The organism is Kibdelosporangium persicum (genome assembly GCF_013280595.1).
GTDB classification, from domain to species: domain Bacteria; phylum Actinomycetota; class Actinomycetes; order Mycobacteriales; family Pseudonocardiaceae; genus Kibdelosporangium; species Kibdelosporangium persicum.
The window spans coordinates 1-56,657 of the sequence record NZ_JAAATY010000024.1 but is presented as its reverse complement, the minus strand read 5'-3'; the positions used below and the strand labels follow the sequence as shown (position 1 = coordinate 56,657).

Genomic DNA, 56,657 nt, shown 5'->3' with positions numbered 1-56,657 from the left:
AGGTCGCCGTAGCGGCCCGCGGGCACGCCGTAGACCGTCTCGGCGATCTTGGCGCGGAACGCCTGCTCCTCCAGGACACAGTCGGCGCCAAGGACTTCCCGCAGCTGCGCGGAACCCAGCGGCACCCGGTCGGGACCGGCCAGCTGGAAGTCGATGCCGACGCGCTGGGGCGTGATGAACCGCCACGAGTCGGAGATCTGCTGCGAGGTCTTGGACGCCTTCACCCCGACACCGCAGGTCAGCGTGTGCCCCTCGCGCCTGAGCTCGACCCAGGCGTAGCCGATCCGGTTCGGCCCGCCGTCGTAGTCGTCGAGCATCAGCCTGCGGATGCTGACCGTGTCGAAGCCCTTCGAGCCCAGTTGCCGGAGGTCACCGTCCAGGCACAGGGGCAGCAGCAGTTCGAGCGTGCGGGACTTGCCGGACCCGTTGGTGCCCTGGAAGATCGCGCGCCCGCCGGAGAAGTCGAAGGTCTGCTCGGCGTACTGCCAGACGTTGACGATCCCGCCCCGGTGCAACCGCCAGCGATCCGTCATGCGCCCTCCTCGTCGAACAATGACCACCCCGGTACCTCGGGTTCCGGTGCGGGCCCGGGGACCTCACGCTCCGGATCACCGTCGGGCTCCGGCCACCATCGAGCCGCGGCGGGCGAGAGCCACCACCGCTCGCCGTCGGCGACTGCAAGTCCCATATGGACGAACAGCGCCAGCACCTCCGTGACGATCCCGTCGAGATCCTCGGCCGCCTGGCGGGACCAGGCGGCCGGGTAGTCGGCCACAAGCCGTTCGCACACCTCACGAACCCGGTCGGCGGTGACCGGACGCCGGCCAGCACCGTCTACTTCGGACTCACCGGCCGCGTCGCCGGAGTCATGGCCGAGCAGATCGGGCAGTGCGAGCAACCCGATTCGTGCGACTGTACTGGTACCCGGGAACATCACGTCGGACAGGTACTCCTCCGGATCGGCCGCGAGGATGCCCTCCAGCCGCGTCTCGGTGTAAAGCCCGAAGCACCGCTCCAGCAGGTACGACTCGCGCCTCTGGTTGCGCAGCAGCCATTCCCGCTCGTCCTCGGCCAGATCGGCGTACAGCACCACGGGGGACTCGACGAGTTTTCTGCGCACCTGGAAGTCCACGCGGCGCGGCGCGGTTCGCGCCGCCAGCGTCACCAGATGCGCGGCGTCCTGGGCGTCGCCGACCGGTCCGGCGAGCAGTTGGCCCAGCAGATCCGTCTCGATTGTGATCAATGCCTCGGCCGGGGCGTCCTGGCTGGCGGAGCCGACCGTGCCCTCGGTCTCGGTGAGCACGCCCAGCGACACCAGATGCCGCAGTGCCGCGGTCAACGCGCGCCGGTCGGCGATCGTGTCCACGACCTTCATGCCCGCTTCGATCGCCGCCGCACGGACGTCCGACACCAGGCGGGACAACAGGACCTGCCGTCCGGTGCCGGTCAGCGCGGCCATGGTCAGCGCGACGTACGCGTAGCCGCGCGGCGACAGTTCCTGGACACCGCGAGTGGAATCGGCGCCGGGACCGGCTTTGTAGAGGCGCGCGAACTTGCGTTCCACGACCAGCCGGTAGCCCAGCAGCGCGGTGAACATCTCGCCGAGCACCACCCGGTGCCGGTACACCAACGGCAGCAGTTCCCCGTCCGGCCCGCCGAGCCGCAACAACGGCCTGCGCAGCAGGGTACGGGCACAGCGCACCACGTTCGCCGCGTCGATGTCCGCCAGCCCTTCGAGGGGGTCGGCCGCGCTGAGCCTCATCTCACCACCAGCCGGGAATCCCGCAGGGTCAACGTTCCACCGGTCGTGCGGACGGTCGCGGTCTCGCCTTCGGCGTACTCGATCCGCACGGTCAGGCCCCGGACCTGGTCCTCGGCCGAGCCGGCGTCCTTCGCGCTCTCACGCTGCGCCATGGCCATGGTCAGCAGCTCGCACAGCACGCTCAGCGCGCCCGGCGACAACGTGACCTCGTTCAGCCTCGGCGCCGCCGCGATGAGTTCCGCCACGTCAGCGGCCCTGCGCTCGTCCGCGCGCCGGGCGTCGGCCAGCAGGGACTGCTCGGTGATCGGGTCGTCCATGATCCGCGAGGTACGGCCACGCGCGCCGCGATCGCTACGGCTGCGCACGCTGACCGTGACGTCACAGACCGGGCCTTCGCTCCACGGCGTGCGCTCGTCGTCCGAGTCGTGGTCAGGCGCCGGGAGGACGTGCCGTGACGAGTACATCCCGAACGCCGCCGCGTACATCTGCGCGGCCTGCGCGGGTGTGCTGTCGTCGAACCACTTCGCCAGCTTGAGCAACTCCGCACGGCGTCCTGGCAGTAACCCGCCGCCCGCCGTCGCACGCTTCACGCTCGCGAGCAACGAGCCGATCGCCCGTGCCGTCGCTTCTCGGAGCACGGTGACCTGCGAGGGGCGTCCCGGGCGGTCGACGAACCAGTCGGTCAGTTCCTGCCAGTCCGCGGCGCTGCGGCCCCTGGCCCGCTCCACAGCGGGCCCGAGGCCGTCGGTCGGGCCGAGCAGCCGCAGCAGTTCGGGACGGGCGGCGGCGAACCGGCCGGTCAGGTGCTCGGCGATGGCCGGTGTCTGCCGCAGGACGTCCTCGACGACCTTCTGGATGTACTCGACCAGCAGGTTGCGGAACCCGGAGATCTCGTCGGCCGCCAGGTGGTGGCGGGTGACGACCTGGCCGAGGTAGGCGTAGAAGTCCCGGACCGTCGCGGCGAGCTCCGCGTGCTGCAGGAAGAGGGTCGTGACCTGCTCGGACAGCAGCTCACGGGACCTGGTGGCGGCGCCGGAGCCCGCATCGCGCTGCTCGTGGCTGACGGCCTTGGCCAGCGACTTGCCGAGCTGGCTCAGGCCGCGCTCGATCGCGGGCAGCAGCTCGCGGGAGACCTCACGGGCGCCTTCCGGGACCCGCAGCAGCTCGTCGACGTCCCGCTGGACGCGCACGGCCAGCTTGCTGACCTGGTAGCGGACGCTGCCGTGCTGGAACTCGGCGATGCTGGCGGCGACCACCTCACGGCGGCCCTGCACCAGGTTGCCCCACTCGACCAGCTGCTTGAGCCGGGTGATCACGTTCTCGATCCGCGACTCGCCGCGTTCGATCGTGCCGTCCCGCTCCGCGGGCGCGAGGGCCGCGGCCACGTCACCCGCGGACAGGTCGGCCAGCAGGGTCGCGGTGAACAGTCGCATGATCGCCAGGTAGGTCGCTTTGTGCTCCCTGGCCTGCAGGTACGCGTAAAGCCCGAGCCGGTCGGTGTTCGGGCGCGCGGGGGCTTCGGCCGCGCGGTCCTGCTGCTCGGGGGTCACGGCTCGCCACCCTAGCTCTTGGTGCTGATCTTGGCGGCGCTACCGTTCTGGAGTGGGCAGGGGCTGGGAGGACTGGTGACCGCGGGTAGAGCAGTCGGACTGCTGCTTGGTGTCGTGGCGGACGGTGTCTTCGGTGATCCGCGCGGACGCCATCCGGTGGCGGGGTTCGGAGCGCTGGCGCAGCGCCTGGAGAAGCTGGCATACCGGGACAGCAAGGTGCCCGGCGTGATCTACACGGGCGTGCTCGCCGGATCGGCTGTCGCCGTAGGTGTTGCGGCAGAACGGATCGGGCGCCGTTACCCCGTGTTGCGGGTGCTGACCACCGCGACGGCGACGTGGATCGCGCTCGGCGGGAAGTCGCTGGCCCGCGAAGGCACGTACATGGGCCGTGAGCTGGACTCCGGCGACGTGGAGGCGGCGCGCAAGCGTTTGCCCAACCTCTGTGGACGCGACCCGGAAGCGCTCGACGCGACGGCACTGGCACGCGCGACGGTCGAGTCCGTGGCGGAGAACACATCCGATGCGGTGGTCGCCCCCCTGTTCTGGGGCGCTGTACTCGGCGTACCAGGGCTGCTCGGGTACCGAGCCGTGAACACGATGGACGCGATGGTCGGCCACCGTTCGCCCAGGTACCGCAACTTCGGCTGGGCCTCGGCACGGCTGGACGACGTAGTGAACCTCCTGCCCGCACGCGCCGCGGCGGCGTTGACCGTGGCCGGTGCGCCGGTGGTCGGCGGTTCGGCCCAGGGCGCCTGGCGCGCGTGGCAGCGGGACGCCACGGCGCATCCGTCACCCAACGCGGGCCGGGTTGAGGCAGCGTTCGCCGGAGCCCTGGAAATCCGCCTGGGTGGGCGGACCGTGTACAAGCACGGCGTGGAGGAACGTCCCGTGCTGGGAACGGGCCGTAGTCCTGATGCCGGGCACGTCACACGTGCGGTGGAACTTTCCCGTGTGGTGGGTGCCCTGGCCGGAGCGAGTGCGGCGTTCCTGGCACTGTTCGCCCGCCGCTGAACCAGCGCAAGCACCGAAGAATGTCTCGCTAGGTTGTGGCCTTCGCGCGTTCCGCGGCTTCCTCTTCGGCGACCATCTCCGCCACCGAGCGCTTACGCGGCCGTTCGGTGCTCAGCGCGCCGCCGGGAAGCAGTTCGCGCCACGTGAAGTACAGCCAGCCGAGGATCGCCATCGCGCCGAACGCGATCCACTGCAACGCATAGGAGAAGTACGGTCCGGCATCGAGTTCCGGCAACGGCAACGGGCCGAGCACGCCCGGCGAGTCCTTCTCCAGTTGCAGATAACCCGGCTCGATCCGCAGTCCCGTGGCTCGGGCGACGGTCCGTGAGTCGACCGCCCAGGCCTGCCGCTTGCCGTCCTCGTCGGTGAACGCGTCGCGGTTCTCCGAGTCCGTCTCGTCGACGCGCTGACGCGCCAGCAACTGCACCTGACCGGTCGGCGGCGCCTGGTAGCCCGGCAGCCTGGACTGCTCCGGCCGGAGGAACCCGCGGTCGACCAGCACGACCCGGCCGTCGGTGAGCCTGAACGGCACCGTGACCTCGAACGCGGGCTCGCCCTGGACGGTCCGCAGCCGCGCGATGACCTCTTCGCTCTGCAGGAACTCGCCTGTGGCGCTGACCAGGCGCCACTCCTTGATGCCCGGCTGCCAGGCGACGGTCGGGGCCGTGCGCGAGAACGTGATCTCGTCGTTCTGCGTCTTACGGGCCTCGTGGCGGTCGAACTGCCACGGCGCGAGCAGGGTGAAGCACGCCGTGGCGAAAACGATCACCAACGCCGTGAGTCCCAGCCACCCTGGCCGTAGCAGGTTCCGCAGTCGCACTGTTCCACCGTAGCTACCCGAGCAGGACGTCCTCGAACCTGACCCGGAAACCGCCGCCGTCCGGTGCGGCACACATCACACCGGCGAACACGGGCACGGCAGGCGGAAAGTACGCCAGCCGCAGCATCTGGCCGCCGGATGTGACGGTGACCGTGTCGCCGGTCCGCTTCGCCTCGATCGTCGTGCCGGGACTGCCGGGCGCGGGTGTCACCGACCAGTCGGAGACGTTCCGGGTCACGACGACGGAGAGCTGCTGCTCGCCGTCGACGAACTCGATGCCCGTCTTGATCCAGTTCTCCTCGTCGATCCGCAGGGCGATCCCGGCCTGGTCGTACTGGTCCCGGTAGTCGCCGGTGAACGTGGCCCTGAGGGTGAAGTCCCCGGTCACCTCGCGGCCGAAGACGTGCCCGGTGTCGCGGACGAACCCGTAGTGCGTGGTCCGCCAGAAGTCCGTGTCCCGGTCGGCGCGGACCGTCAGGCCGTCGTCGATCGACCACTCCGTGGGCTCGTTGAGCCAGGTCCAGCCGTCGAATGCCGTCACAGGGATCATGGTCCCATGGGGATCAACCGAATCAATCCGGCAGAACTGCACCCGACACCCGGCTACCACCACATCACTGTCGTCTCGTCCGGCCGCACGGCCTACCTCGCCGGGCAGTGCCCGCTCGACAAGTCCGGCGCGGTCGTCGCCGGTGGCCTTCCCGCTCAGATCGACGCTGTCGCCGCCAACGCTCTCGCGGCGTTGTCCGCGGTCGACGCTTCTCCCGGCGATGTCGTGCGCTCGGTGATCTACGTGGCCAGCTCTGATCGGGCGGTGCTGGCGGAGGCATGGACCCGGCTGAACGCCTCGGTGATCGGGGCGGCTTTCACCACCGCGAGCACTTTGCTGGGCGTCGCCCAGCTGGGCTATCCCGGCCAACTGGTGGAGGTGGATCTCACCGCAGCGCTGCCCTAGCCGCCGAAAGCGCCTGGCCGGCGTAACCGCCGCCGAACAACACGACGTGCACGAGCAGAGGGAACAGTTGGTGCACCGGAACCCGGGCCTGCCACCCGTCGGCCAGCGGATACACCTCCTGATAGGCGCCCAGGATCCGGTCCAGCTCCGGGCAGCCGAAAAGCTGCAACATCGCCAGATCGGTCTCGCGGTGCCCGCCGTGCGCCGCGGGATCGATCAGCCAGGCGCGGCCGTCCTCGGCCCAGTGCACGTTGCCGGACCACAGATCGCCGTGCAGCCGGGCAGGTGGTTCCACGGGCACGAGGTCCGGCAGCCGGGCGCACACCGCCTCGAACGGTGCCCAGGGCAGTGCGGTCCGCCGGAGGTACGGCTCGATTCGTTGCGTGGCATAGAACTCCGGCCATGACGGCACCGGCTGGTTGAACATCGGCGCCAGGCCGATCCACGCGTCCGCGGGCCCGTCGGGCGGGGGCGAGCCGAACGCGGGCGCGCCGGCCAGGTGCAACGCGGCCAGACCGCGCCCGAACGCCTCGGCGTCCCCGGGCCTGCCGGGTTCGACCTGCTCGATCACGAGCCAGTGGTCGTTGTGGCCGCGCACCGCGGGCACCGGCACCACCCCGGGCTCGGTGATCCACTCCAGCGACTTGGCCTCGGCCAGCACCGCGGAGACCTGCGAGTGCCGTTTGGCCACCACCAGATCGCCGTCGGCCAGTTCGACCTCGTACACCGAGCCGCCCAGCCGGTGCGCCGAGGTCGCCTCGACCCCGGTCAGCTCGGTCACCGCCTCAAGCGCCGCGGAGCTCATCGCGCACCCATTCGATCAGGCCGGGTGTCGCCGCTTCGATCATCGCCAGGACGATCCGGAAACCGTCGTTTCCGCCGTAGTAGGGATCGGGGACGTCCAGATCGCCGGTCGCGGCCGGGTCGAACGAGCGGAACAGGCGGATCTTCGACGGGTCGTCGACGAGCCCGCGCAGTTCGCGGACGTGCCCGGAATCCATCGCCAGCAGCAGGTCCGCGCCCAGGTGCTCCTCGCCCACCTGGGCGGCGACGTGCGCGGTCGGGTAACCGTGGTCGAGCAGGACCTTCTGCGCCCTGCTGTCCGCGGCGTCACCGACGTGCCAGCTCCCGGTGCCCGCGCTGGTGATCCTGACGTCGTCCGCAAGGCCCTCCCGGCGTAGGTGTTCCCGCACGACGAGGGCGGCCATCGGCGACCGGCAGATGTTCCCGGTACAGACAAAGCTGAGGTGCACGACGGCCAACCCTACCGATGTCTTTAGAATCTTCGCGATGACCAGCGAAGATCTCCGCCATCACGGCGACAGGGACACGGCGCCTGGCATGGTGGACTTCGCGGTCAACGTGTGGCTGCCGGCCCCGCCACGCTGGTTGCGCGACAGGCTCGCGGCCGCGCTCGACAGGCTCGCCACGTACCCGTCCGAAGCCGACGACCTCGCCGCGCGGGAAGCCGTGGCCCAGCGGCACGGGCGTTCACCGGACGAAGTCATGGTGCTCAACGGTTCCGCCGAAGGGTTCGCGTTGCTGCCGAACCTGCGGCCCAGGCTCGCCGCGGTCGTGCACCCGTCGTTCACGGAACCCGAAGCCGCCCTGCGCACCGCGGGGATTCCGGTCCACCGCGTCATGCTCGACGGTGACTACGCCCTGCGTCCCGGACTCGTGCCGGACGAGGCCGACATGGTCGTGATCGGCAACCCGACGAACCCGACGTCGGTGACGCACCCCGCCGCCGTGATCAGGGCACTGGCCAGGCCCGGCCGGCTGGTCGTGGTGGACGAGGCGTTCATGGACGCCGTCCCGGGCGAACCGGAGTCCCTCACGGGTGATCCGGATGTGCTGGTGTTCCGCAGCCTCACCAAGACATGGGCGCTGGCGGGCCTGCGCGCCGGTTACGTGCTCGGCAGTCCGGAGACGCTCGCCCGGCTGGCGATCGATCGTCCTCAGTGGCCGGTAGGGACGCTCGTGCTCGAAGCGGTCACGGCGTGCTGCTCGCCTGCCGCGATCGCCGAGGCGGAGGACACCGCGCGAACGGTGATCGAGTACCGGGCCGAGTTCGTGGCCGCGCTGCGGGACGCCGGGATCGAGGTCGTCGCCGAGCCGACCGCGCCGTTCGTGCTCGTCCGGGTCCCGGAGGGGACACGTGTGCGTGAGACGTTGCGGGACAAGAAGTTCGCCGTACGCCGTGGTGAGACGTTTCCCGGGCTGTCGGCCGACCACATCCGGCTCGCGGTCCGCCCGCCCGACCAGACGGCACGATTGCTGGCAGCATGGCCGATGGAGGTTCCGACGTGATCACAGTGGGCCAAGTCGTCGCCGCGCTGGAGACCGCCTACCCGCCTGACCTGGCCGAACCGTGGGACGCGGTCGGTCTGGTCTGCGGTGATCCCGCCGAGGCGGCCCGGCGCGTGCTGTTCTGCGTCGATCCGGTCGAATCCACTGTGGATGAGGCGGCCGAGATCGGCGCGGACCTCATCGTGGCGCACCACCCGCTGCTGCTGCGGGGCGTGCACGGAGTTGCGGCGAACACGCCGAAGGGTGGCCTCGTGCACAGGCTGATCCGTGCTGGGATCGCTCTGTACTGCGCGCATACCAACGCGGACTCCGCGTTCCCTGGAGTGTCGGACGCGCTGGCCGCCGCGATCGGGCTGTCGGTCAGCGCGCCGCTGAGCCCGAAGGAGCCGCCGCTCGGCCTCGGCCGGATCGGCGCCCTGCCGGAACCCGAAACCCTGGAGACGTTCGTCCAGCGCGTCGCCGACGCGCTGCCGGAGACCGCGTGGGGCGTGCGCGCCGCCGGTGACCCGAAGCGTCTGATTAGGACGGTCGCGGTCTGCGGCGGCTCGGGTGACTCGCTGCTCGCCGAGGCCACGGCCGCCGGGGTGGACGCGTACGTGACCGCTGACCTGCGGCACCACGTGACCGGCGAGCACATCGACTCGGCGCCGGACGCGCCCGCGCTGGTGGACGTCTCGCACTGGGCCAGCGAGTGGCCGTGGTGCGACCAGGCGGCGGGCGTCGTGCGCGCCGCCTTCGGGGGTAACGTCGAGACTCACACATCGATCCGCCGCACCGATCCCTGGACCCTCCGGGCGGCCAGAACGGGGAGGACCGCACGTTGAAAGCCGACCCAGCCGTGCAACGCCGGCTGTTGGACCTCGCCGAGGTGGACGCCGAACTGGCGCGTCTGGACTACCGCAGGCGGACCCTGCCGGAGGTCGCCGAGATCGCCGAGGCCGAGAAGGCCGCGCGGGCCAAGAAGGACGCGCAGGTGGCCGTGGCCACGCAGCTCGGTGACCTCGACCGTGAGGTCACCCGGCAGGAGAAGGAGATCGACCAGGTCCGGGCCCGGGTCGAGCGGGACGACAAGCTGCTGCAGGGCGGCACGGTCGCGGCCAAGCAGATGACCGACCTGGAGCACGAGATCGACACGCTGCACCGCAGGCAGGCCGCCCTGGAGGACGACCTGCTCGAACTGATGGAGCGGCGTGAGGCGTTGCAGATGGACGCCCAGCACGCCGAGGCGGAGCTGGCCAAGGCCGAGGCGGCGGTGGCGGACGCGACCACCAGGCGCGACGAGGCCTTCGCCGACCTCGAAACGCAGGAAGCCCGGGCCAAGGCGACCCGCAACGCCATGCTCCCGGCGTTCCCGGAGCCGCTGTTGGCGCTGTACAACCGCGTGCGCGAGCAGAAGGGCACCGGTGCTGCGCTGCTGCGCTCCCGCCGGTGCGGCGCCTGCCGTCTCGAACTCGACCGCGTGGTGATCTCGCAGATCAAGGCCGCCGCCGCGGACGACGTGGTGCGGTGCGAGGAATGCGGCGCGGTCCTGGTCCGGACGGCGGAGTCCGGCCTGTGAAGGTTGTCCTCGAGGCCGACGGCGGGTCCAGGGGCAACCCCGGTCCCGCCGGGTACGGCGCCGTAATCCGGGACGCCGCGACCGGTGAGCTGCTCGCCGAGCGGTCCTCGGGGATCGGCGTCGCCACCAACAACGTCGCCGAGTACAGCGGCCTGCTCGCCGGTCTGCGGGCCGCCGCCGAGCTGGGCGCCGACGAGGTCCAGGTGCGGATGGACTCCAAGCTCGTGGTCGAGCAGATGTCCGGCCGCTGGCAGGTCAAGCACCCGGCCCTGCAGCCGTTCGCGGCCGAGGCCCGGACGCTGGTCAAGGAGTTCGCCAGGGTCACGTTCGACTGGATTCCGCGCGAGCGCAACAAGGAGGCCGACCGGCTGGCCAACGAGGCGATGGACGACCAGGCGGCCGGGCCGGCGCGGAAGTCCACCCCGGCCAGGTGGACCGGCGCGCAGGGCTCGCCGACCCGGATCTTGTTGCTGCGGCACGGCCAGACACCCCTCTCCGTCGAACGCCGGTACTCCGGCCGTGGCGAGCCGCCACTGACACCGTTGGGGGAGAAGCAAGCCCTTGCCGCGGCGGCTCGGCTGGCCGCGATGAGCACCGTGGACGCGACGACGCCGATCATCTCGTCGCCGCTGGGCCGGGCCAGGCAGACCGCGCGGGCCGTCGCCGACGCCACGGGCGGTTCTGTCGACGTCCACAATGGCCTGACCGAGACGGACTTCGGGGCCTGGGAAGGCCTGACGTTCGCCGAGGCGGCCGCCCGGGATCCCGAGCTGCACAGCCGTTGGCTGGCCGACACGTCAGTGCCGCCGCCCGGCGGGGAAAGCTTCGACGAGGTGCATCGCCGCGTCCGCAAGACGCGTGACGAGCTCGTCGCGACGCACGGCGGCAAGACCATCGTGGTGGTCAGTCACGTCACGCCGATCAAATCGTTGCTGCGGATGGGGCTGGACGCCGGGCCCGCGCTGCTGTTCCGGCTGCACCTCGACCTGGCCTCGTTGTCCATTGTGGAGTTCTACCCGGACGGCAACGCGTCCGTGCGGCTGGTCAACGATATTTCGCACCATCCCACGGCGTGACGTATCCGTCGGGCCGCACCAGAATCGGCTCGACGACCGGCTCGGCGGGCCGCACCACGTCGATGTGGTCGGGAGTTTCCAGCGCTTCGTTCGCGATGAGCACAAAACGGCCGCCGCGCAAGGCTTCGAACAAGCGGCCTTCGGCGAGCTGGATGTCGCCGATGCGCTTCTTGCCGCCGTAGTGGATGTCGATCCCCGAGATCTGGCCCGCTGCCTTCCGCGCGAGGGCGGTCCGGTGCAGCAGGAAACCACCGAGCACGCCGCGAATCCGCTGACCGGCGCGTGACTTGATCATCGCGAGCCGGATGATCGCCCCACTGCTGCGGAGCACGGCCCGGCCGACGGGATGCCGTTCTTCCTGATACGTGTCAAGGAGTTCCGGTCCGGCGTGCCCGTTGAGCACGGCGGCCAGCTTCCACCCGAGGTTGGCGGCGTCCTGGAGGCCCGTGTTCATGCCCTGGCCGCCCGCCGGGGAATGGCAGTGCGCCGCGTCCCCGGCGAGGAACACCCTGTCGACGCGGTATCGCGGGACCTGCCGCTCATCACTGTGGAACCGCGACATCCACCGTGGATCGTGCATGCCCATGTCGGCGCCGAGGGCGCGCCGGGTGACCTCGCGGATCTCGTCGAGCTCCAACGGTGCCTTGTCGTCGACCTGGTTGCGGCGGTCCCACGCGAACACGCGGTAGTAGCCGTCCCCGAACGGCGCGACGAACGCGAACCCGTCGCCGACCGCGTTGACCGCCAGCACGTCCTGCGGCGGCGTGCTGAGCCTGACGTCCGCGAGCATGATCGACTTCAGCACCGATCTGCCGGGATACGGCTGGCCGATCAGCTCGCGAACGGTGCTGTGCACGCCGTCCGTGCCGACCACGTACTTGGCCTCCCAGGTCCGGGTGGTGCTCCGCACGGTCACCTTGTCGGCGGTCTGGCTGAGGCCGAGCACCTCCTCGCCGTGCTCGATCCTGACTCCGAGCCGCTCGGCGCGGTCGCGCAGGACCTTCTCGACCTCGTACTGCGGCGTGATGAGCAGGTAGTTGAACTTTGTCGGCAGGATGCCCAGGTCGAGGTGCACCTTGTCGAACAGGCGCAGCCTGTGCACCTGCTGGCCGGGCAGGGCCAGTCCGCGGATGTCGAGTTGCTCCAGCGTCCGGGCGTGCACACCGAAAGCCCTGGTCGTGTTCGGCGCCTCGTGGGCACGGCGCTCGAGGATCGTGACGCTCCGGCCGGCCTCGGCTAGGTCGCCCGCGAGCAGCAACCCGGTCGGCCCGGCTCCGGCGATCAGCACGTCCATGGTCGTCCTCCCTAGGTCAACACTTGTTGACTTGGACGGTAGTCCCGGGGTTTCTTGGATGTCAACAGGTGTTGGCCTACACTTGTTGACATGGCACGCAGATCGGACGCGACCCGGGAAGCGATCCTCAACGCCGCCCGCGAACGCTTCGCCTCGGACGGCTACGAACGCGCGACCATCCGCGCGATCGCGGCGGACGCGGGCATCGACCCGGCGATGGTGATGCGCTACTACGGCAACAAGGAGAAACTCTTCGCCGCCGCGGCCGAGTTCGACCTGCGCCTGCCGGACCTGTCCGAGGTGCCGCCCGGCGAGATCGGCGCGACCCTGGCCCGGCACGTGATCACCCGCTGGGAGCACGACGAGACGCTGATGGCCCTGCTCAGAGCGGCGGTCACGAACGAAGTCGCGGCCGAGCGGATGCGCACGATCTTCGCGGCACAACTGGGCCCGCAAGTGCTGAAGATCAATCCGAGCCGGGCTCCGGCCCGCGCGGGCATGATCGCCACTCAGGTCCTCGGTTTTGTCCTGTGCCGCTACGTGGTGAAACTCCCGCCCGTGGTGGACCTGGAGCCGGACGAGGTCGTGCACTGGCTCGGCCCGACCCTGCAGCGCTACCTCACCGAGCCGGTGTGATGCGGCTGGAGGACCACGAGGGTGCCCGGGGGAGGCGGACGAGCCGGCTTGTAAGCCGGATTCTGTACCCGGGAGACCCGGGTGGCGGCCATCCATCTGGGCCTGCCGTCGCCGACAGGCTCGTGCGGCCTACCCGCAGGCTCGGGCGGGCAGCCCTCGAACGCCTGCGCGGACGCCCGTGGGCGTCCTTTTGGCCTTGCTCCGGGTGGGGTTTACCTAGCCACCCCGGTCACCCGGGGTGCTGGTGGTCTCTTACACCACCGTTTCACCCTTACCTCGGCCCTTCCAGGCCAAGGCGGTCTGCTTTCTGTGGCACTGTCCCGCGAGTCACCTCGGGTTGCCGCTAGCAACCACCCTGCCCTGTGGAGTCCGGACTTTCCTCGACACACCGGAATGTGCCGCGGCCGCCCCGCCGACTCATCCGCCCACAAAGCGTATCTCACGGTGCGGAACTGGTTGCTCCTGTGTTGGCAACAGGGCTTTACTCGGCGGCGTCAGACGGTCACCGACCGGGAGCGATGATGTCCACAAGCGACGAACTGTTCACCGCTGGGAGGTGACGGCCATGGCCACGATCCTGATCGTGTCAGGCAGTCCGTCACCACAGGCGCCGACCGCCGTGCTGCTCCGGCGCGTGTCCGACGTGTTGACCGGCCTGGGCCACGAGGTGCATTTGCTCGTTGTGCGCGACCTGCCGACGGTCGCGTTGCTCAGCGCGGACCTGCTTGATCCGACGATCAGGAACGTGATGGACCTGGTCGACCGGGCGGACGGGGTGGTGGTCGCCAGCCCGGTGTACCGCGCCGCGTACAGCGGTCTGGTGCAGTCCTTGCTGAACCTGCTTGCCAGGACCGCGTTGAGCGGCAAGGTCGTGCTGCCGTTGGCCAACGGCGGCAGCCAGGGTCACCTGGTCGCGCTCGACTACGCGTTGCGGCCCTTGCTGATCGCACGCGGCGCCACCGACGTGGTGCCTGGCCATTTCGTGTTGGACGCGGACGTCCACGACGAAGTCGCCACAACGGTTTCCGGCGGCCTCGACGCGGCGGTGCGGCGGTTCGCCAACGCGGTCGCCGAACGGCCGGGCCTCGCTACTGCTTCATGATGGCGACGAACGCGGCCAGCGACTCCTCGAACGGCGCCGCGTCGGAGTACCACTTGGTCTCGTGCTCCAGCACGATCGGGCCGGTGAAACCCCTGGCGGCGTCCAGGGTCTCCCTGATCGGAACCGTGCCGGTGCCGGGCACCATCGGCCGCCGGTCGGTGGCCGACGCCGCGTCCTTGAGCTGAAGCTCACCCAGCCACGGAAGCAAAGCCTCGGCCGCCTCGGCGGGGGTCTCGCCCGCGCGCCACGTGTGCATGACGTCCCAGATCGCGCCGACGCCGTGGGCGCCCGACTGCGCCAGCACGCCCGCGATCTCCTTGCCTCGCAACAAAAGGTCGTGGGTCTCGACGAGCAACGTGACGCCTTCGGCGATCTCGGCCGCCTGGGCGAGCCGCTCGGCGGCCAGTTCGACCGAGGTCCCGGGCGAGCGGCCAGGGAAGATGCGGATCGCGGGCACGTCGAGGTCGTGCGCCAGCTCGACGTGGTCGGCCAGGATCGAGATGTCGTCGTCACACAGGCGGTAGTACGACGCGAGAGCGTTGATCCGCAGCCCGGCCAACGCTTCGAGGGCCGCGTCCCGTTCCACCTTGGACAGGCCGACGTGCACCGGTTCGTCGGCGGCACATCGCAACTCGACCAGCCCGATGCCGTACTTGCGGGCCAGTGCGGCGACATCGGCCAAAGGCAGGCCGGGGCACCCGAGCGTCGAGAAACCAAGCATGCCGCTCACCTTACGACCGTGACCTGCCCACCTAGCCCCCTCGTGAGTGTTTATCAGGGTTAGAACACCGCTAAACGCTCACGAGTGACTGAAAGGTCACTCTTGACATGTGACTAAAAGGTCACATATGGTCTGTGCTGTGACCGAGGACGACGACAGGGTGTTCAAGGCGTTGGCCGACCGCAGCCGTCGTTTCCTGCTCGACCTGCTGTTCCACCGGGACGGCAGGACGCTCACCGAACTGGAGTCCGAGCTGGAGATGACGCGGTTCGGCGTCATGAAGCACCTGAAAGTGCTCGAGGAAGCCGGTCTTGTGGTCACGCGCCGGTCGGGACGGGAGAAGCTGCACTTCCTCAACGCCGTCCCGATCCGGTTGATCCACGACCGGTGGATCGACAAGTACACGTTGCAGCAGGTCGCCGCGCTGGCCGACCTCAAAGCTGAACTGGAGAGACCGATGACGACCACCAAGACCGTGCAGGTGAACCGGGTCTACATCAAGGCGTCCGCGCAGGCCATCTGGGACGCGATCACCAAGCCCGAATGGACCGTCAAGTACGGCTACCAGGCACCGGTCGAGTACGACCTGCGCGTCGGCGGTGCTTATCGGGGCCTGGCCAGTGACGCCATGAAGGAGTTCGGGGCGCCCGACGTCGTCATCGACGGCGAGGTCCTCGAAGTCGATCCACCGCACAAGCTCGTGCAGACGTGGCGGATGCTTCCTGTCGGCGAGCAGGCCACCACGTTGACCTACGAGATCTCGGAGAAGGGGAACGGGGTCTGCTGTCTGACCGTCACCCATGACGTCACGGGTGCTCCGCAGACCGCCGCGCAGTGTGCGGGCACGATCGAGGGTGCCGGCGGTGGCTGGGCCGAGGTCCTGTCCGACCTCAAGTCGCTGCTGGAGACCGGGAAGTCGGTGTACGCGTGATGAAGCGCTTAGTCATCGCCGCCGTCGCGGGCCTGATCGCCGTGGCCGCGCCCGCCACGGCGGCGCCACAGAACCGTGTTTACGAGACCGCGAACCACCGTGTCGAGGTTCCGGCGAACTGGAACGGCACACTTCTGCTCTACAGCCACGGTTACTACCCCGAGCCGCCCTACCCGCTCACCACCATGCTGGCGAACCGGGAGTTCGACACGCCGGAATGGTTGTTGCGTAACGGCTTCGCGTTGGCCGCGTCGGAGTTCGAAGGCCGGTACGGCTACACAATCGAACCCGCGCTACGCGACCAGATGGCGCTGCTCGACTGGTTCGAGAAGAACGTCGGCAAGCCGCGCCGGACCATCGCGACCGGCAGTTCGATGGGCGGCGGCATCGCCGCGCTGCTCGCCGAACGCAACCCGCACCGGTTCGACGGCGTGCTGGCGATGTGCTCCGAGTTCGACGCGCAGGGTTCGTGGAACACCGCCTTGGACATCACCTTCGTGGTCAAGACTCTGCTGGCCGACGGCCAGGACATCGACCTGGTGAAGGCCAAGGACCCGCAAGGCAGCACGCAGGCCTTGCTGGACGCTGTCACCGATGCCCGCGACGACGACGCCGGTCGGGCACGGATCGCCCTCGCCGCGGCGCTGGGCAACATCCCCGGCTGGTACAGCGCGCACGACCCGCAGCCCGCGGACCAGCTCAACGACCAGGCCGACTGGATCTACTGGGCCTACATCTCCGGCATGGGGCCGGGTAAGGGACGGCAGGACCTCGAACGCCGAGCGGGCGGCAACCCGTCGTTCAACATCGGCGTCGACTACCGTCGCCAGCTCGGCAGGTCCTCGCTGTCCGACGAGGTCAGGAAGGCCTATGCCAAGGCCGGTCTGAACCTCGGCGAAGACCTGGACAAGCTGGCGAAGGCGCCCCGGATCGCGCCGGATCCCCGTGCGGTGGCGTACATGTACCGCAACGGCGTCGCGAGTGGACGGCTGACGGTTCCCATCGTGACACTGCACAGCACCCGTGACGGCGGCGCGGTGTCCGACCAGGTTCGTTGGTACGGTCAGGAGATCGGCCGTCCCGGCCAAATGCGACAGCTGTACGTGGAGCGAGGCGGTCACTGCGCGTTCAGCGCGGCCGAGGAGCTGACGGCACTGAAAACGTTGCTGCACAAGCTCGACACCGGTCACTGGCCGGACACCAGCCCGGCGAAGTTGAACGCCGCGGCGACCGGTTACGGCGACACGTACCAGAACGTGTTCAGTCTGGTGACCTTCACCGACAAACAGATGCCTGCCGCGTTCACCCGGTTCACGCCGCCGCAGTTCCTGCGGCCGTCACATTAGGCGTGACCGCCGACGGTGACCGCGCCAAGCGTCAAAGCCGGTGTGGCGCCGACGATCTCGCCAACGCGCTGAGCCTGCTCGTCAAGCTCGGCGCGTTGGCGTTTGCCCAGCTTCAGCAGCGTCTCGACCGTGATGGCGAGTTTTCGGCCGGATTTGCGTTGGTGCCACAGCCCGGCGACGGCGCCGTTCACGACCAGGTACTGGAAGTTCTGCGGCAGCACCCGTTCCGAGGCCTTGCCCGGGTACAACAGCGCGGGTGGTTGGTTGCCCACGCGATACGCGTAACCGTCGAAGTAAGGCAGCAACCGTACGCATTCGACGGGCTCCGGTACCGCGGTGTCGCCCGCGAGGATCCAGGCGGTCTCGCCTTCCACGTCGACCTGTTCGAGATCGACCGACGCGAACACCTCGGTCGCCCATTTGACCGGCGCACTCAGCCAGTGTGCAAACCGTTGCGGCGTCGACGGTCCGTAAGCACGCAGGTAACTCCGCACGACGTGCGGCAGCGACTCGTGCGCCGGAGCCGGTGTGACGCCTGGGTTGGTGTACGTGACCTTGCGGCCGCGGTTGGCGCCGAAACACAGCACACCCCGGATGCCCGCCAGATGCGTCACCGTCCGCCAACGCGGCCACAAGTCCTGGAACGCGGGCATGACTCGGTCGACGGCCCATGGCCCGACCGATTCGGCCAGCGCCGCGGTCAGCTCGTCGATGGTCAACTCCTTGCCGTCCAAGGCTTCGCCGATCGCCGCGAGCACCTGTTCGGTCTGCTCGCCGGTCATCCGCACGTGCTCGTCCCACGAGGTGGGACCAGGCGGGATCGCGGACAGGGCGCCGAGCCAGAGCGGCAGCTCGTCGGCAGGCAGCAGGTGCACGGTGCCGCGCGGGCCGAACGTCCTGACCAGGCCGTCCGCCCGCTGTACATCCGCCCGCGTCGCGCCGTTGATCCGCAACGCGATGCTCAGCTCGGCGGCCGAGATGACCTGCGCGTGCGTCCCGGCCATCGCGCTGACGACTTCGGCAGGGCTGGCGTCGAGCGGCGTGCTCAGCCCGTGCTGGGCGAGGCGGCGGGCACAGACATCGGTCCAGGAGAAGCGCATGGCCGAACCGTATGATCTTTTGCGGTCAAGTTCCGTCCGCAATGCGTTTCGCTTCAGTGCGCCGTGCACGCGCGGCGTCTCACATCCCGGGAGTTGCTTCCGCGAACCAGATCGACATTCATCGGCGGTATAATCGAACACATGTTCGACGTATCGATGATCTTGCGGGAACGGTTACGAACTCGTCTCGCGCCGGGGCCGATTTTCACCTGATCGAGGCCCTGAGCTGCGGTTGTGTCCTAACTGGACAGCAGTGACCTGCGCCGCTGTGTGACCGCTGGCTGGGCCGATCGGGCGATTGCCGGTCGGCTAGACTGCTACGGGCTCGTGACTTGCCGCACCAAGGGTGAACATCGGTCGATCGGGCGGGTGAACTCCGCAGGATGTTGGGCGAATTGGGTGGTCATTGCATACGACGGACGCCCGCCACCCCATCATGGGGGTGGTCATTTCGTCACCGGCCGCAGGAGGTTCGAACTGGATCCACGGTGCGTTCGTTGCCCACTACACCTCGTGAAGCCGACATGTTCTACTCGATAGGCACAGCGGGACAACGTTCCGCTTCGCTCGTCGCAATTGGGAGTTCGAGATGATGGCCACGGCCCTGATCACCCTCGCTCAAGGCCAGCCGGGCCTGGGTACAGGCGGGGTTCGCGAATGGATCCTCAACAACCTGGTGCCGTTGCTGCTCCTCGTGGTCGCGCTGCTGTTGCTCTGGCTGGGCGGCGGCAAGGGTGACAACGCGGGGGTCATGCGCAGGCTGGGCGGCGTCGTCGTCGCGCTCGCGATCATCGGCCTGGCGGTGACCACCAGTGCCGGTCAGGACATCGGCGAATGGATCGCCAGTCTGTTCCGGGCCTGATCGCGTGCGGATTCGTACGGACGACGAGGTGTACCGCGTCGACGCGGTGTGGCTCGGGCCGCCGAAGGCGACGTTTCCTTGGCGCGCCCGGTACGTGGCATGGGGCGTCGGTGTCGTCGTTTTCCTTGTCACCATGACCGTCGAGCGGTGGATGGGCATCGGGTTCGGCTTCTTCAGCACGGCCTGGGCACTGATCATCACCGTGCTGATCACCCGGTTCATCTGTTCCCGGATCAGTCACGAGCGACCCCTCGGCGCCGTGCTCACGATGTGGAGCCGGGAACTGACCGCTCCCCGTGAGGTGGGCGCCGGGCAAGGTGGTGCGGTGAGCGCCACGCGGGTAAGGGTGAACGCCCAACGGCCGCGGCCGAAGGTGAAGAAGCGTGGCCGCGTGAAGGAACACAGGCGGGAGGTCAGCGGTGTTCGCACGCCGACGCAAGTCCGGGTCTGACCGGGCAGAGCGGGAAAAGGCGAGGCAGCCGAACCCGTTCGATCCGCCGCCGCAGCGGCAGCAACGGCAACAGTTCGATCCACCCATGGCCCAGTCGCAACCCCCTGCGACGACACGGCAGCCACAGCCACCGGCGAGGCAGCAACGCGCGTTGCCGCCTGCTCCCGGCTACGAGGCGCCGCAACAGCGTCACCGGCACAGGGCCAGTGGGCACAACAACTTCATGCCTCCGCCGCCGGCCACCAAGGCCGGTCGCAAGGCGCAGGCCAAGGCCGCGGCCAAACGCAACCGCAGACTGCCCGGGGAACAGGGCATCCCGTCCTACACCCCGGAGATCTCGGCCCGCAGCATCGACGGGCACCTGCTGCGCACGGGCACGGACGTGTACGCGTGGTACCGGCTGGCGCCGCAGCGCTGGTCGTTCCGTAGCGATTCCCAACGCCAGGACCTGATCGCGGCGATCGCGGGCCAGTACGCCGAGCTGCACGGCCGGTGGATGCACCTGCGCGTGACCGCGCGGCCGTATCCGATCCGGATGTGGGCCGAGGCGCACGTGCACAATGCTGTCGGTCGTTTGCCGGATGTTCCCGGCGCGTTGTCGTTCGACGATTACCTCGTGGGCGAACAACAGCAGCTGATGGGCCGGTCCATGGCTGAGAAAGAGGTCTATCTGGGCGTCCAGGTGCAGACGCGCAACATGGTGGACAGGGCGGTCGAACGGGCCGCCCCTCTGCTGCGCAAGATCTTCCCGGACGCGGTGGACGCCGAACTGGTCGCGCTGGACAGCGAGGTCGAGCACCTCGACCAGGTGCTGGCCTCGGCGGGACTGGAGGGCCGCCCGGCCACGGCCGAGGAGATGTCGTGGCTGATGCACCGGTCGTGCTCGCTGGGCCTGCCCGCGCCGCGCAACATGCCCGCCGTTCCGGGGGCCGCGTGGGAGCCGGAGGACCTGGCCAGTTTCACCGACGCGGCTGATTTCCACCAGGACCCGTACTCCCCGACGGTGACCGTCCGCGGCCGCACGGGCTCGAACGCCGGTGTGACCAGGCACGTCGCGGTGCTGACCGTCGGCCTGATGCACGGCCTGCAGATCCCGGAGCTCGACGACCCGTGGGTGCAGCGCTCCGACCGCCTGCCCGCGACGGTCGAGTGGTCCGCCCGGATCTACGTCCGGCGGCCCGAGGAAGTGCAGGGCGAGCTGGCCCGGCAGATGAACAAGGTCCGCTCGCAGGTCAAGCACTACACCGACGAGCACGGCCTGGAACCGCCGCAGTCGTTGGCGCGCCAGGCTTCCCGCGTGCTCGAGATCGACGACGAGATGACCACCGGGTTCACCGCACTGGCCACACGTGTGCGGTCGTGGTGGCGCCTGGCGGTGTCCGGGCCGACCGAGCGGGACGCGCTGCGCCTGGCCCAGCAGTTGCTGGACCTGTACAAGCCGAAGATCGCCATCGAGCACCCCGAGGCGCAGTACGCGATGGCCCGCGAGTTCATCCCCGGTGAACCGCTGGCCTCCACGGCCTACCTGCGCCGTGGTTCGGTGATGTGGGCGGCCTCGGCCGTGCCCACGGCGACCGCGGAAGTCGGTGACCGGCGGGGCATCCTGCTCGGCGAGACGTGCACGGCGACACGGCGGCCGGTCGCGTGGGACCCGTGGATGGCGCAGGAGTTGCGTGACTCCTCCGGCCTGACCGCGATGGTCGCCGGTCTCGGTGGCGGAAAGTCCTTCCTGGGCGGCGGAATCGTCTACAAGACGCTGCGCGCCGGGGCGTACTGGACGATCCTCGACCCGTCCGGGCCGCTGGCCAGGCTGTGCGAACTGCCCGAGCTGCGGCCGTACGCGCGGCCGATCAACCTGCTCAACGCGCAACCGGGCATCCTCAACCCGTACCGCGTGGTCGCCGAGCCGCTGATCGAGCACTTCATGGACGAGGACGACCCGGAACGCGCCTGGCGCCGGGAGAAAGCCCTCGCCGCGGCCACCCGGCGGCGGCTCGTGCTCGACGTGCTCACCGGGTTGCTGCCGTACGAGGTCGCGCGGTTGCCGCAGACCAGGATCGTGCTGTTGCGCGCGGTCCGGACGGTCGGTGGCCGGTTCGACGCCCACCCGGGCATGGTCTTCGAGGCGTTGCGGCGTGACGCGAGCGAGCACCACGAGCACGCGGTTGTCGTGGCGGACTTCCTTGACGAGATGCGTGAACGCATGTCGTTGCTCATCCCGGAAGACGACGCGGACCCGTACAACGAGACGCGTGACGACCGCCTGACCGTGCTCACCATGGCCGGCCTGACACTGCCGAAGGACGGCGTGGGGCGTGAGCACTGGACCGACGCCGAGTCGCTCGGTGTCGAGCTGCTCAACCTCGCGGCGTGGCTGACGCAGCGGTCGATCTACGAACGTCCCAAGGACCTGCGTAAGGGCGTCTGGATCGACGAGGCGTTCTTCCTCTCGGAGGTGCCGACCGGTCGCGTGCTGATGAACAGGTTCGCGCGTGACTCCCGTAAGTGGAACGTGCGTGTCCTGCTGTCCAGCCAGATCCCCGCGGACTTCCTGCGCATCCAGGGCTTCGTCTCGCTGCTGGACTCCGTGTTCGTGGGCAGGCTGGACGACGACGCCGCACAGGCGGACGCGTTGCGGCTGCTGAAGGTGCCGATCGGGGCGGGCTACGAGCAGGTGGTCGCCAGCCTCGGCCGCCGGCCCGTGCAACGCACCGAGCTGGAGAAGGACCGCGCGCCACGTCAGTTCATCTTCGGTGACGGCACCGGCGGTGTCGAACGCATCCGCGTCGACTTCTCCGGCCCGCACCTGGATCACTTCCGTACGGCCATGGACACGACGCCGGACGCCCTGCGCGACCCGGTCCGTGCCGCGGACGCGGCGCAGCAACACGCGCCGGAACCCGAACCGCCGCAGCCGCCGACGCGGTACGCGGACTCGGACGAGGAGTTCGAACTGGAAGCGGACTTCGAGCTGGGCCTGACCGAGGAGCCGGTGGAACAGCCGGTCGGCGGTGGGGCCCCGAAGAAGCCGGGGCAGGAAGACGCCGCATGATGACCTGGGTTGTGGTGGTGGTCGGCGTCGCGCTGTTTCTCGCAGCGCGACGCCGGCGCAGACGCGCGTGGCCGCATCCGAACAGCGGGCGGCGTAGGGCTTTTCTGACCGTCGCCACGATTCTCGGGCTCCAGCTCGTCGTTTTCGCCCCGGCCGCCATCGCGCAGGACTGCGCGGAGGCACCCAACCCCGAACGCCCGACGGCGGGCATGGTGGCCGCGCTCGACGCGCCACGCCCGTCCCACGGCACACCCGGCTCGATCTACGGCCAATACGCCTACGCGGGCCAGGTCTGGCACGTCTACGACGCCAACTGCGGGCTCGGCAAAGCGATCACCGACCCGGACTCGACGATCGGCAACTGGATGGGCAACCAGTTGTTCGACGTCGGCAAGAACTTCGTCGCGGCCACCAACGGCGTGCACTACGCGCTGGCCTACGACGAGCTGATGGGCCCGCTCGACCGCGCGATCGACGGCGCGACCAAGCTGTTCTACGACAACATCTACGTGCAGTGGTTCGGCCTGGCCGCGGTGATCCTGGCCGTGCTGCTGTTCCGCTACATCTGGCGCGGTGACCTGGCAGCGGTGTCCCGGCGCGGGTTGTGGGCGCTGGCCGCGATGTGGGTCGCCACGTCGTTCATCATCGTCGGGCCGTTGTACAAGGAGATGGAAGAACGCTTCCTGTCCAAGACAACGCAGATCCAAGCGGGCTTCCTGGCCGACAACGCGCCGGAGACCGACCTGCACGCGTTGCCCGAGGCACTGCACGACCGGGTCGTCTACCGCAACTGGCTGCGCGGCGAGTTCGGCAGCGAGGACGCCCCCGAGGCCAAGCAGTTCGGCCAGGAACTGCTGGCGGCGCAGGCGTGGACGAAGTTCGACTCGACCGACACGGTCGACCAGGCCGCCCTCGAACAGAAAAAGGCCAAGTACAAGGAGATCGCCACCAAGCTCGGTCCGACGAAGGGGTACTTCGCGGGCACCGACGGCAGCCGGACCGGCGCCGGATTCCTGGCCCTGTTCCAGGGAATCGTGTACTCGCTGTTCCAGTTGTTCGCCAAGCTGGGCATCCTGCTCGCCCAGGTGCTGCTGCGGATCTTCCTGCTGGCCACGCCGCTGATCGGGTTGATCGCGATCCTGTACCACGACCTGCTGCGCAAGGTCGCCCGCGCGGCCGCCGCGGTCGTGCTGAACGTGCTGGTGCTCGCCGCGCTGGCCGGTATGCACGTGCTGCTGCTGAACGCGATCTTCAACGCGGGCGACAGCCTGCCGACGATCGCGATGATGGCGTTGGCCGCGTTGATCACGGTGATCTTCTTTGTCATAGGCAGGCCTGTGCGCCGGATGTGGCAGATGGTCGAGCTGTCCGTCGGCGCGGTGGGCGGAGCCATGCCGTCCGCGGGACCGGGGCTGTTCTCCCGTTTCCGCCGCAAGGGCAACGAACGCACGCCACAGGACGAGTTCTGGGACAACGTCCGCGACGGCGAGCACGACGACGAGCCCGTGGTCCGTCGCGACGGCCGTCGCCCGCGCCCCGAGGCCACGAATCCCGTCGCCGCGAGTGCGGAACGGATGGACCGCGGCGCTCCGACCGGCGGCTTCGGCCCTCCGGCGATCGGTGCGTCGGCCGCGGCCGTGCTCGGCTCCAGCGGCGACGACCGCGGTTTACCCGCGGCACGCGGACCCGCGGGCGCTTTGCCGCCCGCACAGGGAAGGAGCCGGATCGTCGACACGGCCCCGGTCGCGGACCGCGGCTGGGACCGGGCGGACGACTCCGTGATCGTGCCGTCCCGGGTGATCGCGCCACGGCAACGGGACGACGTCGCGGTGTACGAGCCGCCGGCGGTCGTCTCACCGAGGCCCGCCGAGACCGAGATGGTCGCCGGCCGGCCGGTGCACGTGATCTACCGGCCGTCGCGCGGCCTGGAAGTGCGTGACAACACACCACCCCGTCGGCCACTACCCATGCGGGACGGCCCGCGCGAGACCGATGCGTACATAAGGTGAGAGGAGGAGTCAGATGCCCATCCGGACGAACCGTGGCCGTGCGGCGGTTTATCGCAAGTTATGGGGATGGCCGCTCCGCTCTCCCCGGCACCTGGTCGTGGTCGGCCTGTTCGTGCTGGCCATCGTGTTGTTCGTGGCGTACGTCCTGCCCAGGATGACCGGCGGGCAGCAGTCCGCGCAGAACACCGCGGCCAGCGCGTCCGCCACGCCTGGGGCCACAACCGCGTCCCCGAGGCCGACGCAGGGCGCGCCCGGTGTCATCCCGCCCGCCGCGCAGGGCGGCGGTGGCCAGCCCTCGCAGTCGTTGACCGAGACGCGGCAGCCGGTGTCGGAGAACAAAACCCCCGCCAAGGCCGAGAAACCGGCGCTGGACACGGCTTTGCTGTGGGCGCAGGCGTTCTGCAACCACCCGGACAACGCCAAGCCGGAGGACTGGCTGAACACCTTGAAGCCGTACACCACCGACGAGTACTTCGGCGCCGTCCTGGCCAAGGTGGACCCGAAGTCGGTGCCGCAGACCAAGGTCCGCGGCGGTCCGGTCGCCACGGCCGACTCGTACACCAGCTCGGTCACCGTGGACATCCCCACTGATGCCAAGTCACTACGACTGACACTGATCAAGACCGACGCGGGCTGGCGCGTCAACGAGCACACCGAGGTGGACTAGCCATGCGCCTGGCGGTATTCCTGAGTATCGCCGCAGTGCTCGTCATCGCGGCGATTCTGACGACAGGAGCCGTCACCTCCGTTGTCTCGACCAACCAGAACGCCCAGAACGTCAGTCTCGCCAGCTGCAACGCCTCGATCGGGCCGATCACCGCGGCGGGCTCCGGCGGCCAGATGGACGCCAGCAGGCTCACCGAGGAGCAGCGCGGCACGGTGACGCTGATCATCGCGATCGGCAAGGAGCGCAAACTGCCGCCGCTGGCGTGGCAGATCGCCATCCAGGCCGGGATGACCGAGTCCGGCCTGCGCAACCTGAACTACGGCGACCGGGACTCGCTGGGCATCTTCCAGATGCGCCCGTCCATGGGCTGGGGCAGTGTCCAGCAGGTCACCGACCCGACGTACGCCGTGCACAAGTTCTACGACGTGCTCGAGAAGGTGCCGAACTGGAAGGAACAGCGGCCCGGCGACTCCGCGCAGGACGTCGAACGCTCCGCGTTCCCCGACCGGTACCACCGCTGGGAAGCGATGGCCGCGCACCTGATCAGCTCGGTCGGCGAGGTCGTCGACCCGACCGGGTGCGGCCAGGGCACCGGCGACCTGCTGCCCTCGGCCTCGGGCAACGCGGCCAAGGCGATCCAGTTCGCGTTGGCCCAGCAAGGCAAGCCGTACCTGTGGGGCGCGTCGCTCACGCGGCAGGACGCGTACGACTGTTCGAGCCTGATGAACCAGGCCTACCGTTCCGCCGGGGTCATCCTTCCGAGGGTTTCCCGCGACCAGTACCGGGCCGGCGCGCACCTGCCCGTCGAGCAGGCGCAGCCCGGTGACCTGCTGTTCTGGGCCTACGACACCGGCAACCCGACCACGATTCACCACGTGGCGATGTACCTCGGTGACGGGAAGATCGTGGAGGCCCAGCAGACCGGGGTGCCGGTGCACATCCGGCCGGTGAGCTTCACCGAGCGTGGGCTGGTGCGCCAAGCCGTGCGGCCGGGAGTATGAGGAGAGCCATGTACCAGGACCAACCCCCAGTCCCGCGCTCGGGCACACCGTTGCGGGACTACCTTTCGAGCGGTCCGTTGCCCGCCGTGGTCGACGGGTACGCGGTGCTGCCCAGATCCCTGGCCGAAGGCATGCCGCTGGTCTGGCAGCAGCAGATGACGCAGCTGCTGGCCGAGTTCCACCAGGCCTTCAGCCACCTGTCGTGGCCGGTCTACCGCGTGGTGCCGTCCCGCTACGAGGTCGTCGCCGACCTCGACGAAGAGCAGTTGGCGGAGGTCGGCTGCATAGTGGAGATCGACGGGGACGGCGAACTGGTCTACCGGGAGAGGAGTGGCAAGCGGATCGCCGACCCGGAGAACACCAAAGTGCTGGTGTCCTGCCTCGACCCGATCCCCCGTGAGCACGCGGCCGATCTCCAGGACACCCCGCCCCGCGGCTTCCCGGCCCAGGAGAACTGGAGCTCCCGATGACAACGGACCCGAATCCCGACCCAGGCTGGTACTACTGCACCAAGCACAACCGGGTCGAACACGGCCAGCAGTGCCGCGCCGTCGACCTGCTGGGCCCGTACCCCGACAAGGCGACCGCCGAGCGTGCGCTCCAGCTCGCCGCCGAGCGCACCAAGTCCGAGGACGAAGCCGACCGGCGCTGGAATGACAACTGAGTTCCTGCACCGATACCTGCGGGAGGCGCGCACCAGCGTGGTCTCGTCGCTGGACGGTCTGAGCGAGTACGACATCCGCCGTCCCCTGGTGCCCAGCGGCACGAACCTGCTCGGCCTGGTGAAGCACTTGGTCGGGATCGAGCTGGGTTACCTCGGCTCGTGTGTCGGCAGGCCCGCCTTCACCTTGCCGTGGTACGAGGACAAGTCGGTGTGGGACAACGGCGACATGTGGGCCAAGCCGGACGAGAGCCGCGAGTACCTCGTGGGGCTGTACCGGCAGGTATGGGCACACTCGGACGAGTCGATCGCTTCCTTGCCGTTGGACGCTCCGGCGTCGGTGTCGTGGTGGTCCGAGGACCGGCGCGAGACGACGTTCGGGCATCTGCTCGTGCGGGTGGTAGCGGAGACCGCGCACCACGCCGGACACTGCGACATCGTCCGTGAGCTGATCGACGGACGGTCCGGCGCGGACTACGCTGAGGACTTCTATGAGACCGTGCAGCGGGCGGCCGAGCAGATGAGGCCGGACGGCTCGACCTGACACGGCCTCGGTTCGCCCGGACGTCGGACCGCGATTTCGCATCCGACTCGCGCAAGTACTCACGTGTCGGGCGGAGTGCGGTTAGGGTGCCGTCATGGACACCCAGGACGGCGCCGCGCTCGACTTCGCCGGTGTCCGTGCCGAGTTTGATCTCCCCACGCAGTTCCCGGCGGCCGCTCTGGCCGAGGCCGAGCTCGCCGTCGTCGAGCGTGACCGGCTGGTCGGTGATCGGGAGGACGCGACCGACCTGCCGTTGGTCACGATCGATCCGCCGGGGTCCAAGGATCTGGACCAGGCGCTGTACGTCGAGGCGCGCGAGAACGGGTTCCGCCTGCACTACGCGATCGCTGATCTCGGCACGTTCGTCGAGCCGGGTGGAAGGCTGGACGCCGAGGTGCAGAAGCGCGGCCAGACGATCTACCTGCCTGACGGCAACGTGCCGCTGCATCCGCCGGTCCTGTCCGAGGGCGCGGCGAGCCTGCTGCCCGGCCAGGTCCGGCCGTCCGCCCTGTGGACCATCGATCTGGACAAAGAGGGCGAACCGACACAGATCCACGTCAGACGGGCGCTTGTCCGGTCGATCGCCCAGTTCGACTACGACGGCGTGCAAGCGACGATCGACGCGGGCACCCCGCACCCGTCGATCGCGGCACTGCCGGCCCTGGGGCGTTTGCGCAGGGAGCACGCGGTCCGCCGGGGCGCTGTGGAGCTCCAGCTGCCGGAGCAGGACGTCGGGACCGACGGCAACGGCGGGTGGACCCTCACCCTTCGGCCACGCAACGCCGTCGACGCGTGGAACGCCGAAATGTCCCTGCTGACCGGCATGAGCGCGGCGAAGTTGATGATCGACGCCGGGGTCGGCGTGCTGCGGACGCTGCCTGAGCCCGACGAAGGCGCCATCGAGTGGTTGCGGCGGTCAGCGCGGTCACTCGGCATTAGTTGGCCGAGGACCGACAGCGTCGCGGTGATGCTGTCGAGCCTTGACCCGCGTAGCCCTGAGTCGCTGGCGTTGTACGTCGACGCGACCAGGTTGCTGCGCGGAGCGGGGTACACGGCCTTCGACGGCCCGCTGCCCGAGTTGACCACGCACGCGGGCCTGGGAGCCGCGTACGCGCACGTCACGGCGCCGCTGAGGCGGCTCGTGGACCGGTTCGGCGCGGAGATCTGCCTCGCCGTGTGCGCCGGCAAGGACGTGCCGGACTGGGTCCGCGCCGCGCTGCCGGAGCTGCCCGCGTTGATGGGCGCGTCGGACGCGCTCGCGAGCAAAGTGGACAAAGCCTGCCTCGACCAGGCCGAGGCGTGGGTGCTGGCGGGCCGGGTCGGCCAGGAGTTCGACGCGGTCGTGCTGCGTGCCGAGGCCAACTCGGCGGAGGTGTTCATCACAGATCCCCCGGTCATCGCCAAATGCGCAGGTGAGAGCCTTCCGGAAGGTGGGCGGATCCGCGTGCGCCTGCTCGACGCGGATACCGTGAAACGAAAGGTGTCCTTCGAGAAGGTGGAGATGCAGTGACCGACGTTTCCCAACTCACAGTGGGTGTTTTCGGCGGGACCGGGCCCCAGGGCCGTGGCCTGGCCCTGCGCTGGGCCAAGGCCGGGCTCAAGGTCATCATCGGCTCGCGCAAACAGGAGCGTGCCGAGGAGACCGCCGCCGAACTGCGGTCGCTCGCGGGCGTCGGCACCGTGACCGGGCTGGACAACCTGGAGACCGCGAAGCAGGCCGACGTCGTGCTCGTCGCGGTGCCGTGGGAGGGCCACAAGGCGCTGCTGGAATCGCTGCGCGACGCGCTGACCGGCAAGATCGTGATCGACTGCGTCAACCCGCTCGGCTTCGACAAGCAGGGCCCGTACGCGCTGCCGGTCGAGGAGGGCAGCGCCGCCCAGCAAGCGCGCGTTCTGCTTCCCGAGGCACGGGTCACGGCCGCGTTCCACCACGTGTCCGCGGTGTCCCTCGAGGACCTTTCGGTGCCCTCAATGGACAGCGACGTGCTCGTTCTCGGGGACGACCGGGAGGCCACCGACATCGTGCGCGCGCTGGCCGAGACGATCCCGGGCTTCCGGGGCATCTACGGCGGCCGGCTGCGCAACGCCCACCAGGTCGAGGCGTTCACCGCGAACCTGATCGCGATCAACCGCCGCTACAAGGCCCATGCCGGTATCCGGATCACCGACGTGTGACGACCTCGGCGAACCCGTGCCGGTCACGTCACCGGCACGGGTGGTCAGCCTGGTCCCGTCCCTGACCGAGGCGATCGAGACGACCGCGCCCGGCCTGATCGCCGGGGCGACGGAGTACTGCACTCATCCGGAATCGCTCGACGTCCCCCGGGTCGGCGGCTCGAAGTACCCGGATGTGCAGGCGGTGCTGGACCTCGACCCGGACCTGGTCGTGGCCAACGCGGAAGAGAACCGCCCGCAGGACGTGGACCAGTTGCGTGCCAACGGCGTCCCGGTCTGGGTGACGTCGGCGGCCGTCACCGTGCCCGACGGCCTCCGGTCCGTCCGGCGGTTGCTGACCCAGGGGCTCGGCCTGACCGAACCGGACTGGCTGGTCGAAGCCGAAGGCCTGTGGTCGAAGTCCGTTCCGGTGCATTCGACGGCCATCATCCCGGTGTGGCGCAGACCGTGGGTCGTGGTCGGGCGGGACACGTTCGCTGGCGACGTGCTGCTGCGGCTCGGAGTGGCCAACGCGTACGCCACCCACGAGGACCGTTATCCACGTCCCCAGTTGGAAGAACTACAGGCACAGGACGTCGATCTCGTCGTGCTGCCGGACGAGCCGTACCTGTTCACCGACTCCGACGGGCCCGAGGCCTTCCCGGGAAAGCGGTACGTCCTGGTCAGCGGCCGGTACCTGACGTGGTGTGGTCCGTCGCTTGTGGACGCTCACTCGTCGCTGCTCTGACCCTTCCCGGCGAACTTGTCCGTGGCGAGCAGCAGTTGCTGGGCGATGCCGGGATCGGCGACCGCGTGCCCGGCCGTGTGGATGACGTAGCCCTCACAGCCCGGCCAGGCCCTGCCGAGTTCGTACGCCGTCACGATCGGCGTCACCATGTCGTACCGCCCGTTAACGATGACGGCCGGGATGTCCCTGAGCTTGCCGGCGTCCCGGATCAGCTGCCCTTCCTCGAGCCAGCCCCGGTTGACGAAGTAGTGCACCGCGATCCGGGCGAACGCGACGGCGAACTCCTCCTCGGTGTAGGACGTCAGCATCGAGGTCTGGGTGGAGACCGTCGCGCCCTCCCAGCGGCTCCACGCCATCGCGGCCTCGTGGCTCACTTCGGGGTCGTCGCTGAACACGAGCCGGTGGTATGCCGTCAGCGGGTCCTCGCCGTCGGGCACGAGCCGGATGAACTCGGCCCAGGCCTCAGGGAAGACGTTCCCGGCGCCGCCGCGGTACAACCAGTCCAGTTCGGACTGTCGTAACGTGAACACGCCACGCAGCACCATTTCGGTGACCCGCTCGGGATAGGTCTGTGCGTACGCCAGCGCCAGCGTCACGCCCCATGAACCGCCGAACAGCAACCACCGGTCGATCCCCAGGTGTTCGCGCAGCTGCTCCATGTCGGCGACCAGGTGCCACGTCGTGTTGGTCTTCAGGTCGTGCTCCGGCGAGCTGACGTGTGGTGTGCTCTTCCCGGAACCCCGCTGGTCGAACAGGACGATCCGGTAGCGCTCAGGATCGAAATGCCGCCGCTGGGCGGGATTAGTCCCGGCTCCGGGACCACCGTGCAGCACCACCGCGGGCTTGCCGTCCGGGTTGCCACTGACCTCCCAGTACACCTGATGCCCGTCGCCGACATCGAGCATTCCTGAGTCGTACGGGGTGATCGCTGGATAGAACGCGCGCATGCCCCACACTCTCGCACCTCACCCCTCGTGAGTGTTTATGCGTGTTAGAACACGGATAAACACTCACGAGGGGGTGGTGGGGTCAGTGGAAGGTGTGCTCGGGGCCGGGGAACTCGCGGCCACGCACCTCCGCGGCGAACTGCTGGACGGCGCCGGTCAGCACGCCCGCCATGTCGGCGTAGCGCTTGACGAACCGAGGCGCCTTGCCGGTCCGCAGGCCGGCCATGTCCTGCCAGACGAGGACCTGGGCGTCGCAGTCCGGGCCCGCGCCGATGCCGATCGTCGGCACCGTCAGCTCGTGCGTGATCCGCTTGGCGACCTCGCCGGGGACCATCTCCATCACGACCGAGAACGCGCCGGCCTCCTGGAGCGCCAGGGCGTCCGCGACCAGCGTGTCACCGGCGGACCCACGGCCCTGCACGCGGTAACCGCCGAGGTTGTGCTCGCTCTGCGGGGTGAAGCCGATGTGTCCCATCACGGGGACGCCCGCCGCGGTCAGCGCTTCGACGTGCGGCGCGAAGTGGGCACCGCCCTCCAGTTTCACGGCATGCGCGCGGCCTTCCTTCATGAAGCGGACGGCCGTCTCCAGGGCTTGCGCCGGGGAGACCTGGTACGAACCGAACGGCAGGTCGGCCACGACCAAGGCACGCCTGGTCGACCGCGTCACCGCGCGGACCAGGGGAATCAGTTCATCGACAGTCACGGGCAATGACGTGTCATAGCCGTACACGTTGTTGGACGCGGAGTCGCCGACAAGCAGTACCGGGATGCCGGCGTCGTCGAACAGAGCGGCCGTGTACATGTCGTACGCAGTGAGCATGGGCCACGGTTCGCCGCGGTCCTTCATCTCCTGCAGGTGATGGATTCGTACGCGCTTCGCTGGTGCGGGTGCGGCGCCCGATCCGTAGGGGGCTGTGAGCTCAGAAGACATCGTCGTCCACCGTCCCTTTCCTCGAGGCCCGTGTACGGGTCCCCGGGTTGACTGCGGCTCTACGTCTACGAGGGTGACAGCCTGATTCCCGGAGCGCAGGAGGGTGCGAGGAGAGTCACAGGCGTCATGCTCACCGGTCCGGCGCTGCCCGCCCGGCAGCCGCTGCGGATCCGGGCCCCGTTGAGTTTTTCCCGGGCGGCTGCTTCACTGTCTGGGAGCGCTCCCAGACCCTGCCTCAATGACGAGAGGAGCAGCCTGTGCGCCGGATTCTGCTCGCAGCCGTGGCCGCGCTGGCGTTGTCCCCGACCCATGTCGCCCTTGCCGCCGACCCGATCGGGATGACCAGCGGCTTTTACGTCGACCCGAACTCCAACCCGGCGACGTGGGTCCGCAACAACGGTTCGGACGGCCGCGCCGCGCGTATCCAGTCGTCGATCGCCAGCAAGCCGATGGCCAGGTGGTTCGGGTCGTGGAGCGGCGATATCCAGTCCGCGGTCAGCAGCTTCGTCGCCGCGGCCGACGCCGCCGACAAACTGCCGGTTCTCGTGGCGTACAACATCCCCGGCCGGGACGCGTGCGGCGGGCACTCCGGCGGCGGCGCCGGATCGCCCGAGGCGTACCGGACCTGGATCTCCGCTTTCGCCAGCGGCCTGGGCAACCGGCCCGCCGTGGTGATCCTCGAGCCCGATTCGTTGGCGGACTTCAACTGTATGGACTCCGGGAAGATCGCCACCCGCAACAGCATGATCACGTACGCGACCGAACAGTTGCGCGACAAGGGCGTCAACACCTGGGCCTACCTCGACGCGGGCAACGCGCGGTGGGTTCCGGCCGCGACCATGGCGAGTCGCCTCAACAGCGCGGGTGTCCGCAACGTTCGCGGCTTCTCGATCAACGTTTCCAACTACTACACGACATCCGAATCGGCGGCGTACGGAAACGCTGTCAACGCGTCACTTCCGGGCTACACCAAGCCGTTCGTCATTGACACCAGCCGCAACGGCAACGGGTCCAACGGCGAGTGGTGCAACCCGGCCGGCCGGCGGATCGGCACGCCCGCCCAGGTCGGCGGCGGCGCGGAAATGCTTGTGTGGGCGAAGATCCCTGGCGATTCCGACGGTTCGTGCGGGATCGGCGCGGGCATTCCCGCCGGGCAGTTCAGCCCCGATCTGGCGATCCGGTTGATCGACGGGGTCTGATGACGGCAATTCCGCCGTGGTCAGCACCAGGCACGGGCCACTACCTTGGTTGTCCTGAGAACCAGGGGAGGTGTGCTCGTGCCTGGTGCCGACTGGGAACGGCAGATCGATGCGACCGCCGCGGCGTACCGGCGGATGAGCGACCGGGTCGATCAGATCCAGGTCTCGGACACCTCGCCGGACGGGTCGGTGCGGGTCACCGTGTCGGCGTCCGGTGTGCTGACGGATCTTCGACTGCCTGACCGTGCCCTCGCCGAGGAGATCATGGCGACGCTGCGCCGGGCACAGGCCAGAATCCCGGACCTGATGCGTACGGCGATGCTCGAAACCGTTGGGCCGCAGGACCCGAACACACACCTCGTACTCGCTTCGGCCCGAGAACGCTTCCCCAGCACCGAACCGCCGTCCAAGCGCGCCGACATGGTCGTGGTCGGGGACAAGGACGACTGGGATGAGAGGCCTGTCCTGGAGGACATCGGAGGGCCCACATGAGCGAGGGATACGAAGTCGTCGGCGACGCCTTGACCGCACACGCTCGTGCGCTGACGACGTTGGCCGACGAAATCCAAGGCGCGACCAATCCTGCGCAAACCCGCCTTCCCTCCGACGCGCTGGGACAGGTCGGGCACCCCTTGACCGCGCTGGTGGATCAGCTTGTGACAGCGGGGAATCGTGCGCTGGAGTCGGGCGTACGGGCGATGATCGCGACGTCTGACGGCGTGCGGGAAAGCGCGGGGATGTTCACCCACCGGGAAAAGGAGACCGGATCGGGCTTCGGAGGCGTCGGTGTCTGACAACATCAACGCGCTTTCCGCGTCAATGCGGCCTGTCGACGCGTTGTCAGCCGCGGGCCTCGGTCAGTTGACCGGCCTGGTGGCGCCCCTGCAACAGATACTGGATCGTATGGAGGGCAACGCTTCCGGCGTGCACGCGTTCCTCGACGCATGGATGACGGTCTCGAACCGCATCACGCAGATCCAGGGACAGCTCGGACAGGCGGTGGCCCAGGGAACGGCGGACTGGCGTGGCACGTCCGCGGACCAGTACCGGGCGCGAGCCGACGGCTTCTCCCGCTCCCTGGCGGAATTCGCCTCCGCCGCGAAGGAGGCCGCCGCGGTCGTGCAACTGACCGCCGAAGTGATCGGGCAGAGCCGCTCGGCCGCGAACGACCTGATCACGGACATGATCCAGCGCCTGATCTCGTTGGTACGCCACCTGATGGCCCTGGAAGGCGGCATGACGTCGATGGTGCTCGCGCAGGCGGGCGACCTGGTCAGCACGTTCGCCAAACCGGTCGCGAACATCGAACGCCAAGCCCTGGCCGGCGTGGCGAACGCGGAGAAGCCGATCAACACCCTGATCACCACCATCGGCGCGATCACCCGCCTCTGGGACAGTTACGCGTCCGGTGGGCAGCAGCGAGGCATGCGGCCGGCGGGCCGGTCCGACCAGATCCAAACCCAGCTGAGCGCCGTCGGGAACTCGATCAAGGACCTGAGTTCCCGCAAGGCGGCCCCGGAGCAGGTGGCACGGGCGCAGGGCCGCACCCGCGGCCTGCTCGGCCACGAACTGGCGCATCCAGCGCAGCAGGGATCGGCGCCGCCACCAAAGGGCAGGTAGAACTCCCGTACGCAGGCCCGCACGACTCAAGACGGGCGTGCCCGCGACGGGACGCCGTCCTCGACCTTCGGCGGCCGCGGCAAGCCGGGCTGGCGCGTCCTGTCGGCACGGCCGCGGCATCGTCGAAGCGATCGGCGGTCGCGCGCTAGTGGCCTTCGCGCCAGCCGTTGGTGATCGGCAGGCGGCGGTCCCGGCCGAAGCCCTTCACGCTGATCTTCGTGCCGGGCGGGTACTGGCGGCGCTTGTACTCCGCCAGGTCCACCATGCGCAGCACCTTGTCGACCACTTCCGCCGCGAAGCCCTGGGCGAGCAGGTCGGAGTAGCCCTTGTCGCCTTCCACGTAGTCGTCGAGGATGTCGTCGAGCAGCTCGTAGTCGGGCAACGAGTCCGCGTCGAGCTGGCCGGGACGCAGTTCGGCCGACGGTGGTTTGGTGATCGAGTTCTCCGGGATCGGCGGGACGTCGCCCAGTTTCTCCGCTTCGGCGTTGCGCCACCGGGCCAGTTGCCACACCAGGGTCTTGGGGACGTCCTTGATCGGGGCGAATCCGCCGACGGCGTCGCCGTAGATCGTCGAGTAACCGACGGCCAGTTCGGTCTTGTTCCCGGTGGCCAGGACGAGGTGGCCGTGTTGGTTCGACAGGCCCATCAGCGTCACGCCACGGCAGCGTGCCTGCACGTTCTCCTCGGCCAGGCCGGTCAGGCCCAGTTGCTCCACGAAGACCTCGACCATCTCCCCGATCGGCTGGACCGAGTAGTGCGCGCCGATCCGCCGGGCCAGGTCGGCGGCGTCGTCCTTCGAGTGCTCGGACGAGTAGGCCGAAGGCATCGAGACGCCGTACACCGACGAGCCGCCCAACGCGTCGGCGGCCAGTGCGGCCACCACGGCGGAGTCGATGCCGCCGGACATGCCGAAGGTCACCGAGCGGAAACCGTTCTTGTGCACGTAGTCGCGCAGGCCCGTGACCAGTGCGAACCACACCTCGGCCTCTTCGGGCAGCGGTTCGGCCGCCGGCGGCATGGGCAGCGGCTGGTACTCGGGCACCGGCTCGTCCGACAGCCGGACGCGGCGGACGGCGAACTCGCCGAACTGGCCCGCTTCTCGCGACGCGCCGCCCGGCAGGGACATGTCCATCATCATCAGGTGCTCGACGAACTGCGGCGCCCTGGTCAGCAGGGCACCGTCGATCGAGACGGCCATCGAGTCGCCGTCGAACACCAGCTCGTCCTGGCCGCCGATCAGGTTCACGTACACCAGCGGCGCGCCCGCCTCGGCCGCGCGCCGGGCGACGAGCGGCAGGCGCTGGTCGTCCTTGTTCCTCTCGTACGGCGAGGCGTTGGGGGAGACCACGAGGTCGACACCGGCCTGGCCGAGTGCCGTGATCGGCCCGCCGTCCTGCCAGAGGTCCTCGCAGATGACCATGCCGATCTCGACGCCGTGCAACCGGACGATGTCCAGCGTCTGCCCGGGCTTGTAGTAGCGGCGCTCGTCGAACACGCCGTAGTTGGGCAGGTGGTGCTTGAACTGCGTCGCGACCACTTCGCCCTCGTAGAGCACCGCGGCGGCGTTTCGTGGCCCGACGTCGTCGGCATCCAGGTAACCGACGTACACCGCGACAGCGCCGCACCCGGCGTCGGCGACGCGGGTGGCCAGCTCGGTGAGAGTCCGCTTGGAGGCGGCGGTGAAGGACTCGCGGAAGGCGAGATCCTCGACGGGGTAGCCGGTCAGTGCCATCTCGGGGAAGACCACGAGATGCGCGCCCTGTTCGGCGGCCTTGCGTGTCCACTCGACGATCAGGTCGGCGTTCCCGGCCAGGTCACCGACCCGGGTGTTGACCTGAGCGGCGGCGATGCGCAGTTGAGGCATACCGCTATCCTCCCGCATGTTTTCGCCTCAGAGGCGGAAATGTGGCGCACGGATCATCGCAGATCCAGCCATGCTGCCACGGGCAACCGGCCCTCGCGAGGGTCACTTCACAAGGGTTACCAGGCGAGATGGGTCCTAACTCGCCGAGCGGACCGGTTGGCTTCCGCCAGGGCGGCGCGCCGCGACGGCAGGGCAAGGACGCGGGCAGGGCTGGCGCGCCGAAATGCTTGACGTGGCGCTACTTCCTGTGAGATCGCGCCTGCGCTGTGTGCCGGGGGCGCGCCTTCGCTTGTCGCTCGGGCGCGCCGCCTGCTCTTGCTAACGTTCCGCCTTGACCTTCTTCACGTGCGCGCGGACCTTCTTCAACGCCTGCTCGGCATCCGAGTCCCACGGGTTGTCGTAGACCATGTAGGTCCACGTCGAAGTCGGCCGCTTGAGCCCGGCTTCCTCCAGCTCGGCGCCGTTCTCGCCGATCTTCACCGTGTCGAACGAGGCGATCGCCGTCTCGTGCGCCTCGGGGACGATCTGGTTGAAGGCGGGCACCACCGCGCGGTGGAACTCGTCGATCGGGGTTTCCTTGGCCAGGGCACGCAGGTGCACGGTTTCGCGCACGTCCGACGTGTAGCCGAGGTGGTCGACCCAGCGGCGGTCCAGGTGGTACAGCAGGATCTGACGGGCCGCCTCGGCCACGATCTCGGCGCCGAGCTCCTCGACCAGCTCCTTGTGCCGCTCGGGCGCGTGCTTCTCGAAGAGAGTGTCCGCGACGTCGCTGTGCAGGATCTTGTCGCGGTGCTCCATGATGATGTCGCGCTGCTGCTCGATCAGGCGGGTGTAGCGCCAGGTGTTGCGGTGGATCTCCAGCTCGACGCCCTCGGCGACACGCTGGGCGTGGGCCACGAAGGCGCGGGCCGTCTTGTCCTTGATCAGGCCGTCCTCGCCCGGCGGTTCCTTCAGCACGTGCAGCTGGACCTCGGGCGCGTACTGGGCTAGCTGCTCGTCCTCCATGCTGGAGAAGAACACCGATCCACCCGGGTCGCCCTGACGGCCCGCGCGCCCGCGCAGCTGGTCGTCCAGGCGGGATGACGGGTAGTGGCCTGTGCCGATGACGTACAGGCCGCCGAGTTCCGCGACCTTGTCGTGGTCGGCCTCGTCATGGCCGCCGAGGCGGATGTCGGTACCGCGACCGGCCATCTGGGTCGACACCGTGATCGCGTTGTACGCACCTGCCTCGGCGACGATCGCGGCTTCCTCGGCGTCGTTCTTGGCGTTGAGGACCACGCAGGCCAGGTCGTTCTCGGACAGCCGCTTGGCGATGCGCTCCGACTCCGCCACGTCCAGGGTGCCGACCAGGATCGGCCGTCCCGTCTCGTGGGTGGCGACGATCTCCTTGATCAGCGCGTCTTCCTTGGCCTCCTCCGTGGTGTAGAGCCTGGTCAGCTCGTCCTCACGGATGCAGGGCTTGTTCGGCGCGATGACCGCGACTTCCAGCTTGTAGAACTCGCGCAGCTGCTCGGCGACCGCGACCGCGGTCCCCGTCATCCCCGCGACCTTGGGGTAGCGGGCGATCAGGGCCTGCACGGTGATCGAGTCGAGCACCTCGCCGCTCTCGGTCGCCGCGACGGCCTCCTTCGCCTCCACAGCCGCCTGCAGCCCATCCGGCCAGCGCTGTAGCGCGGCGATCCGGCCACGGGAGGTGTTGATCAGCTGGACCTTGTTGTCCCGGACGATGTAGTCGACGTCCCGTTCGAGCAGCGCGTGCGCGTGCAGGGCGACGTTCACGGCCGCGAGGTACGGGCTGTCCTCGGCGTACAGGTCGACGCCACCGAGCGCCTTCTCCACAGCCTTGGCCCCGGACGGGGTCAGCCACGCGTTGCGGCCGTCCTCGTCCTCCTCGTAGTGCACGCCCGCGCGCAGGCGGCGGACGATCTCGGCCATGTCGGCGTCGCGCTCGACGCCCTCGGCCGAGCCCGCCATCACCAGCGGGACCTTGGCCTCGTCGACCAGGACCGAGTCGGCCTCGTCGACCAGGGCGACCGCGGCCGGGTTGGGGACCTGGACCTGGTCCTCGGCCTTGGTGACGAGCCGGTCGCGCAGCAGGTCGAAGCCGATCTCGCTGACCGAGCCGTAGCAGACCTCGGAGGCGTACGCCTCGCGCCGGTGCTCGGCCGACACCTTCTCGCCGACGTACCCGACCGAAACGCCGAGCAGTTCGTACACCGGCCGCATCCACTCCGCGTCACGTTTCGCGAGGTAGTCGTTGACCGAGATGACGTGCACACGCTTGCCGCGTACGGCGAATCCGGCGGCCGTCAGCGCACCGGCGAGCGTCTTGCCCTCACCGGTCGCCATCTGCACGACGTGTCCGGAGAGCATGCCCATGACGCCGAGCAACTGCACGTCGTAGGGGCGCTCGTCCAGCGCCCGCTTGGCCGCCTCACGGGCCAACGCGCAGAACTCGACCAGCTCGTCGTCGGCCAGTTCCCGTTCCGAAGCACGCAGCTTGCCGACCCGACTGGTCAGCTCCTCGTCGCTGAGCTTCGCGATGTCTTCCTCGCGGTCGGCGATCTTGGGCAGCAGGGCTTCGTACTTGGTCAGCTCGACCGACGCAGGCCGTTCCAGGAACCGGCGCAGCCGGCCCTTGACTTTGGCGAGCATCTTCGCCACCAGGCACCTCCAGCATCACAGGGCACGCACAGCCTTAACGCGACGGTGTTCATGTCGAGTTCCGCCCGGCCCGTCATTCGCCCCAATGGCACTATCGAGATGTGACATTGAGCGGCCGTACGTGGCGATTCTCCCTCGTATCCATGCTGGTCGCAGCGTCTGCGGCCTGCACTTCGTCCACCGGAGCGCCCGTTGTGCCGTCCTCCACGGAACAACGGGGGCCGAAGGGGACGGTACCCGCAGGAATGGAGAGGTTCTACGGCCAGTCGCTGACCTGGGGTGACTGTGCCCCCTTCGCCCGGACCGCCGGCGACCGGGACACCTTCAAGGACCCCGGCGCGCGGTGTGCGCGGCTGACCGTGCCCCTCGACTACGCCAATCCGGGCGGCGCGACCGCCACCCTCGGCCTGCTGCGGGTGGCCGCGACCGATCCCAGCCGCCGGATCGGCTCGTTGCTGGTCAATCCGGGCGGTCCGGGCGCGTCCGGTCTCGGCACCGCGATCCGGTCGGCGAGCCAGGCCAAGGACACCGAGCTGGGCAGGCGCTTCGACTTCGTCGGGTTCGACCCCCGTGGCGTCGGGTCGAGTGAACCCGCGATCAGATGCCTGACCGACCAGGAGCGCGACGCCGAACGGGCCGAGGACGACGAACTGGACGCCTCGCCGCAGGGCGTGGCCAAGGTCGAGGCGGAGCAGCGCGACTACGCGCGCAAATGCGTCGAACGGACTGGTGACGGCGCCGCGTTGCTGGCCAGCATGGGCACGCGGGACGTCGTGAAGGACATGGACGTGCTGCGGTCCGTGCTGGGTGACGAGAAGTTGTCGTATCTCGGCTACTCCTACGGCACCCGGCTCGGCACGACGTACGCCGAGACGTTCCCGCGGAACGTGCGCGCGCTGGTGCTCGACGGAGCGCTCGACCCCGAGCAGAACGTGGTCGAGGAGCTCGTCGCGCAGGGCGAGGGTTTCCAGAAGGCCTTCGACGCGTTCACGCAGTGGTGCGTGCAGCGCCCGGACTGCGCGCTCGGCCAGGACCCCGCGCAGGTGCTGCCGAACTACTGGAACCTGGTGCGGCCGTTGATCGACCGGCCGGTGGACCTCGGCGAGGGCGGCCGCAAACTCTCCTACTCCGACGCGACGACCGCGGTCATCCAGGCGCTCTACGCCGAAGAACTGTGGGACACGTTGAACAAGGGCCTCGGCGACTTGAAGCGGCAACGCGCCCAGACGTTGATGCTGCTCGCGGACACCTATTTCGAACGTGGCCAGGACGGCCGTTACTCCACCACCCAGGACGCGTTCACGGCCGTGCGTTGCGTCGACGACCAGCGTGTCACCGACAAGACGCTGGTCGTCCAGGCACAGGAGCGCTACAAGCAGGTGGCGCCGTTCCTCGACGACGGCCGTCCGACCAGTTCCGCACTGGACGCGTGTGCTTTCTGGCCGGTGCCCAACACTTCCGAGCCGCACTTGCCGAAAATCCAAGGTCTGCCACCGGTTCTGGTGGTCTCGACCACAGGTGACCCGGCGACGCCGTACCAGGCGGGCGTGAACCTGGCCAAGGCGCTCGGCGGCGCGCTGGTGACGTACGAGGCGACGCAGCACACCGCGTTCCTGCAAGGAAACCGGTGTGTCGACGACGCGGGCATCGCGTACCTGGTCGATCTGACCGTGCCACCGGCCGGGACCACGTGCGATGGGTGAGCGGCGGTCAGACCGCTTCCAGCACGAAGAACAGGAAGCTCAGGAAGGCATGCCTGTCCCCGAGTTCGTCGGGGAACCGCTCGTGGGCGCCCGGTGCCGGCGGCGGTTCGCTGATGACGGCCGTCCGGAAACCGGCCGCGGTGAAGGCGTCGGTCATCGCGTGCAGCGGCCGGTGCCAGTACGCGAGCACGGCCTTCTGCCCGTCGAAGGTGTACTCCTCGGCGAACCTGACGGTCGCGAAGTAGTCGGCCTGGGGATAGAACAGCTTGTAGACGATCGGGTGGTTGACCGACATGATCAGCCGTCCGCCGGGCCTGAGCACGCGCCGCAGCTCCGCCAGCGGCGCGGCCCAGTCCTCCAGGTAGTGCAGGACCAGCGACGCGACCACGTCGTCGAACGCGCCGTCGGGAAACGGCAGCGGGCTGCCCAGATCGGCGACGCTCAGCGCCGCGTCGGCGCCGAGCCGCTGCCGGGCCAGTTCGACCATCTTGGCGCTGGAGTCGAAGCCGGTCACGACGGCGCCCCGGTCGCGCAGCGCCGCGAACAGCGGGCCCGAACCGCAGCCGGCGTCGAGAATCCGCCTGCCGGCGACGTCCCCCGCCAGGTTCAGGATCGCCGGCCGCGCGTAATAGCCGTTGATGAGGTTGGCATCGGTCTCGGCCGTGTACGCCTCGGCGAAACTGTCGTAGTCGTTGGCCACGGGCCCGTCGGCGACTTCGGCGGAACTCTTGGGAAGGGCGGGCATGCGGCCCATCCTGGCACAGCCGCCCCGATCCGGCCGTTCTCCCGGCCAGGCAAGGAATCGTAACGAAATGCCGTTATCGCCCGATCTGGGAAACGTGCGCCGTGCCAGGGGAATCGGAGCGCTGGGGGTGGCCACACTGCTCGCGCTGACCGCTTGTTCCGCGGTCGTGCCCGGAACACCGGTCGGTGCCGGGGCGTCCGGGCCGGTCGGTCCGGTTCCGCCTGGACTGGACAGGTTCTACGCGCAGCCCTTGAAGTGGGAGGCTTGTGCGGACTACGCCACAGACGCCGACAGCGAAGCACTGTACGACGATGAAGACCTGCGGTGCGCGAAACTGCGGGTACCACTCGACTACGCGAAACCGGACGGCCGTGAGATCAGCATCGGCTTGCTGCGCAAGGAAGCGGGCAGTCCCGCGGCCCGGATCGGCGCGCTGGTGATGAATCCGGGCGGTCCTGGCCAGTCCGGCATGGTGGCCGCGGCGGCCCTCACCCGCGAGAGGTGGGATGATCCACTGTCCGAGCGGTTCGATCTGGTCGGGTTCGACCCCCGGGGCGTCGGATCGAGTGAACCGGCGGTGAAGTGCCTGTCCGACGCGGAGAAGGACGCCGAGCGGGTGGAGCCGCCGCTGACCGGCCCGCAAGCCGTTGCCGAGGAAGAGAAGGACAACAAGGCGTACGCCGAGAAGTGCGCCGCCAACACCGGCGCCGACGTGCTGGCGAACGTCGGGACGCGGGACGTCGTCAAGGACATGGACGTGCTGCGGTCCGTGCTGGGCGAGCGGAAGCTCAACTACGTCGGCTTCTCGTACGGCACCAGGATCGGCACCGCCTACGCGGAAGCCTTTCCCGGTAACGTCCGCGCGCTCGTGCTCGACGGCGCGGTCGACCCGACCGCCGACCGGACGACCAGTGCCATCGGGCAGGCCAACGGGTTCAAGAAGGCCTTCGACGCGTTCGCGGCCGCCTGCGTGACCAAACAGACCTGTCCGCTCGGCCGGGACGCCGCGCAGGCGGAGGCGAAGCTCGACGCGATGCTGGAGCCGTTGAAGGCCAATCCGATACCCGTGGGCGCCCGTCAGCTGTCCTATTCGGACGCCATGACGGCGGTGGCGCTGTGCCTCTACAGCGAGGAGACGTGGAGTCTGCTGGAAGAGGGACTCGTCCACCTGACCGGGACGGACGGCACCACGCTGCTGCAGTTGGCCGACGTGTACCTGGGCCGTGGCCCGGACGGCAAGTACTCCAACATCCATGACGTGTTCACCGCCGTGCACTGCGTCGACGACCCACAGATCAAGGACCGTGCGGTGGTGGAGGAGCAGGCGCGCCGCCTCCGGGAGGGCGTGCCGACGAGCCCGCTGAACGACGACGAGGTCGTCGCCGCGCTGGACGAATGCGCGTTCTGGCCGGTGCCCAGCACCAGTCAGCCACATGAGCCCAAGGTTCCCGGGCTGCCCCAGGTTCTGGTGATCTCGTCGACCGGTGACCCGGCCACGCCCTACGAGGCGGGCGTGCGACTGGCCAAGGCGCTCGGTGCGAGCCTGTTGACGGTGGAGACGAACAGCCACACCGCGTTCCTGGGTGACAACGACTGCGTCGACGATGCGGGCGCGGCATACCTGATCGAGCTGAAACTCCCCGGGGAAGGCATGAAGTGCTCTTGAGTCTTCATTGGAGCGTGAAGAAGCTGGTCGGCCACGCTGGTGCGTGCCATCCTGTGCGCATGACTCGCCCACGCCGCGCGTTCGTCGGCGCACTCGCCGCCACGCTCATCACGACGGTTTCCGGCTGTGGCTTGTTGTCCGGTGAGCAACCGGCGACGCCGGGCGTCGAACAGGCCAAGGTCCGGCTGGGCGTGGTGCCGATCATCGACATCGCGCCGGTGCACATCGCGATCAAGAAGGGCTACTTCCGCGACGAGGGCGTCGAAGTCGAGCTCAAGTCGATCCAGGGCGGCGCCGCGGGCATCCCCGGGCTGGTGAACGGCGAGCTGGACGTGACCTTCGGCAACTGGGTCTCGTTCCTCGCCGCGCAGGCCAAGGGCGTGGCCGACCTCAAGCTCGTCGCCGACGCCTACCGCGGCAGGCCGGACATGTTCCTCGTGATGACCACACCGGACTCGGCCGTGAAGACACCGGCGGACCTGGCGGGCAGGAAGGTCGGCGTGAACACCCGGGCCAACGTCGCCGAACTGGCGGTGCGGGCGGCGATGAAGGCCAAGGGCGCGGACGCGAACACCGTGCAGTTCACCGAGATGGCGTTCCCGGACATGCAGGCCGCGTTGCAGCGCAAGGACATCGAGGCCGCGCTGCTGGTCGAGCCGTTCATCACGCGGGCGGTCCGGGAGATCGGCGCGGTGCCGGTGCTGGACACGATCACCGGAGAGGCCACCGATCTGCCCATCGCGGGGTACGCCACGAGCGCGAAGTTCGCACAGCAGAACCCGAAGACGGTCGACGCCTTCCGGCGCGCGCTGGTCAGGGCGCAGCGGGACGCGGGTGACACAGCGGAAGTGCAGAGCGTCGTCACCGGCTACGCGAAGGTGGACCCGTCCATCGCCGGGGTGCTCCGGCTCGGCCTGTACCCCAGCGGCATCGACGTCGAGCGCCTGAAAGGTGTTGTGACGCTGATGAAGGCGAACGGGATGCTGACCGAGGACGTCGACCCCGGCAGGATGCTGCTCTAGGACGGCAGCTGGAACGGGTTGCGCGGCAACGATTTCGGCCGCGCAACCTCGGTTCCGGTCGATTCCTGCGGTTGCTGGCTGAAGAGGTTCTGATGGGAGGCTTTGCCTTCCGCCCGTGGCGCGGCACCCGCGTCGTCGGCGTTGGCGTGGCTGAAGAGATCGTTCGGTGGGGTAATGGCGCACATCCTTGATCAGCAGCGCGTTACTCCACCGATTCTAGCGCCGAGCCGCCCCGCAGAGTGCCGCTTCAGGGAGAGGCGCGCCGTTGCTGTTCCCGGACGGCGATCGGCGCACCGGCGAGGTCCTCGTCGTTGCACAACAACTTGACCTCGTAGTACGGCGCGTCTCCACTGTCGTCGTAGTCCAGGTGGATGGCGAGGACGTCCACTGGCTCGCCGAGCCACTGCTCGGCTTTCCGTAGCCAGGCTGCCGACCGTTCCAAGGCGGAAGGCAGATCGTCGTCGCGGAAATCCACCGGGCGATACGCCACTTCCTGGACCAGATCCTGCGCATTGTCCAGCCGGGGCAGATCAACCGCCACGCCGGCTTCGTCTAGATTCAGTACGACCCGTTGCTCGGTCACATTTGAAGGGTCTCTTAATCGCCGCGCCTTCGCAATCCACGATCGACCTCAATCGTGCCGGCGGGTGGCACCCGCACCCAGCGCGAGCAGGGCTCCGAGCAGGCAGATCACCGACGTGATCAGGAAGATCTCGCTGTACTCGGTGTTCAGCGCGCCGAACAGTTTCGCCTTGTACTCGGCGGCTTCGGCGTCGAACTGCTCCTTCGTCTTGCCGAACGGCAGCGGCGTGTCGAGGTCCGCGGTCAGGCTGTGGAACCGGTAAAGACCCCAGGCTGTGAGGGCAGCCACACCGACGAGCATGCCGGTCATCCTGGCCACCACGACAGCCGCGGACGCCACGCCGTGTTGCGCCGCGGGTACAACGCGTAACACCGCCGAGGAGAGCGGTCCAATCACCAGTCCAAGCCCGAGGCCGGCGATCACCAGGTCGGTGTCCAGCCGCGGCAGCGAGACCAGCCCGAGGTCGTGCCGCGCGGCCAGCACGTCGACCGGCCAGCCGGAGACCAGCAGGTAGCCGGCGGCGGCGATGAGCAGGCCGCCGAACGCCACCCAGCGGTCACCGATCCGGCTCGCCAGCCAGCCACCCAGCACCGCGCCGACGGGCAACGCGACCAGGAAGCGCACCAGCAGGAAGACCGCGCCGGTCCGGTCCTTGCCGAGCAGCGTCTGGGCGATCAGTTCGACGTTGACCAGCGTCACCATGAGCGCGGCACCCGCGGCGACGGACGCGCCCAGAGCGGCGAGGAACGGCCCCATCCGGACACCGGACGGGTCGATCAGCTTGGTCCGGGCGAACTTCTCCCACGCGAGGAACGCCACCAACGCCACGACGGCACCGATCAGCACGGGAATGCCCCACGGCGGCAGGACCGCACGCTGCGGATCGGGGTTGTACAACCCGACGACCGCCAGCCCGAGCGTGACCGCCAGCAGCACGCCGCCGGTGATGTCCACCTTGGCCGGTGCCGCGCCCTGCTTGTCCCGTCCGGGGACCGTGAAGTGGATGGCGACCATGGCGATGATCGCCAGCGGCACGTTCACCCAGAAAAGACCGCGCCACGAGCCGAACGCGACAGCCAGCACGACACCGTAGATCGGTCCGAGAACGCTGCCGAGTTCCTGTGCCGCGCCGACCGCGCCGAGCACGGTCGACCGTTTGCGTTCGGCCCACAGGTCCGCGGCGAGCGCGAGCGTCACGGGCAGCAGCGCGCCGCTGGCGATGCCCTGCACGACCCGGCCGACGACCAGGATCGGCAGATCCGTCGCGACGGCGGTGATGATCGAGCCCGCGGTGAACCCGACCAGGCACGCCTGCAGCAGCGCACGCCTGCCGAACCGGTCGGACGCCTGCCCGAGCAACGGCATCGCGGCGATGTAGCCGAGCAGGTACCCGGTGACGATCGGGGTGGCCTGCTCAAGCCGGTTCACCGCGATGTTCATGTCGCGCATGATGTCGTTGAGCACGCTGACGACGACGTACGTGTCCAGCGCACCGAGCAGGACCGCGAGACCCCCTGCCCCGATCGCGACCTTGCGGCCTTTCCGGGGCACCCCCACAACGACCATCAGATCGGCTTGTTCACGGTGACCGGCTTGTCCACCTCGGACAGCGTGATCTCGACGGAGTTGCCGGGCGACAGTTCGACCAGCGCGCGCACCGGCTGGTGGTTGCCGTCCTGCTTGACCCAGACCTTGACGTTCACATCGGACTGGACGCTCGGCACGAGCCCGGCGACGACGTCCTTGCCGACCCGGCCGGCGACCCGGTACGTCTTGACACCGTTGACGTCCTCGGTGCCCTCGGTGACCGGCGACTGGATCGAGCCGAGCAACCTGGCGACGCCCCGGTCCGGATCGAGGATCGCGGACGGGTCGTAGATCTGCGTCGCGTCGCCGAACTCCTGCCACGAGCCGGTGATGCCCTTGATGTACAGCTTCTTGGCGAACAGCACGAAGTCGACCTCGAAGGTCTGCCCGAACTGGTCGAGCTTGGCCTTGCCGACCGCGTCGCCGGCCTTGGTCAGGTCGCCGCTGACGTCCTTGACCGGGATTCCGGGCACCTGGCCGTTCACCTTCAGCGCGAAGGTGGCGCTGTTGATCGGTTTCATCGCCTCGGACGCGTCCTTGAGCAGGCTCGCGCCGTCGGGCAACGCACTGCCGCCGGGTTCGTTCGACTCCGACGTGCAACCGGCGGTGGTGACGAGCCCCAGCACACCGAGCAACAGCAGACGCTTGAACATGGCACGCATCGTAGGGCGCACCGGCTGAGACAACCTCAAGAAGGCGCCCGGAAGGCCTTCCTGTAGCCCAACGGTGACACGCCCAGGTTCACCCGCAGGTGCTGGCGCAGGGACGCCGCCGTGCCGAGGCCGGATTCCGCGGCGACCCGGTCGATCGCGAGGTCCGTGCTCTCCAGCAGGTGCCTGGCGTGTTCCAGCCGTTGGCGCAGCAGCCATTTGCCCGGGCTCATCCCGGTTTCCGCCCGGAACCGGCGGCTGAACGTGCGCACGCTCATCCTGGCGTGCCCGGCGAGGGTGTCCAGGTCAAGGCTTTCGGAGAGTCGTTCCAGCGCCCACGAGCGGGTCGCGGCGGTGGACGCCTCGCCGATCTCCGGCAGCGGGCGCTCGATGAACTGGCGTTGACCGCCGTCCCGCCACGACGGCACCACGCAGTAGCGCGCCGCGTGGTTGGCCACTTCGCTGCCGTGGTCGTTTCGCAGCACGTGCAGGCACAGGTCGATTCCCGCGGCCAGCCCGGCCGAGGTCAGCACGTCGCCGTCGTCGACGAACAAAACGTCCTCGTTGAGCTGGACCTTCGGGTACAGCTCACGGAACGTCTGCGAGTGCTGCCAATGTGTCGTCGCGCGGCGGCCGTCGAGGAAGCCGGCGGCGGCCAGCACGAACGCGCCGGTGCAGATCGACATCATCCGGGTGCCCGGCCGGATGGTCGCCAGGGCTTCGGCCAGTTCGCCTGGCAGTGTGCCCTCGTACCGCGGGCCGCGCATCCGCGTACCGGGAATGATCACGGTGTCCGCCTCGGCCAGCACCTCGGGGCCGTGGTCGAGCAGCAGCCGGTAGCCCCCGTACGCCTGGACCGGCTTGCCGTCGAGGCTGCACAGGCGTACGTCGTAGTGCTTACCCGCGGCGTCGAAGATCATCGGCGGGATGGTCATGTCATAGCCGATGACCTCGGACAAGGCCAGGACCGCGACCACATGCGACATGGCCAGATTCTTGCACATGTTGGCGTTCTGGCCACTTTTTCCGATGGTGATCCACGGTCACGCTGTCCGGGTGACACAGATGGATGTGCGGACCAGGCGTGTGCACTGGGCCTGGTGGGTGGCAGGCGTCTCCTTCGTCGCACTGCTCGGCGCGGCCGGCTTCCGCGCCGCACCCGGAGTCCTCATCGACCCGTTGCACCAGGAGTTCGGCTGGTCGCGCGGCACGATCTCGTTCGCCGTGTCGGTGAACCTCGTGCTCTACGGGGTGATCTCGCCGTTCGCCGCGGCGCTGATGGAGCGCTTCGGCATGCGCAAGGTCGTGGCCAGCGCGTTGGTGCTGGTGGCGGCGGGCTCCGGGCTGACCGTCGTGATGACGGCGAGTTGGCAGCTGATCCTCTTCTGGGGAGTTTTTGTCGGCGTCGGCACGGGGTCGATGGCCCTTGCCTTCGTCGCGACCGTCACCTCGCGGTGGTTCGTCAGGCACCGCGGCCTGGTCAGCGGGTTGCTGACCGCCGCGGGAGCGACCGGCCAGCTGGTCTTCCTGCCGGTCGTGGCGAACATGGCCACGTCGATCGGCTGGCGTCCGGCCTCGTTGGTCATCGCCGGAGTGGCGCTGCTCGTCGTGCCGGTGGTCGTGATCTTCCTGCGTGACCACCCCAGCCACGTCGGCACGACCGCACTCGGGGCGACGTCCGAGGAGCCGCCTCCGCCGCCGAACAAGGGTGCGGCCCGCCGGGCCATGCAGGTGCTCGGGACGTCCATGCGCAGCGGCACGTTCTGGCTGCTGGCCGGTGGGTTCGCGATCTGCGGCGCGTCCACCAACGGCCTGGTCGGCACGCACTTCGTGCCCGCCGCACACGACCACGGCATCCCGATGACGACCGCGGCGAGCCTGCTTGCGCTGGTCGGGATCTTCGACGTCGCGGGCACGATCCTCTCCGGCTGGCTGACCGACCGGGTGGACCCGCGCTGGCTGCTGGGCGCCTACTACGCCCTGCGCGGCGGTTCGTTGCTGCTGCTGCCGAACCTGTTCGGACCGACCGTCGAGCCGCCGATGTGGGCGTTCATCATCTTCTACGGCCTGGACTGGGTGGCCACCGTGCCGCCGACCGTCGCGCTGTGCCGGGACCGGTTCGGCATGTCGGGCCCGATCGTGTTCGGCTGGGTCTTCGCGTCACACCAGCTGGGCGCCGCGTTCGCCGCGACCGCCGCCGGTGCGACCCGTGACCACCTCGGCAGCTACGACATGGCCTGGTACGGCGCGGGAGCGCTGTGCATGGTCGCCGCGCTGATGTCGCTGGCGATCAGACGCACCAAGCCGGCCGAGGTGATCTGACACTCCGTGATCGGTTCCGGGCACCCCCTCGAAACATGCCGTTAACAAGTGCTGCCTAGGCTCACGCCATGGATCGGCAGCAAGAGTTCGTCCTGCGGACACTCGAGGAGCGCGACATCCGGTTCGTCCGGCTGTGGTTCACCGATGTCCTGGGATTCCTGAAGTCCGTCGCGGTCGCGCCCGCGGAACTGGAGGGCGCGTTCGCCGAGGGCATCGGCTTCGACGGCTCGGCGATCCAGGGGTTCGCCCGAATCTACGAGTCCGACATGGTCGCCAAACCGGACCCGTCCACGTTCCAGGTGCTGCCGTGGGAGACGCCGGAGGGCGACCACTACTCGGCCCGGATGTTCTGTGACATCACGATGCCCGACGGCTCGCCGTCGTGGGCCGACCCGCGGCACGTGCTGCGCCGGTCGCTCGCGCGCGCCAGCGAGGCGGGCTTCACCGTGTACGTGCACCCGGAGATCGAGTTCTTCCTGCTCAAGGACCTGCCGTCGGACGGCAGCATCCCGCAGCCCGCGGACAACGGCGGCTACTTCGACCAGGCCTCGCACGCCACGGCCACGAACTTCCGGCGGCACGCCATCGAGGCCCTCGAAGCGATGGGCATCTCGGTCGAGTTCAGTCACCACGAGGGCGCGCCCGGTCAGCAGGAGATCGACCTGCGCTACGCCGACGCGCTGACCATGGCCGACAACGTGATGACGTTCCGCTATGTCGTCAAGGAAGTCGCGCTGACGCAGGGCGTGCACGCGTCGTTCATGCCGAAACCGTTCTCTGACCAGCCTGGTTCCGGGATGCACACGCACCTGAGCCTGTTCGAGGGCGACCGCAACGCGTTCTACGACGCCGAGGACCCGTACGAGCTCTCCGAGGTCGGCAAGGCGTTCGTCGCCGGTCTGTTGAAGCACGCGCGGGAGATCTCCGCGGTGACCAACCAGTGGGTGAACTCGTACAAGCGCCTGATCGTCGGCGGTGAGGCACCGACCGCGGTGTGCTGGGGCCACGCGAACCGCTCAGCCTTGGTTCGTGTGCCGATGTACTCACTCGGCAAGGCTTCGTCGCGTCGTGTGGAGATCCGCAGCCTGGACTCGGCGTGCAATCCGTACCTGGCCTACGCGGTGATCATCGCGGCGGGGTTGCAGGGCGTGCAGAAGGGCTACGAACTGCCGCCTGCGGCTGAGGACGACGTGTGGTCGTTGTCGGACGCGGAGCGTCGGGCAGCCGGATACGCCAACCTGCCGCAGAACCTGGGCGAGGCGTTGGCGGAGATGGAGAACTCGGAACTGCTCGCCGAGGCGTTGGGCGAGCACGTGTACGACTTCTTCCTGCGCAACAAGCGAGCGGAGTGGGACGAGTACCGGCGCAGCGTGACGCCGTACGAGCTGAAGGCACTCCTACCAGTGCTGTAAGGAAAGGGCCCTCACCTGAGGGCCCTTACGCTTTACTCGCCGACGACGGTTTCCCGGTAGTCGGGCGGTATGGACTGTGCCACCCGCTCGCGGTTCTCATTCGTGGCAGGCAGCCACCAGTAGTTCAGGAGCACTCCGTCGGCCACGACCTGCCTGATCAGGAACGTCTCCAGGTCCAGGTAAACCTGGTATTCGGTGAATCCGGTGGGCGCGGACATGGTCAGGTGGATGGACTTGCCGATGCTCACCGACTGCACCTTGGCGTCCTCGCGTAGCCACCATCGCGCGTCTCCGGTGCCAGGAACGAACAGGTGCCTGATCGCGTCCGCGCCAGGCATTCTGGTGAACAGCACAGTTCGCCGGCTGTGGTCCACCTGCCGCAGGCCGTCGGGCCTGGCGATCAGATCCGAGCCGAGCTGGGTGACCCTGCCCAGGTTCTCCGACCTCAGCGCGAAGCCGTTGCTCCGCCACTGCGGTCCGCCGCCGCTGCCGAAGCACATGATCATGTTCTGCGCGGCCTCGTCGGCCGCCCGAGCCTTCGCCAGGATCTGCGCCGGAGTCGGCCTGGCCGGATCGACCTGCTCCGGTGGCGGACTTCCGGTGAGCATCGTGCCCAGCAGCGCGGCCACGAGAACTGTCGCCGCCACCGAACCCCCGATCAAACCCCGCCGCACCCGCTTGTGCCTGCGTACGTGCCCCTCCGCCAGCGACTTGAGCAAATCGTCACGCGGCGCGAGATCCGCTGACGCGTCACGCAGCCGAGCGCGCAGCTCGTCATGGGTCATCATGACTTCTGTACCTCGATCTCTCGTGGCTCCGCCAGCAACTCGCGCAACCGGCCCAACGCCCGGTTCGTGTACGACTTGACCGTGCCCTCGTTGCACCCGAGAGCGCGTGCGGTGTCCGTGACCGTCAGGTCCGCGAAGAACCGGAACACGATGACCTCGCGTTGCCGTGTCGGCAGCAGGCGCAACGCCCGCACGAGCGACTCCCGCTCGGCGATCCGGTCGCTGGCGTCCGGCGACGGCAGCTGGGGGAGTTCGGACTGGTGTCGTTCCCGGACCCGGCGGCTCAGATTCCGCCACCGGTCCCGGCTGAGGTTGACCAGCACACGGCGCGCATAGGCTTCGGGCTGCGCACTGGCAGCCGACCAGCGCCAAGCGACACGCAACAACGTGGTCTGCAGCAGGTCCTCGGCATGGCCACGGTCGCCGACCAGCAGAAAGGCCGTACGCAGCAAGGCGGGTGACCGGCTGCGGACGAAGTCCTCGAACGCTGGGTCCAGCTCACGGGAACCACCGTGGAGTCTCATGCCCGGTCAAACTCCGTCCCGCACGAAACGGTTGCCCTCCGGCTCGGCAACCACCGGGATTTCCGCTCACAGCGGGCTGACCTGGGGTGACGATCTCCTCGGGTGGGCAGCGGGACACGGGTGATCTTCGGCGCGCTACTTTCGTGTCCGTGACCGAAGTGTCTGCGTGCACGGTGGCGACCAGCGCCCAGCTTCCCGCCGCCCGAGTGACAGCCGAGTCGTTCCGAGCCGTCCATCCCGGTGCGCGGTTCGACATCCTGCTGGTGGACGGCGAACCCGGCGGGGATGTGCTGACTCCGGCCGACATCGGGATCGGCGAGGCCGAACTCGCGATGCTGTCGACCGCCTACACGGCCGAGCAGGTCCGTGCCGTGCTGCGGCCGCGGTTACTGCAGACGCTGCTGGCCAACGGCCCGGTGCTGTACCTCGACCCGTGGACGCTGGTGCTCGCGTCAGTCGACACGATCGTGAAGGACGCGTTGAAACACGGCGACTTCGCCTTGGTGCCTCGGGTGTTGCAGCCGTTGCCGCACGACGGGCTCGCGCCCACGCCGGAGGACCTCATCGAGGCCGGTGTCTACGAACCCGGGTTCCTCGCGGTCGGGCCGGGCGCGCATGACGTGCTCACCTCGTGGGCTGAGCACGCGGCCAGGACGCCCGAAACGGCCGACGGCTTTCTCGACGGGCTGCCCGCGTTGGCCAAACACCACGTCATCCGGGACGTCGGGATCGGCCTTTCGGTCTGGAACGCCGGCCAGCGTGACCCTGAGCTACTGACCAACGGCTACTGCGTGACGGCCGTGCCGATCGGTGAGCCGGTGATGCTGCGGACCGTGCATTTCCACGGATTCGACCCGAAGAAGCCGTGGCTGCTTTCCGCGGACATCACCGAACGGCCGCGCACGCTGCTGTCCGAACGGCCGGGACTGGAAAGCCTGTGTGACGACTACCGGGCGAAACTCGTCGACGCCGGAATGGCGGGCAAGGGCAAACCCTTCGCCCGGTTGTCGGACGGAACCCCGTTGCCGGAGGGCCTGCGTGCCGAGTTCCGGTCGGCGTGGCACGACGCGATGGCCGTCGGCACCGAGCCGCCTCCCGCGGCGGACGACGAGAAAGCGTTCCTGCGCTGGGCCTGCTCGACTGTCGACGGCCTGTCAGGCAGCACCAAGTGGGCGTACGCGCTGTGGCAGGACGACCCGTGGCTGCGTGAGCGCTATCCGGACCCGTTCGGTGGCAACGCCGAGGAGTTCCGTCGGTGGTGTGAGACCGAAGGCGTGTTGCAGGGCCGCTTGCATCCCGTCGCTGTGCCCGCGCCGTCGGCGGTGCGCGTGGAGCTCGTCGACCAGTTGGGCGTGTCTGTGCTGGGCGTCGGTCCGCTCGCTGAGTCCGTACGGCTGAGCGCCGGCGCGTCTGGACTGCCGATTTCGTCGGACCCGCGCTATCCCGTGGTGCTGTGCTGTGACGACGTTACGGACCTGCCGCGCGAGCGGCACGTGATCCAGGTCCGTGACGAACCGGCGCCGCGTCCTGTCGGCGTGGACGAGGTATGGGTGCCGTGGCCGGCACCGCCTGGAGCAGAGGCCGTTGTGTTGCCTGTGCCGGACCAAGGGGAACGGGACGAGGACGAACGCGACCAGGCGTTGGCGAACCTGGGCATCTCCGGCGGCGCGGTGTTCACCAGCTTCGTGGACCACGAGGAAGGCGCCTGTCCGAACGAGACCGATGTGGTCGCCGCGTTCCGGGCGGCGTTCCCCGACCGTTCGGACGTGACACTCCTGCTGGCTGTCCGGGGCGCGGCAGGGCAACGAGCCGCTGCCGAACGCCTCCGGCTGGCCACCGCGCACGACCGGAGGATCCGGCTGGTCGAGGCGGAAGCGACGCACCGGCTGGCGGTTGACGCCGCCGACTGGGTCGTTCTGTTGCACGACAAGGATTGCGCGGCCGCGAGTGAGCTGGGTTCGATCGCTGCCAGGGGCGTTCCGCTGATCACCACGAACATCGGGGTGGCCGCTGAGCTGTTCGATTCGGACAGTGTGATGTTCGTGTCCCGTGTGGATGGTCAGAACGAACACGTGCAGCATGCCGCGCGGCTCATGCGTGATCTCGCGCCGGACGCCGCGATGGCCGACAAGATCGGTGCCGCCGGGCGGGCGCGTGTGCTGGCCGTGCGGGCGGTCGAGAAGTCGGCCGAGCAGTTGCGGGAACGGGTCGAGCACGCGTACCGCAACTGGCGGGTCGAGCATGGCCGCAAGCTGGCCGGTGAGCCGGACCCGTTCGCCCCGCTGCAGGCGGCGAGGCACGCGTTGCTGCGCCAGCCGGACGTCGAGGTGGGGCACCGCATCCCGATGGCGCCCGCGCTGCGCAAGGCCGTGCTGCGTGTGCTCAGCCACTACGACAACCACGTCCGCACGATGCTCGGATCCATAGTGGACTCGACGGAGCGGTCGACCAGGGAAGTGCTGCGCCGCCAGGAGGAACTGGCGGCCACGCGGCGCGTGGAGGCGGCTCCGGCCGGTCCCGACCCGCGCGTCGACCGGCTGACGGCCGCGCTCGACACCGCCCTGCGCCGGATCGAGAGCCTCGAGGACCGGCTCGTCGCCCAATCGCGTGAACGTGACGAGAACATCCGCGCCGCGTCGGCCGCGACCCGGACCGCTGACGCACTGCGTCGAGTCGTGGTGCGGGAACACGAACGGGTACACGGCCGGGTGGACGGGAGTTCTCTCGTGCTGTGCGACGCCGGCCTGTTGCGGCTGCCGTCGGACGACATCGCGATGTTGCCCCTGTTGTCCAGCAACGGTGTCTGGGAGCAGCCGGTCGCCGAACTGATCGACTCGCTGATCGAGCCGGACGGGGTCTTCCTCGACATCGGCGCGTATGTGGGCTACCACACACTCCGGATGCTCACCCGGATGGGCAACTCAGGGGCGGTGGTCGCCGTCGAACCCGATCCCAAGGCGGTTGACCTGCTGAAACGCAACGTCGCCGCCAACACGCCAGAGCACACCGCCGATCGGTTGTTCGTGGTCGAAGCCGCCGCGTGGGACACCGAGGGAACGCTGGTGACCGACCCCGCGCTGGGTGGCGGGGTGAGTGTCTGGCCAGGCACCGGGGAGCCCGAGCGGACGGTCAAGTCGGTGCGGCTCGACCGTGCGATCGAAGCGTTGCCGGGGCTCGGCAAGTTGCGGTTGTCCGTGGTCAAGGCCGATGTGCCCGGGCGGACGCATCGTGCGTTGGGTGGTCTCGTCCGGTTGCTCCGACGCGACCGGCCGCACGTGATCTGCTCGTTCTCGTCGTCGGCGATGAAGGAGCTCGGCGACGACCCGTTGACCGCGCTCCGCGAGTTCCGCACATGGGGCTACGAGGCCGCGTTCGTCGGGGACCAGCAGACGACGCCGCTCCCCGAGATGGCCGAGGTGCTGTCGTCCGTGGGGGAGCGAAACCTCTGGCTCAGGCCGCTGACCAGCCGATTTGACATTGCCCCGGGTACCTGAGTAACTTTCTCCCCGTCGCAAGGACAGCCGGACGGAACAGGACGAAAGAGCCTGGCGGGGACGGCGAAGGGCCGAAAGCCTCTCAGGTACACTGAGAAGGAACAGCCCACCGGGTCGAGCGGATTTGACACCGCGAATCGGACCGAGTAAAGTTCTACGACGTGCCACCAACCAGCTGAGCTTCTCGATGGGCCCCTCGCCGGGCCGAATCGGAAGCCTGGTAGAGTGGCAAACCGAAGAAAACAAAGACTTTGCAGTACAAGCCCCTTTGCGGGTCGGCGAAATGCCGGACTAAAAAGGTGTGCGTGTGTTGTTTGAGAACTCAACAGTGTGTCGATCTATTGAAAGCCAGTAGAGCTTTTATATGAACCTCGTCGTGAGGTTCCTTTGAGATGGACAGATGGACCAGATTGGTTCTGGTTTGTCAGGACGTCGAATTTTTCAACGAAAGCATTGTTGGAGAGTTTGATCCTGGCTCAGGACGAACGCTGGCGGCGTGCTTAACACATGCAAGTCGAGCGGTAAGGCCCTTCGGGGTACACGAGCGGCGAACGGGTGAGTAACACGTGGGTAATCTGCCCTGCACTCTGGGATAAGCCCGGGAAACTGGGTCTA

General features: G+C 68.8%; 53 protein-coding genes, 1 rRNA gene and 1 other RNA gene (1 of these 55 running past the window's edge). 33 read left to right on the top strand and 22 right to left on the bottom strand.

Translation table 11 applies throughout. The annotated features are described in order from the left end of the window. The 3 genes in view from GC106_RS33260 to GC106_RS33250 are tightly spaced (each overlapping or abutting the next) and all read right to left on the bottom strand, a layout consistent with a single transcriptional unit that may run on beyond the window. Nucleotides 1-533, bottom strand: partial view of a TIGR02680 family protein gene (locus GC106_RS33260; protein ID WP_173138800.1) — the beginning only. 3,523 nt of this gene lie to the left of the window's left edge; 533 of the gene's 4,056 nt are visible here — the first part of the coding sequence; it begins with the start codon at nt 531-533; its stop codon lies off the left edge, out of view. Then, complete coding sequence (locus GC106_RS33255; RefSeq protein ID WP_173138799.1) at nt 530-1,762, bottom strand: TIGR02678 family protein; 1,233 nt, start codon at nt 1,760-1,762, stop codon at nt 530-532. The genes GC106_RS33260 and GC106_RS33255 overlap by 4 nt, the downstream gene beginning before the upstream one ends. Further along, the gene (locus GC106_RS33250) at nt 1,759-3,312 is read right to left on the bottom strand and encodes a DUF2397 domain-containing protein (RefSeq protein WP_312873065.1); all 1,554 of its coding nucleotides are present in this window, start codon (nt 3,310-3,312) and stop codon (nt 1,759-1,761) included. Before GC106_RS33250 ends, GC106_RS33255 begins: the two co-directional genes overlap by 4 nt. Nucleotides 3,313-3,387: 75 nt before the next feature. On the opposite strand from GC106_RS33250, the gene GC106_RS33245 reads away from it, so the two are divergent. Then, entirely contained in the window at nt 3,388-4,323 is a 936-nt protein-coding gene (locus tag GC106_RS33245; RefSeq protein WP_173138798.1) for a cobalamin biosynthesis protein, read from the top strand. Nucleotides 4,324-4,351: 28 nt separating this feature from the next. On the opposite strand, the gene GC106_RS33240 is transcribed toward GC106_RS33245, so the two are convergent. Continuing rightward, a complete protein-coding gene (locus GC106_RS33240; protein ID WP_173138797.1) occupies nt 4,352-5,143 on the bottom strand; it encodes an SURF1 family cytochrome oxidase biogenesis protein in 792 nt (263 codons plus the stop codon). 13 nt (nt 5,144-5,156) lie between these two features. Next, nucleotides 5,157-5,693: a DUF1349 domain-containing protein gene (locus tag GC106_RS33235; protein ID WP_173138795.1), complete on the bottom strand. Its 537-nt coding sequence runs from the start codon at nt 5,691-5,693 to the stop codon at nt 5,157-5,159. A gap of 6 nt (nt 5,694-5,699) precedes the next feature. Here GC106_RS33235 and GC106_RS33230 point away from each other — a divergent pair, with 6 nt between their 5' ends. Beyond that, complete coding sequence (locus GC106_RS33230) at nt 5,700-6,098, top strand: RidA family protein (RefSeq protein ID WP_173138793.1); 399 nt, start codon at nt 5,700-5,702, stop codon at nt 6,096-6,098. Here the strand turns inward: GC106_RS33230 and GC106_RS33225 are convergent. Beyond that, nucleotides 6,079-6,903, bottom strand: coding sequence for a fructosamine kinase family protein (locus GC106_RS33225; RefSeq protein ID WP_173138791.1), 825 nt, complete (start codon nt 6,901-6,903; stop codon nt 6,079-6,081). The genes GC106_RS33230 and GC106_RS33225 overlap by 20 nt on opposite strands. Then, complete coding sequence (locus tag GC106_RS33220; protein ID WP_173138789.1) at nt 6,884-7,351, bottom strand: low molecular weight protein-tyrosine-phosphatase; 468 nt, start codon at nt 7,349-7,351, stop codon at nt 6,884-6,886. Before GC106_RS33220 ends, GC106_RS33225 begins: the two co-directional genes overlap by 20 nt. Nucleotides 7,352-7,388: 37 nt before the next feature. Here GC106_RS33220 and cobC point away from each other — a divergent pair, with 37 nt between their 5' ends. The 4 genes from cobC to GC106_RS33200 are packed head-to-tail and all read left to right on the top strand — an operon-like array spanning nt 7,389 to nt 11,042. Continuing rightward, nucleotides 7,389-8,408: an Rv2231c family histidinol phosphate aminotransferase CobC gene (cobC, locus tag GC106_RS33215; RefSeq protein ID WP_173138787.1), complete on the top strand. Its 1,020-nt coding sequence runs from the start codon at nt 7,389-7,391 to the stop codon at nt 8,406-8,408. Continuing rightward, the gene (locus GC106_RS33210; RefSeq protein ID WP_173138785.1) at nt 8,405-9,232 is read left to right on the top strand and encodes a Nif3-like dinuclear metal center hexameric protein; all 828 of its coding nucleotides are present in this window, start codon (nt 8,405-8,407) and stop codon (nt 9,230-9,232) included. The genes cobC and GC106_RS33210 overlap by 4 nt, the downstream gene beginning before the upstream one ends. Continuing rightward, nucleotides 9,229-9,966, top strand: a complete 738-nt coding sequence (locus tag GC106_RS33205; protein ID WP_173138782.1) for a zinc ribbon domain-containing protein — start codon at nt 9,229-9,231, stop codon at nt 9,964-9,966. The genes GC106_RS33210 and GC106_RS33205 overlap by 4 nt, the downstream gene beginning before the upstream one ends. Beyond that, entirely contained in the window at nt 9,924-11,042 is a 1,119-nt protein-coding gene (locus tag GC106_RS33200; protein ID WP_173138781.1) for a bifunctional RNase H/acid phosphatase, read from the top strand. The genes GC106_RS33205 and GC106_RS33200 overlap by 43 nt, the downstream gene beginning before the upstream one ends. Here the strand turns inward: GC106_RS33200 and GC106_RS33195 are convergent. Then, nucleotides 11,011-12,336: an FAD-dependent monooxygenase gene (locus tag GC106_RS33195; RefSeq protein ID WP_173138779.1), complete on the bottom strand. Its 1,326-nt coding sequence runs from the start codon at nt 12,334-12,336 to the stop codon at nt 11,011-11,013. The genes GC106_RS33200 and GC106_RS33195 overlap by 32 nt on opposite strands. A gap of 90 nt (nt 12,337-12,426) precedes the next feature. Here GC106_RS33195 and GC106_RS33190 point away from each other — a divergent pair, with 90 nt between their 5' ends. Then, on the top strand, nt 12,427-12,972 hold the full coding sequence (locus GC106_RS33190; RefSeq protein ID WP_173138777.1) for a TetR/AcrR family transcriptional regulator: 546 nt from the start codon (nt 12,427-12,429) through the stop codon (nt 12,970-12,972). A gap of 35 nt (nt 12,973-13,007) precedes the next feature. On the opposite strand, the gene rnpB is transcribed toward GC106_RS33190, so the two are convergent. Continuing rightward, nucleotides 13,008-13,392, bottom strand: an RNA gene (rnpB, locus tag GC106_RS33185) — RNase P RNA component class A. Nucleotides 13,393-13,537: 145 nt separating this feature from the next. On the opposite strand from rnpB, the gene GC106_RS33180 reads away from it, so the two are divergent. After that, nucleotides 13,538-14,074 (top strand): NAD(P)H-dependent oxidoreductase, encoded by a 537-nt coding sequence (locus GC106_RS33180; RefSeq protein WP_173138775.1) that lies wholly within the window; start codon nt 13,538-13,540, stop codon nt 14,072-14,074. Here the strand turns inward: GC106_RS33180 and GC106_RS33175 are convergent. After that, a complete protein-coding gene (locus tag GC106_RS33175; protein WP_173138970.1) occupies nt 14,061-14,795 on the bottom strand; it encodes a sugar phosphate isomerase/epimerase family protein in 735 nt (244 codons plus the stop codon). The genes GC106_RS33180 and GC106_RS33175 overlap by 14 nt on opposite strands. A 139-nt stretch (nt 14,796-14,934) precedes the next feature. On the opposite strand from GC106_RS33175, the gene GC106_RS33170 reads away from it, so the two are divergent. Next, nucleotides 14,935-15,726: an ArsR/SmtB family transcription factor gene (locus GC106_RS33170; RefSeq protein ID WP_312873063.1), complete on the top strand. Its 792-nt coding sequence runs from the start codon at nt 14,935-14,937 to the stop codon at nt 15,724-15,726. Further along, nucleotides 15,726-17,072 (top strand): alpha/beta hydrolase, encoded by a 1,347-nt coding sequence (locus tag GC106_RS33165; RefSeq protein WP_173138771.1) that lies wholly within the window; start codon nt 15,726-15,728, stop codon nt 17,070-17,072. The genes GC106_RS33170 and GC106_RS33165 overlap by 1 nt, the downstream gene beginning before the upstream one ends. On the opposite strand, the gene GC106_RS33160 is transcribed toward GC106_RS33165, so the two are convergent. Next, the gene (locus tag GC106_RS33160; RefSeq protein WP_173138769.1) at nt 17,069-18,172 is read right to left on the bottom strand and encodes a winged helix DNA-binding domain-containing protein; all 1,104 of its coding nucleotides are present in this window, start codon (nt 18,170-18,172) and stop codon (nt 17,069-17,071) included. The two genes, GC106_RS33165 and GC106_RS33160, sit on opposite strands and share 4 nt — an antisense overlap. A gap of 589 nt (nt 18,173-18,761) precedes the next feature. Here GC106_RS33160 and GC106_RS33155 point away from each other — a divergent pair. The 12 genes from GC106_RS33155 to GC106_RS33100 all read left to right on the top strand — a co-directional run bounded on the left by GC106_RS33155 (nt 18,762) and on the right by GC106_RS33100 (nt 30,321). Then, nucleotides 18,762-19,034 (top strand): hypothetical protein, encoded by a 273-nt coding sequence (locus GC106_RS33155; RefSeq protein WP_173138767.1) that lies wholly within the window; start codon nt 18,762-18,764, stop codon nt 19,032-19,034. Between the two features lie 4 nt (nt 19,035-19,038). Beyond that, nucleotides 19,039-19,485, top strand: a complete 447-nt coding sequence (locus GC106_RS33150; protein ID WP_173138765.1) for a hypothetical protein — start codon at nt 19,039-19,041, stop codon at nt 19,483-19,485. Between the two features lie 223 nt (nt 19,486-19,708). Then, the gene (locus GC106_RS33145) at nt 19,709-22,537 is read left to right on the top strand and encodes an ATP-binding protein (protein ID WP_173138968.1); all 2,829 of its coding nucleotides are present in this window, start codon (nt 19,709-19,711) and stop codon (nt 22,535-22,537) included. Continuing rightward, a complete protein-coding gene (locus GC106_RS33140) occupies nt 22,534-24,546 on the top strand; it encodes a hypothetical protein (RefSeq protein WP_173138763.1) in 2,013 nt (670 codons plus the stop codon). The genes GC106_RS33145 and GC106_RS33140 overlap by 4 nt, the downstream gene beginning before the upstream one ends. A gap of 13 nt (nt 24,547-24,559) precedes the next feature. Continuing rightward, nucleotides 24,560-25,213: a hypothetical protein gene (locus GC106_RS33135; RefSeq protein ID WP_173138761.1), complete on the top strand. Its 654-nt coding sequence runs from the start codon at nt 24,560-24,562 to the stop codon at nt 25,211-25,213. 2 nt (nt 25,214-25,215) lie between these two features. Then, the gene (locus tag GC106_RS33130; RefSeq protein WP_173138759.1) at nt 25,216-26,214 is read left to right on the top strand and encodes a C40 family peptidase; all 999 of its coding nucleotides are present in this window, start codon (nt 25,216-25,218) and stop codon (nt 26,212-26,214) included. Nucleotides 26,215-26,222: 8 nt separating this feature from the next. Next, nucleotides 26,223-26,684 carry a hypothetical protein gene (locus GC106_RS33125; protein WP_246367424.1) on the top strand — a complete coding sequence of 154 codons (462 nt, stop codon included), beginning with the start codon at nt 26,223-26,225 and terminating at the stop codon, nt 26,682-26,684. After that, nucleotides 26,681-26,878, top strand: coding sequence for a hypothetical protein (locus GC106_RS33120; RefSeq protein WP_173138755.1), 198 nt, complete (start codon nt 26,681-26,683; stop codon nt 26,876-26,878). The genes GC106_RS33125 and GC106_RS33120 overlap by 4 nt, the downstream gene beginning before the upstream one ends. Then, nucleotides 26,868-27,419 (top strand): DinB family protein, encoded by a 552-nt coding sequence (locus tag GC106_RS33115; protein WP_173138753.1) that lies wholly within the window; start codon nt 26,868-26,870, stop codon nt 27,417-27,419. The genes GC106_RS33120 and GC106_RS33115 overlap by 11 nt, the downstream gene beginning before the upstream one ends. Nucleotides 27,420-27,513: 94 nt before the next feature. Beyond that, entirely contained in the window at nt 27,514-28,929 is a 1,416-nt protein-coding gene (locus GC106_RS33110; protein ID WP_173138751.1) for an RNB domain-containing ribonuclease, read from the top strand. Continuing rightward, nucleotides 28,926-29,594 (top strand): NADPH-dependent F420 reductase, encoded by a 669-nt coding sequence (gene npdG / locus GC106_RS33105; RefSeq protein WP_173138749.1) that lies wholly within the window; start codon nt 28,926-28,928, stop codon nt 29,592-29,594. The genes GC106_RS33110 and npdG overlap by 4 nt, the downstream gene beginning before the upstream one ends. Further along, nucleotides 29,566-30,321 (top strand): helical backbone metal receptor, encoded by a 756-nt coding sequence (locus GC106_RS33100; protein WP_173138747.1) that lies wholly within the window; start codon nt 29,566-29,568, stop codon nt 30,319-30,321. The genes npdG and GC106_RS33100 overlap by 29 nt, the downstream gene beginning before the upstream one ends. Here the strand turns inward: GC106_RS33100 and pip are convergent. Further along, the gene (gene pip, locus GC106_RS33095; RefSeq protein WP_173138746.1) at nt 30,303-31,268 is read right to left on the bottom strand and encodes a prolyl aminopeptidase; all 966 of its coding nucleotides are present in this window, start codon (nt 31,266-31,268) and stop codon (nt 30,303-30,305) included. The genes GC106_RS33100 and pip overlap by 19 nt on opposite strands. Nucleotides 31,269-31,350: 82 nt before the next feature. Beyond that, complete coding sequence (panB, locus tag GC106_RS33090) at nt 31,351-32,199, bottom strand: 3-methyl-2-oxobutanoate hydroxymethyltransferase (protein WP_173138745.1); 849 nt, start codon at nt 32,197-32,199, stop codon at nt 31,351-31,353. A 257-nt stretch (nt 32,200-32,456) separates the two neighbouring features. On the opposite strand from panB, the gene GC106_RS33085 reads away from it, so the two are divergent. The 4 genes from GC106_RS33085 to GC106_RS33070 all read left to right on the top strand — a co-directional run bounded on the left by GC106_RS33085 (nt 32,457) and on the right by GC106_RS33070 (nt 35,018). Beyond that, a complete protein-coding gene (locus tag GC106_RS33085; RefSeq protein ID WP_312873062.1) occupies nt 32,457-33,398 on the top strand; it encodes a glycoside hydrolase family 6 protein in 942 nt (313 codons plus the stop codon). A 78-nt stretch (nt 33,399-33,476) separates the two neighbouring features. After that, nucleotides 33,477-33,890, top strand: coding sequence for a YbaB/EbfC family nucleoid-associated protein (locus GC106_RS33080; RefSeq protein WP_173138744.1), 414 nt, complete (start codon nt 33,477-33,479; stop codon nt 33,888-33,890). Further along, a complete protein-coding gene (locus GC106_RS33075) occupies nt 33,887-34,192 on the top strand; it encodes a type VII secretion target (protein ID WP_173138743.1) in 306 nt (101 codons plus the stop codon). The genes GC106_RS33080 and GC106_RS33075 overlap by 4 nt, the downstream gene beginning before the upstream one ends. Further along, entirely contained in the window at nt 34,185-35,018 is an 834-nt protein-coding gene (locus GC106_RS33070; RefSeq protein ID WP_173138742.1) for a hypothetical protein, read from the top strand. Before GC106_RS33075 ends, GC106_RS33070 begins: the two co-directional genes overlap by 8 nt. Nucleotides 35,019-35,163: 145 nt before the next feature. Here GC106_RS33070 and GC106_RS33065 read toward each other — a convergent pair whose 3' ends face one another. Together GC106_RS33065 and secA2 are read right to left on the bottom strand one after the other, a co-directional pair. Beyond that, nucleotides 35,164-36,882: an NAD+ synthase gene (locus GC106_RS33065; RefSeq protein ID WP_173138741.1), complete on the bottom strand. Its 1,719-nt coding sequence runs from the start codon at nt 36,880-36,882 to the stop codon at nt 35,164-35,166. A 318-nt stretch (nt 36,883-37,200) separates the two neighbouring features. Beyond that, nucleotides 37,201-39,537 carry an accessory Sec system translocase SecA2 gene (gene secA2, locus GC106_RS33060; protein ID WP_173138964.1) on the bottom strand — a complete coding sequence of 779 codons (2,337 nt, stop codon included), beginning with the start codon at nt 39,535-39,537 and terminating at the stop codon, nt 37,201-37,203. A 152-nt stretch (nt 39,538-39,689) separates the two neighbouring features. On the opposite strand from secA2, the gene GC106_RS33055 reads away from it, so the two are divergent. Beyond that, nucleotides 39,690-41,249, top strand: a complete 1,560-nt coding sequence (locus tag GC106_RS33055) for an alpha/beta hydrolase (RefSeq protein ID WP_173138740.1) — start codon at nt 39,690-39,692, stop codon at nt 41,247-41,249. Between the two features lie 7 nt (nt 41,250-41,256). On the opposite strand, the gene GC106_RS33050 is transcribed toward GC106_RS33055, so the two are convergent. Next, entirely contained in the window at nt 41,257-41,994 is a 738-nt protein-coding gene (locus tag GC106_RS33050; protein WP_173138739.1) for a class I SAM-dependent methyltransferase, read from the bottom strand. Nucleotides 41,995-42,061: 67 nt separating this feature from the next. On the opposite strand from GC106_RS33050, the gene GC106_RS33045 reads away from it, so the two are divergent. Then, nucleotides 42,062-43,660, top strand: coding sequence for an alpha/beta hydrolase (locus GC106_RS33045; RefSeq protein ID WP_173138738.1), 1,599 nt, complete (start codon nt 42,062-42,064; stop codon nt 43,658-43,660). Between the two features lie 59 nt (nt 43,661-43,719). Then, entirely contained in the window at nt 43,720-44,682 is a 963-nt protein-coding gene (locus GC106_RS33040) for an ABC transporter substrate-binding protein (RefSeq protein WP_173138736.1), read from the top strand. Nucleotides 44,683-44,929: 247 nt separating this feature from the next. On the opposite strand, the gene GC106_RS33035 is transcribed toward GC106_RS33040, so the two are convergent. The 4 genes from GC106_RS33035 to GC106_RS33020 are packed head-to-tail and all read right to left on the bottom strand — an operon-like array spanning nt 44,930 to nt 48,506. Beyond that, a complete protein-coding gene (locus tag GC106_RS33035) occupies nt 44,930-45,265 on the bottom strand; it encodes a hypothetical protein (RefSeq protein WP_173138734.1) in 336 nt (111 codons plus the stop codon). A gap of 48 nt (nt 45,266-45,313) precedes the next feature. Then, the gene (locus GC106_RS33030) at nt 45,314-46,831 is read right to left on the bottom strand and encodes an MFS transporter (protein WP_173138732.1); all 1,518 of its coding nucleotides are present in this window, start codon (nt 46,829-46,831) and stop codon (nt 45,314-45,316) included. Then, nucleotides 46,831-47,505 carry an LppX_LprAFG lipoprotein gene (locus GC106_RS33025; protein ID WP_173138730.1) on the bottom strand — a complete coding sequence of 225 codons (675 nt, stop codon included), beginning with the start codon at nt 47,503-47,505 and terminating at the stop codon, nt 46,831-46,833. The genes GC106_RS33030 and GC106_RS33025 overlap by 1 nt, the downstream gene beginning before the upstream one ends. Before the next feature lie 35 nt (nt 47,506-47,540). Then, nucleotides 47,541-48,506, bottom strand: a complete 966-nt coding sequence (locus GC106_RS33020) for a GlxA family transcriptional regulator (protein WP_217281292.1) — start codon at nt 48,504-48,506, stop codon at nt 47,541-47,543. 61 nt (nt 48,507-48,567) lie between these two features. On the opposite strand from GC106_RS33020, the gene GC106_RS33015 reads away from it, so the two are divergent. Beyond that, nucleotides 48,568-49,824: an MFS transporter gene (locus GC106_RS33015; protein WP_173138960.1), complete on the top strand. Its 1,257-nt coding sequence runs from the start codon at nt 48,568-48,570 to the stop codon at nt 49,822-49,824. Nucleotides 49,825-49,892: 68 nt separating this feature from the next. Next, nucleotides 49,893-51,236, top strand: coding sequence for a type I glutamate--ammonia ligase (glnA, locus tag GC106_RS33010; protein WP_173138721.1), 1,344 nt, complete (start codon nt 49,893-49,895; stop codon nt 51,234-51,236). A 32-nt stretch (nt 51,237-51,268) separates the two neighbouring features. On the opposite strand, the gene GC106_RS33005 is transcribed toward glnA, so the two are convergent. Together GC106_RS33005 and GC106_RS33000 are read right to left on the bottom strand one after the other, a co-directional pair. Continuing rightward, a complete protein-coding gene (locus GC106_RS33005) occupies nt 51,269-52,021 on the bottom strand; it encodes a hypothetical protein (RefSeq protein ID WP_173138719.1) in 753 nt (250 codons plus the stop codon). After that, nucleotides 52,021-52,548, bottom strand: a complete 528-nt coding sequence (locus GC106_RS33000) for a SigE family RNA polymerase sigma factor (protein WP_173138717.1) — start codon at nt 52,546-52,548, stop codon at nt 52,021-52,023. The genes GC106_RS33005 and GC106_RS33000 overlap by 1 nt, the downstream gene beginning before the upstream one ends. Before the next feature lie 149 nt (nt 52,549-52,697). Between GC106_RS33000 and GC106_RS49510 the strand changes: the two genes are divergently transcribed. Next, nucleotides 52,698-56,042: an FkbM family methyltransferase gene (locus GC106_RS49510; protein ID WP_173138715.1), complete on the top strand. Its 3,345-nt coding sequence runs from the start codon at nt 52,698-52,700 to the stop codon at nt 56,040-56,042. Between the two features lie 453 nt (nt 56,043-56,495). Continuing rightward, a 16S ribosomal RNA gene (locus GC106_RS32990) occupies nt 56,496-56,657 on the top strand; the annotation flags it as partial.

Bases quoted from the DNA above. Each gene is read 5' to 3' on its own strand.
- GC106_RS33110 (WP_173138751.1), top strand. From the start codon at position 27,514: ATGGACACCCAGGACGGCGCCGCGCTCGACTTCGCCGGTGTCCGTGCC.
- GC106_RS33145 (WP_173138968.1), top strand. From the start codon at position 19,709: ATGCCTCCGCCGCCGGCCACCAAGGCCGGTCGCAAGGCGCAGGCCAAG.
- GC106_RS33125 (WP_246367424.1), top strand. From the start codon at position 26,223: ATGTACCAGGACCAACCCCCAGTCCCGCGCTCGGGCACACCGTTGCGG.
- secA2 (WP_173138964.1), bottom strand. From the start codon at position 39,537: ATGCTCGCCAAAGTCAAGGGCCGGCTGCGCCGGTTCCTGGAACGGCCT.
- GC106_RS33030 (WP_173138732.1), bottom strand. From the start codon at position 46,831: ATGGTCGTTGTGGGGGTGCCCCGGAAAGGCCGCAAGGTCGCGATCGGG.
- GC106_RS33100 (WP_173138747.1), top strand. From the start codon at position 29,566: ATGCCGGTATCCGGATCACCGACGTGTGACGACCTCGGCGAACCCGTG.
- GC106_RS33160 (WP_173138769.1), bottom strand. From the start codon at position 18,172: ATGCGCTTCTCCTGGACCGATGTCTGTGCCCGCCGCCTCGCCCAGCAC.
- GC106_RS33190 (WP_173138777.1), top strand. From the start codon at position 12,427: ATGGCACGCAGATCGGACGCGACCCGGGAAGCGATCCTCAACGCCGCC.
- panB (WP_173138745.1), bottom strand. From the start codon at position 32,199: ATGTCTTCTGAGCTCACAGCCCCCTACGGATCGGGCGCCGCACCCGCA.
- GC106_RS33075 (WP_173138743.1), top strand. From the start codon at position 33,887: ATGAGCGAGGGATACGAAGTCGTCGGCGACGCCTTGACCGCACACGCT.
- GC106_RS33045 (WP_173138738.1), top strand. From the start codon at position 42,062: ATGCCGTTATCGCCCGATCTGGGAAACGTGCGCCGTGCCAGGGGAATC.
- GC106_RS33055 (WP_173138740.1), top strand. From the start codon at position 39,690: ATGCTGGTCGCAGCGTCTGCGGCCTGCACTTCGTCCACCGGAGCGCCC.
- GC106_RS33130 (WP_173138759.1), top strand. From the start codon at position 25,216: ATGCGCCTGGCGGTATTCCTGAGTATCGCCGCAGTGCTCGTCATCGCG.
- GC106_RS33000 (WP_173138717.1), bottom strand. From the start codon at position 52,548: ATGAGACTCCACGGTGGTTCCCGTGAGCTGGACCCAGCGTTCGAGGAC.
- GC106_RS33230 (WP_173138793.1), top strand. From the start codon at position 5,700: ATGGGGATCAACCGAATCAATCCGGCAGAACTGCACCCGACACCCGGC.
- GC106_RS33135 (WP_173138761.1), top strand. From the start codon at position 24,560: ATGCCCATCCGGACGAACCGTGGCCGTGCGGCGGTTTATCGCAAGTTA.
- GC106_RS33020 (WP_217281292.1), bottom strand. From the start codon at position 48,506: ATGTGCAAGAATCTGGCCATGTCGCATGTGGTCGCGGTCCTGGCCTTG.
- GC106_RS33225 (WP_173138791.1), bottom strand. From the start codon at position 6,903: ATGAGCTCCGCGGCGCTTGAGGCGGTGACCGAGCTGACCGGGGTCGAG.
- cobC (WP_173138787.1), top strand. From the start codon at position 7,389: ATGACCAGCGAAGATCTCCGCCATCACGGCGACAGGGACACGGCGCCT.
- GC106_RS33050 (WP_173138739.1), bottom strand. From the start codon at position 41,994: ATGCCCGCCCTTCCCAAGAGTTCCGCCGAAGTCGCCGACGGGCCCGTG.
- GC106_RS33200 (WP_173138781.1), top strand. From the start codon at position 9,924: ATGCGGCGCGGTCCTGGTCCGGACGGCGGAGTCCGGCCTGTGAAGGTT.
- GC106_RS33120 (WP_173138755.1), top strand. From the start codon at position 26,681: ATGACAACGGACCCGAATCCCGACCCAGGCTGGTACTACTGCACCAAG.
- GC106_RS33155 (WP_173138767.1), top strand. From the start codon at position 18,762: ATGATGGCCACGGCCCTGATCACCCTCGCTCAAGGCCAGCCGGGCCTG.
- GC106_RS33195 (WP_173138779.1), bottom strand. From the start codon at position 12,336: ATGGACGTGCTGATCGCCGGAGCCGGGCCGACCGGGTTGCTGCTCGCG.
- GC106_RS33015 (WP_173138960.1), top strand. From the start codon at position 48,568: ATGGATGTGCGGACCAGGCGTGTGCACTGGGCCTGGTGGGTGGCAGGC.
- GC106_RS33165 (WP_173138771.1), top strand. From the start codon at position 15,726: ATGAAGCGCTTAGTCATCGCCGCCGTCGCGGGCCTGATCGCCGTGGCC.
- pip (WP_173138746.1), bottom strand. From the start codon at position 31,268: ATGCGCGCGTTCTATCCAGCGATCACCCCGTACGACTCAGGAATGCTC.
- GC106_RS33005 (WP_173138719.1), bottom strand. From the start codon at position 52,021: ATGACCCATGACGAGCTGCGCGCTCGGCTGCGTGACGCGTCAGCGGAT.
- glnA (WP_173138721.1), top strand. From the start codon at position 49,893: ATGGATCGGCAGCAAGAGTTCGTCCTGCGGACACTCGAGGAGCGCGAC.
- GC106_RS33115 (WP_173138753.1), top strand. From the start codon at position 26,868: ATGACAACTGAGTTCCTGCACCGATACCTGCGGGAGGCGCGCACCAGC.
- GC106_RS33255 (WP_173138799.1), bottom strand. From the start codon at position 1,762: ATGAGGCTCAGCGCGGCCGACCCCCTCGAAGGGCTGGCGGACATCGAC.
- GC106_RS33025 (WP_173138730.1), bottom strand. From the start codon at position 47,505: ATGTTCAAGCGTCTGCTGTTGCTCGGTGTGCTGGGGCTCGTCACCACC.
- GC106_RS33180 (WP_173138775.1), top strand. From the start codon at position 13,538: ATGGCCACGATCCTGATCGTGTCAGGCAGTCCGTCACCACAGGCGCCG.
- GC106_RS33065 (WP_173138741.1), bottom strand. From the start codon at position 36,882: ATGCCTCAACTGCGCATCGCCGCCGCTCAGGTCAACACCCGGGTCGGT.
- GC106_RS33235 (WP_173138795.1), bottom strand. From the start codon at position 5,693: ATGATCCCTGTGACGGCATTCGACGGCTGGACCTGGCTCAACGAGCCC.
- GC106_RS33140 (WP_173138763.1), top strand. From the start codon at position 22,534: ATGATGACCTGGGTTGTGGTGGTGGTCGGCGTCGCGCTGTTTCTCGCA.
- GC106_RS33040 (WP_173138736.1), top strand. From the start codon at position 43,720: ATGACTCGCCCACGCCGCGCGTTCGTCGGCGCACTCGCCGCCACGCTC.
- GC106_RS33175 (WP_173138970.1), bottom strand. From the start codon at position 14,795: ATGCTTGGTTTCTCGACGCTCGGGTGCCCCGGCCTGCCTTTGGCCGAT.